The 57,671-nt window shown below is 47.7% G+C and carries 56 protein-coding genes (2 of these 56 cut by a window edge); 31 read left to right on the top strand and 25 right to left on the bottom strand.

The window, feature by feature from the left end; genetic code table 11:
* Positions 1–361: the final stretch of an efflux RND transporter permease subunit gene (locus tag ACFPK9_RS12020; RefSeq protein ID WP_377095147.1), read on the top strand. It extends 2,771 nt beyond the left edge of the window; only the last 361 of its 3,132 coding nucleotides appear in the window; its start codon lies beyond the left edge, outside the window; its stop codon occupies positions 359–361.
* Positions 362–547: 186 nt separating this feature from the next.
* Positions 548–1,453, top strand: a complete 906-nt coding sequence (locus ACFPK9_RS12015; RefSeq protein ID WP_377095146.1) for a hypothetical protein — start codon at positions 548–550, stop codon at positions 1,451–1,453.
* Between the two features lie 55 nt (positions 1,454–1,508).
* On the opposite strand, the gene ACFPK9_RS12010 is transcribed toward ACFPK9_RS12015, so the two are convergent.
* Both ACFPK9_RS12010 and yaaA read right to left on the bottom strand, forming a co-directional pair.
* Positions 1,509–1,634 (bottom strand): entericidin A/B family lipoprotein, encoded by a 126-nt coding sequence (locus tag ACFPK9_RS12010; RefSeq protein ID WP_377095144.1) that lies wholly within the window; start codon positions 1,632–1,634, stop codon positions 1,509–1,511.
* Positions 1,635–2,204: 570 nt separating this feature from the next.
* Positions 2,205–2,978, bottom strand: coding sequence for a peroxide stress protein YaaA (gene yaaA / locus ACFPK9_RS12005; RefSeq protein WP_377095143.1), 774 nt, complete (start codon positions 2,976–2,978; stop codon positions 2,205–2,207).
* Between the two features lie 105 nt (positions 2,979–3,083).
* Here yaaA and ACFPK9_RS12000 point away from each other — a divergent pair, with 105 nt between their 5' ends.
* Positions 3,084–3,938, top strand: coding sequence for a DUF1853 family protein (locus tag ACFPK9_RS12000; RefSeq protein ID WP_377095142.1), 855 nt, complete (start codon positions 3,084–3,086; stop codon positions 3,936–3,938).
* An 8-nt stretch (positions 3,939–3,946) separates the two neighbouring features.
* On the opposite strand, the gene ACFPK9_RS11995 is transcribed toward ACFPK9_RS12000, so the two are convergent.
* Positions 3,947–4,657 carry a spermine/spermidine synthase domain-containing protein gene (locus ACFPK9_RS11995; protein WP_377095141.1) on the bottom strand — a complete coding sequence of 237 codons (711 nt, stop codon included), beginning with the start codon at positions 4,655–4,657 and terminating at the stop codon, positions 3,947–3,949.
* Positions 4,658–4,766: 109 nt separating this feature from the next.
* Between ACFPK9_RS11995 and ACFPK9_RS11990 the strand changes: the two genes are divergently transcribed.
* Positions 4,767–6,248 carry an NAD(P)H-hydrate dehydratase gene (locus ACFPK9_RS11990; RefSeq protein WP_377095140.1) on the top strand — a complete coding sequence of 494 codons (1,482 nt, stop codon included), beginning with the start codon at positions 4,767–4,769 and terminating at the stop codon, positions 6,246–6,248.
* A gap of 57 nt (positions 6,249–6,305) precedes the next feature.
* On the opposite strand, the gene ACFPK9_RS11985 is transcribed toward ACFPK9_RS11990, so the two are convergent.
* Complete coding sequence (locus ACFPK9_RS11985; protein ID WP_377095139.1) at positions 6,306–6,854, bottom strand: DUF4136 domain-containing protein; 549 nt, start codon at positions 6,852–6,854, stop codon at positions 6,306–6,308.
* A gap of 424 nt (positions 6,855–7,278) precedes the next feature.
* Between ACFPK9_RS11985 and ACFPK9_RS11980 the strand changes: the two genes are divergently transcribed.
* Positions 7,279–8,142, top strand: coding sequence for a helix-turn-helix transcriptional regulator (locus ACFPK9_RS11980; RefSeq protein ID WP_377095138.1), 864 nt, complete (start codon positions 7,279–7,281; stop codon positions 8,140–8,142).
* On the opposite strand, the gene ACFPK9_RS11975 is transcribed toward ACFPK9_RS11980, so the two are convergent.
* Positions 8,131–8,952: an NAD-dependent epimerase/dehydratase family protein gene (locus ACFPK9_RS11975; RefSeq protein ID WP_377095137.1), complete on the bottom strand. Its 822-nt coding sequence runs from the start codon at positions 8,950–8,952 to the stop codon at positions 8,131–8,133. The genes ACFPK9_RS11980 and ACFPK9_RS11975 overlap by 12 nt on opposite strands.
* 10 nt (positions 8,953–8,962) lie before the next feature.
* Positions 8,963–10,372 (bottom strand): hypothetical protein, encoded by a 1,410-nt coding sequence (locus tag ACFPK9_RS11970; protein WP_377095136.1) that lies wholly within the window; start codon positions 10,370–10,372, stop codon positions 8,963–8,965.
* 105 nt (positions 10,373–10,477) lie between these two features.
* Between ACFPK9_RS11970 and ACFPK9_RS11965 the strand changes: the two genes are divergently transcribed.
* Complete coding sequence (locus ACFPK9_RS11965) at positions 10,478–11,275, top strand: TIGR00282 family metallophosphoesterase (protein WP_377095135.1); 798 nt, start codon at positions 10,478–10,480, stop codon at positions 11,273–11,275.
* A 67-nt stretch (positions 11,276–11,342) separates the two neighbouring features.
* Here the strand turns inward: ACFPK9_RS11965 and ACFPK9_RS11960 are convergent, their stop codons facing one another.
* Complete coding sequence (locus tag ACFPK9_RS11960) at positions 11,343–12,206, bottom strand: DUF4339 domain-containing protein (RefSeq protein ID WP_377095134.1); 864 nt, start codon at positions 12,204–12,206, stop codon at positions 11,343–11,345.
* An 81-nt stretch (positions 12,207–12,287) separates the two neighbouring features.
* Positions 12,288–13,037, bottom strand: coding sequence for a M14 family metallopeptidase (locus ACFPK9_RS11955; RefSeq protein WP_377095133.1), 750 nt, complete (start codon positions 13,035–13,037; stop codon positions 12,288–12,290).
* A gap of 68 nt (positions 13,038–13,105) precedes the next feature.
* On the opposite strand from ACFPK9_RS11955, the gene ACFPK9_RS11950 reads away from it, so the two are divergent.
* Positions 13,106–14,002 carry a D-hexose-6-phosphate mutarotase gene (locus ACFPK9_RS11950; protein WP_377095132.1) on the top strand — a complete coding sequence of 299 codons (897 nt, stop codon included), beginning with the start codon at positions 13,106–13,108 and terminating at the stop codon, positions 14,000–14,002.
* Positions 13,996–15,006 carry an A/G-specific adenine glycosylase gene (locus ACFPK9_RS11945; RefSeq protein ID WP_377095131.1) on the top strand — a complete coding sequence of 337 codons (1,011 nt, stop codon included), beginning with the start codon at positions 13,996–13,998 and terminating at the stop codon, positions 15,004–15,006. Before ACFPK9_RS11950 ends, ACFPK9_RS11945 begins: the two co-directional genes overlap by 7 nt.
* Here ACFPK9_RS11945 and ACFPK9_RS11940 read toward each other — a convergent pair.
* Positions 15,003–15,557, bottom strand: a complete 555-nt coding sequence (locus ACFPK9_RS11940; RefSeq protein WP_377095130.1) for a plasmid pRiA4b ORF-3 family protein — start codon at positions 15,555–15,557, stop codon at positions 15,003–15,005. The genes ACFPK9_RS11945 and ACFPK9_RS11940 overlap by 4 nt on opposite strands.
* 113 nt (positions 15,558–15,670) lie before the next feature.
* On the opposite strand from ACFPK9_RS11940, the gene ACFPK9_RS11935 reads away from it, so the two are divergent.
* The 4 genes from ACFPK9_RS11935 (at position 15,671) to ACFPK9_RS11920 (ending at position 19,324) form a co-directional block, all read left to right on the top strand.
* Complete coding sequence (locus tag ACFPK9_RS11935; protein ID WP_377095129.1) at positions 15,671–16,369, top strand: hypothetical protein; 699 nt, start codon at positions 15,671–15,673, stop codon at positions 16,367–16,369.
* A gap of 380 nt (positions 16,370–16,749) precedes the next feature.
* Positions 16,750–17,634 carry a hypothetical protein gene (locus ACFPK9_RS11930; protein WP_377095128.1) on the top strand — a complete coding sequence of 295 codons (885 nt, stop codon included), beginning with the start codon at positions 16,750–16,752 and terminating at the stop codon, positions 17,632–17,634.
* A gap of 131 nt (positions 17,635–17,765) precedes the next feature.
* Positions 17,766–18,185 (top strand): hypothetical protein, encoded by a 420-nt coding sequence (locus ACFPK9_RS11925; RefSeq protein ID WP_377095127.1) that lies wholly within the window; start codon positions 17,766–17,768, stop codon positions 18,183–18,185.
* 14 nt (positions 18,186–18,199) lie between these two features.
* On the top strand, positions 18,200–19,324 hold the full coding sequence (locus tag ACFPK9_RS11920) for a hypothetical protein (protein WP_377095126.1): 1,125 nt from the start codon (positions 18,200–18,202) through the stop codon (positions 19,322–19,324).
* 170 nt (positions 19,325–19,494) lie between these two features.
* On the opposite strand, the gene ACFPK9_RS11915 is transcribed toward ACFPK9_RS11920, so the two are convergent.
* The 7 genes from ACFPK9_RS11915 to cyoE form a co-directional block, all read right to left on the bottom strand.
* Positions 19,495–20,847, bottom strand: a complete 1,353-nt coding sequence (locus ACFPK9_RS11915; protein WP_377096635.1) for an IS5 family transposase — start codon at positions 20,845–20,847, stop codon at positions 19,495–19,497.
* Between the two features lie 188 nt (positions 20,848–21,035).
* Complete coding sequence (gene ppnP, locus ACFPK9_RS11910) at positions 21,036–21,350, bottom strand: pyrimidine/purine nucleoside phosphorylase (RefSeq protein ID WP_377095125.1); 315 nt, start codon at positions 21,348–21,350, stop codon at positions 21,036–21,038.
* Positions 21,351–21,404: 54 nt separating this feature from the next.
* Positions 21,405–22,694 (bottom strand): histidinol dehydrogenase, encoded by a 1,290-nt coding sequence (gene hisD / locus ACFPK9_RS11905; RefSeq protein ID WP_377095124.1) that lies wholly within the window; start codon positions 22,692–22,694, stop codon positions 21,405–21,407.
* A 128-nt stretch (positions 22,695–22,822) separates the two neighbouring features.
* Positions 22,823–23,389: a DUF420 domain-containing protein gene (locus ACFPK9_RS11900; RefSeq protein ID WP_377095123.1), complete on the bottom strand. Its 567-nt coding sequence runs from the start codon at positions 23,387–23,389 to the stop codon at positions 22,823–22,825.
* Positions 23,390–23,467: 78 nt separating this feature from the next.
* Entirely contained in the window at positions 23,468–24,187 is a 720-nt protein-coding gene (locus ACFPK9_RS11895; RefSeq protein ID WP_377095122.1) for an SCO family protein, read from the bottom strand.
* Between the two features lie 27 nt (positions 24,188–24,214).
* Entirely contained in the window at positions 24,215–25,120 is a 906-nt protein-coding gene (locus ACFPK9_RS11890) for a hypothetical protein (protein ID WP_377095121.1), read from the bottom strand.
* A gap of 18 nt (positions 25,121–25,138) precedes the next feature.
* Positions 25,139–26,068: a heme o synthase gene (cyoE, locus tag ACFPK9_RS11885; RefSeq protein ID WP_377095120.1), complete on the bottom strand. Its 930-nt coding sequence runs from the start codon at positions 26,066–26,068 to the stop codon at positions 25,139–25,141.
* A gap of 217 nt (positions 26,069–26,285) precedes the next feature.
* On the opposite strand from cyoE, the gene nrdR reads away from it, so the two are divergent.
* The 3 genes from nrdR to ACFPK9_RS11870 all read left to right on the top strand — a co-directional run bounded on the left by nrdR (position 26,286) and on the right by ACFPK9_RS11870 (position 28,562).
* Positions 26,286–26,777 carry a transcriptional regulator NrdR gene (gene nrdR, locus ACFPK9_RS11880; protein WP_377095119.1) on the top strand — a complete coding sequence of 164 codons (492 nt, stop codon included), beginning with the start codon at positions 26,286–26,288 and terminating at the stop codon, positions 26,775–26,777.
* 12 nt (positions 26,778–26,789) lie between these two features.
* Positions 26,790–27,362, top strand: a complete 573-nt coding sequence (locus ACFPK9_RS11875) for a hypothetical protein (RefSeq protein WP_377095118.1) — start codon at positions 26,790–26,792, stop codon at positions 27,360–27,362.
* A 90-nt stretch (positions 27,363–27,452) separates the two neighbouring features.
* A complete protein-coding gene (locus ACFPK9_RS11870) occupies positions 27,453–28,562 on the top strand; it encodes a hypothetical protein (protein WP_377095117.1) in 1,110 nt (369 codons plus the stop codon).
* A gap of 65 nt (positions 28,563–28,627) precedes the next feature.
* Here ACFPK9_RS11870 and rpiB read toward each other — a convergent pair whose 3' ends face one another.
* The 6 genes from rpiB to ACFPK9_RS11840 all read right to left on the bottom strand — a co-directional run bounded on the left by rpiB (position 28,628) and on the right by ACFPK9_RS11840 (position 35,862).
* Positions 28,628–30,301, bottom strand: coding sequence for a ribose 5-phosphate isomerase B (gene rpiB / locus ACFPK9_RS11865; protein ID WP_377095116.1), 1,674 nt, complete (start codon positions 30,299–30,301; stop codon positions 28,628–28,630).
* 162 nt (positions 30,302–30,463) lie between these two features.
* Positions 30,464–31,321 carry an EF-hand domain-containing protein gene (locus tag ACFPK9_RS11860; RefSeq protein WP_377095115.1) on the bottom strand — a complete coding sequence of 286 codons (858 nt, stop codon included), beginning with the start codon at positions 31,319–31,321 and terminating at the stop codon, positions 30,464–30,466.
* Positions 31,322–31,527: 206 nt separating this feature from the next.
* A complete protein-coding gene (gene tkt / locus ACFPK9_RS11855; protein WP_377095114.1) occupies positions 31,528–33,513 on the bottom strand; it encodes a transketolase in 1,986 nt (661 codons plus the stop codon).
* A 159-nt stretch (positions 33,514–33,672) separates the two neighbouring features.
* Complete coding sequence (locus tag ACFPK9_RS11850) at positions 33,673–34,131, bottom strand: hypothetical protein (protein WP_377095113.1); 459 nt, start codon at positions 34,129–34,131, stop codon at positions 33,673–33,675.
* A gap of 118 nt (positions 34,132–34,249) precedes the next feature.
* Positions 34,250–35,047, bottom strand: coding sequence for a hypothetical protein (locus ACFPK9_RS11845; protein ID WP_377095112.1), 798 nt, complete (start codon positions 35,045–35,047; stop codon positions 34,250–34,252).
* Positions 35,048–35,085: 38 nt separating this feature from the next.
* Entirely contained in the window at positions 35,086–35,862 is a 777-nt protein-coding gene (locus ACFPK9_RS11840; RefSeq protein WP_377095111.1) for a hypothetical protein, read from the bottom strand.
* Positions 35,863–36,014: 152 nt separating this feature from the next.
* Here ACFPK9_RS11840 and ACFPK9_RS11835 point away from each other — a divergent pair, with 152 nt between their 5' ends.
* The 6 genes from ACFPK9_RS11835 to ACFPK9_RS11810 all read left to right on the top strand — a co-directional run bounded on the left by ACFPK9_RS11835 (position 36,015) and on the right by ACFPK9_RS11810 (position 44,891).
* Positions 36,015–37,865 (top strand): ABC transporter ATP-binding protein, encoded by a 1,851-nt coding sequence (locus ACFPK9_RS11835; RefSeq protein ID WP_377095110.1) that lies wholly within the window; start codon positions 36,015–36,017, stop codon positions 37,863–37,865.
* Between the two features lie 42 nt (positions 37,866–37,907).
* Complete coding sequence (serS, locus tag ACFPK9_RS11830) at positions 37,908–39,182, top strand: serine--tRNA ligase (protein WP_377095109.1); 1,275 nt, start codon at positions 37,908–37,910, stop codon at positions 39,180–39,182.
* A gap of 136 nt (positions 39,183–39,318) precedes the next feature.
* Positions 39,319–40,032, top strand: a complete 714-nt coding sequence (locus ACFPK9_RS11825; RefSeq protein WP_377095108.1) for a hypothetical protein — start codon at positions 39,319–39,321, stop codon at positions 40,030–40,032.
* Between the two features lie 16 nt (positions 40,033–40,048).
* On the top strand, positions 40,049–40,795 hold the full coding sequence (locus ACFPK9_RS11820; RefSeq protein WP_377095107.1) for a hypothetical protein: 747 nt from the start codon (positions 40,049–40,051) through the stop codon (positions 40,793–40,795).
* A gap of 348 nt (positions 40,796–41,143) precedes the next feature.
* Positions 41,144–42,010 (top strand): sigma-70 family RNA polymerase sigma factor, encoded by an 867-nt coding sequence (locus ACFPK9_RS11815; RefSeq protein ID WP_377095106.1) that lies wholly within the window; start codon positions 41,144–41,146, stop codon positions 42,008–42,010.
* A 124-nt stretch (positions 42,011–42,134) separates the two neighbouring features.
* Positions 42,135–44,891, top strand: a complete 2,757-nt coding sequence (locus ACFPK9_RS11810; protein WP_377095105.1) for an SNF2-related protein — start codon at positions 42,135–42,137, stop codon at positions 44,889–44,891.
* Positions 44,892–44,911: 20 nt separating this feature from the next.
* Here ACFPK9_RS11810 and ACFPK9_RS11805 read toward each other — a convergent pair whose 3' ends face one another.
* The 3 genes from ACFPK9_RS11805 to ACFPK9_RS11795 are packed head-to-tail and all read right to left on the bottom strand — an operon-like array spanning position 44,912 to position 47,359.
* A complete protein-coding gene (locus tag ACFPK9_RS11805; protein ID WP_377095104.1) occupies positions 44,912–45,850 on the bottom strand; it encodes a PulJ/GspJ family protein in 939 nt (312 codons plus the stop codon).
* A gap of 6 nt (positions 45,851–45,856) precedes the next feature.
* The gene (locus ACFPK9_RS11800) at positions 45,857–46,654 is read right to left on the bottom strand and encodes a type IV pilus modification PilV family protein (protein ID WP_377095103.1); all 798 of its coding nucleotides are present in this window, start codon (positions 46,652–46,654) and stop codon (positions 45,857–45,859) included.
* A 6-nt stretch (positions 46,655–46,660) separates the two neighbouring features.
* Complete coding sequence (locus tag ACFPK9_RS11795; RefSeq protein WP_377095101.1) at positions 46,661–47,359, bottom strand: Tfp pilus assembly protein FimT/FimU; 699 nt, start codon at positions 47,357–47,359, stop codon at positions 46,661–46,663.
* A 198-nt stretch (positions 47,360–47,557) separates the two neighbouring features.
* Between ACFPK9_RS11795 and ACFPK9_RS11790 the strand changes: the two genes are divergently transcribed.
* The 10 genes from ACFPK9_RS11790 to ACFPK9_RS11745 all read left to right on the top strand — a co-directional run.
* A complete protein-coding gene (locus ACFPK9_RS11790) occupies positions 47,558–48,136 on the top strand; it encodes a type II secretion system protein (protein ID WP_377095099.1) in 579 nt (192 codons plus the stop codon).
* A 266-nt stretch (positions 48,137–48,402) separates the two neighbouring features.
* Positions 48,403–48,909, top strand: coding sequence for a hypothetical protein (locus ACFPK9_RS11785; RefSeq protein WP_377095098.1), 507 nt, complete (start codon positions 48,403–48,405; stop codon positions 48,907–48,909).
* 13 nt (positions 48,910–48,922) lie between these two features.
* A complete protein-coding gene (hisI, locus tag ACFPK9_RS11780; protein ID WP_377095097.1) occupies positions 48,923–49,375 on the top strand; it encodes a phosphoribosyl-AMP cyclohydrolase in 453 nt (150 codons plus the stop codon).
* Between the two features lie 105 nt (positions 49,376–49,480).
* On the top strand, positions 49,481–50,395 hold the full coding sequence (locus ACFPK9_RS11775) for a helix-turn-helix domain-containing protein (RefSeq protein WP_377095096.1): 915 nt from the start codon (positions 49,481–49,483) through the stop codon (positions 50,393–50,395).
* A 2-nt stretch (positions 50,396–50,397) separates the two neighbouring features.
* Positions 50,398–50,730 (top strand): c-type cytochrome, encoded by a 333-nt coding sequence (locus tag ACFPK9_RS11770; RefSeq protein WP_377095095.1) that lies wholly within the window; start codon positions 50,398–50,400, stop codon positions 50,728–50,730.
* A gap of 364 nt (positions 50,731–51,094) precedes the next feature.
* On the top strand, positions 51,095–52,264 hold the full coding sequence (locus ACFPK9_RS11765; protein WP_377095094.1) for a hypothetical protein: 1,170 nt from the start codon (positions 51,095–51,097) through the stop codon (positions 52,262–52,264).
* Positions 52,265–52,461: 197 nt separating this feature from the next.
* Complete coding sequence (locus ACFPK9_RS11760; protein ID WP_377095093.1) at positions 52,462–53,667, top strand: hypothetical protein; 1,206 nt, start codon at positions 52,462–52,464, stop codon at positions 53,665–53,667.
* Between the two features lie 123 nt (positions 53,668–53,790).
* Positions 53,791–55,080, top strand: a complete 1,290-nt coding sequence (gene hflX, locus ACFPK9_RS11755) for a GTPase HflX (RefSeq protein ID WP_377095092.1) — start codon at positions 53,791–53,793, stop codon at positions 55,078–55,080.
* A 65-nt stretch (positions 55,081–55,145) separates the two neighbouring features.
* Positions 55,146–56,366: a L,D-transpeptidase family protein gene (locus ACFPK9_RS11750; RefSeq protein ID WP_377095091.1), complete on the top strand. Its 1,221-nt coding sequence runs from the start codon at positions 55,146–55,148 to the stop codon at positions 56,364–56,366.
* Between the two features lie 385 nt (positions 56,367–56,751).
* Positions 56,752–57,671: the 5' end (the start) of a hypothetical protein gene (locus tag ACFPK9_RS11745; protein ID WP_377095090.1), read on the top strand. The gene runs 2,674 nt beyond the window's last position; 920 of the gene's 3,594 nt are visible here — the first part of the coding sequence; it begins with the start codon at positions 56,752–56,754; its stop codon lies beyond the right edge, outside the window.

The following is a 57,671-nucleotide window of genomic DNA, read 5'->3' as shown; positions in this document are numbered from 1 at the left end:
CGTCTCGATCCTCTCTATCTTTGGAATCTTAGCGCTTTCAGGTGTCGTCGTGAATGACTCCCTCGTTTATGTCTGCCGAATCGATGACCTCCGAAAGGAAGGGCTTAACTTGTTAGAGTCTGCCAAACGGGCAGGAGCCGACCGCTTCCGCGCAATCCTACTCACCTCGCTCACCACCTTCTTCGGACTCTATCCGATATTGTTAGAAACAGAAGTCCAAGCTCAGTTCCTCAAACCAATGGCAGCCTCACTCGCCTTCGGCATTCTGTTCGCTACCCTCATTACCTTAGTGCTCTTGCCTCTCCTTTTACTCATCGCCAAGGACTTTAAAGACAAAGCGCTTGCCTACGCTCGACTCTAACAAAACCGCCTACTATCCCCTTTTATTTAGAATTTTGAAATAAATCGCCTTCTCATTCGCAGCCACAAACTCCCTCCACATCTACATAGAACAGCCTCGCTACAAACAAACCTTCTTGTTTTAAGTCCAGACATCTAGACACTTACATAATATTCTGCTAGAATGTGTTTTTAACACACAAATAATATGGAAGCTGTTATACAAACCCCCTATCACGAATCTCTCTGCACCCCAATTACCAGCGGACATCACATTGCTGACCTACTTATTGGGAATCTCCCTCTTAAAGAACTCATGGCCACGGAACTCCGCCGTGCAGGTTTTGAAGTCACCGATCTAGAATCAGCCAACACTGCCACAGTTCACTTACCTCTCGACCACTGGGTTGACGTTGGAGCTCTCTGCCTCCTCGCCAGACAAGATCCCGGCACCTGTATGTATGATAGTGATGGTGATTTAGTCGCATGGAAAGGCTGCGATGAAGTCGACCAATGCCAATACAAAATCGTCACTGAAGCCGATTGCTTCCGCATGCGCTACCCATGGGAAATTTTACAAGTCAACTCCGCAGTCATTTCAGCACTTCCCGGAAACGAAATCGAAGGCGATGTCAGCCCGCTCGCTAAAATTGATGGAATCGCACACATTGGCTCAGGGACTAAAATCCTCCCAGGTGTTGTCATCGAAGGAAATGTCTCTATTGGAACCGATTGCCGTATCGGCCCCAATTGCTACATCCGTGGCAATACCAGCATCGGTAACAATTGTATCGTCGGAAATGCCGTGGAAATTAAAAACTCGCTGATTGCCCATCATACCTCCGTTGCACATCTCTCCTATGTCGGAGACTCAATCTTGGGATCACATGTCAATATCGGACCAGGCACCATCATTTCCAACACCCGTCACGATGGAAAGAACCACACCTGTTCCATCAACGGTGAAGACATGGATACCGGCCTAGAAAAACTCGGTGCCTTCCTCGGTGACGGTGTCCGTACTGGCCCCAATACTGTCATTCAGCCAGGTGTTCGTATCGGCAACGCTCGCACCACCTCTGCTGGAGCCATCATCAGCTCAGACATGATGTAAAAAAGCGCTGGGAACACCCAGCGCTTACTTTAATTTTTTAGCGTATCAGATTCGCTTAGCGATCTGCTGCGCTGCTCAAAGCCTGACCTCCCGCACTGATATCACGACCAATGCCTTCCATGGTCTGGCAAGATGTTAAACTGAGCGCGGCTAAGCCAAGTAGTGCGAGAAATGCTTTCATGTGATTTTTCATAACTAAAATTCATTTAGCACTGGATATATAAAGCTGCAAAGCCAAATTTTAGAAGAGCTCCCTTGCATTGGCTCCCCATACGGGATGGTCGACTACCGGTAAACTATAAAGCCAAACTGGTGATTACCCCACTCACCATCCAGTGCAAAGCCTGGTCAAATACTATATCCGTACCAGAGGCCAGTTCGACCCGATTCATTATCCAGCCTATTCCTAGCGACAAGATGAATAGCATATATTCTACGCAAGATTCTGCACACTCATGATAGAGCGCTAATCTCGGTTGAAACCTCTCTGTTTAGGTAACGCTCAATAAAAAGCTAAACATCCTTCACCTTAGCCCTAAATCCGTCAGCCCCCCCGACGGCAATTCAAACCCGACAATCGTGATCGCCTAAAGCGCGTCCAGCCACGAAAACTAAGCAACGCTCAATCCCATATCCGTAAAAAATACGGTAAATATAGGGTAGTAGAATCGCGCGTTAAATCACACGCGAAACCAACCAAACCTTCTTAACTAAATCTTGTTCGCCCGGCCGGTTACTCATCGCTGGAACCCTATTGTTCCGCTCTTAGAAAGACAAGGTCCGTATCAGTAGACGCCTCAGGGTCAAACTGATAACCAGCCGTCATGAAATGCTTAAGACCTTCTACATCATCGATCCCATTTCGGACAATGTAATCAGCCATCATCCCACGCGCTTTTTTCGCGTAAAAAGAAATCACCTTATACTTCCCATTCTTTTCGTCCTTAAACTGCGGAGTAATCAGGGTCCCATCCAGCTCTTTTTTCTTCACTGAAGAAAAGTACTCGTTAGAAGCCAAATTTACGACCAGGTCATTGCCGCTTACTTTCAAGTCTTTGTTCAGCAATTGCGTAATCTTACTGCCCCAGAATTCATAAAGGTTCTTGCCACGTTCGTTCTCTAACTTCGTACCCATCTCGAGACGATACGCTTGCATTAAATCCAACGGGCGTAACACACCGTATAAACCTGATAGAATTCTAACCTTCTTTTGAGCCTCTGAAAAGTCATCCGCTAACCACTCAGAAAGCTCCATCCCCTGATACACGTCCCCCGTAAAAGCAAATAAAGCCTGCCGACTATTCTCATGAGAAAAATCCTTTTCCCATTGCACATAGCGCTCAGCATTCAGCTCCGCTAGCTTATCACTGATCGACATCAAACTCCCCAATTCAGCGGGAGTCATCGCTCTCAACTGTTGCACCAAAACCTCTGAATCATCCAGCAAACGCGGCTTGGTATGCTTCTTAGTTGGAAGTTCAGAATCGTAATCCAGTGACTTTGCAGGTGAAAGAAGAATGAGCATGCGCTTACTCAAGCGTGTTAGGGAAAAAATGCAAGAATCAGCCTCCGCTTATACTCAGTATTAGAAGATGCTTTGCCGCGCGCAGCATTGAAGCTAAAAAACCACATGCCCTTTCACCCAAGTCAACAAATTCCAAGCGAGCACGAAGCTCTCTTTTCCAGGGCTATTCTCGATAGCTTACTCACCCAGCCCCTTATGCTGGGAGACCTCCCGAATTCCTCAACATTCTCGCTTCAGCAAACATCTCTCCCCACTCCCACTCCCTCACTCAAGTTCAATCAAAAACTCGGACACCTCTACGAAGACGCACTCGCCGAGCTCCTACAAGCTAGCGAAACCTACAAACTCATCACCACCAACCTGCAGCTCATCACCCCAGAAAAACAAACTCTAGGTGAACTCGACTTCATTCTTTGGAATAAAAAAAACCACCGCTGCATCCACCTAGAACTGGCTGTCAAGTTCTACCTCATCCACTCCCACAACGACCAACTGCATTATCCAGGACCCGATGCTCGAGACGACTACCAGCGCAAACTCGAACGCCTCACCAGTCACCAACTTACTCTCACCCAACAAGACAAAACCCGTGCCCTCATGAGCCAATTCACCGACATGGGGCCCATCAAAGTTCAACACCTCGTTCACGGCATTTTCTTCGCACACATCAGCACCCCAAACAGCCCACTTCCACCACATGCATCACCTCAGGTAAGGAGACGACCATGGCTCTACTGTCACGAACTGAAGAAAGTACAATCCAGCTCTGAACCGATTAAAATCATTCCAAAACAACTCTGGCTCTGTGAAATCACCCCAGAATTATTTGATGCTCTCGTCACTGTCAGCTTCGATGAATTAAGCGACCTCGCCCAACAACGCTGTACAATGTGGACCAACAGCCCAGGCAGCACACCCCACTTTCTCGTCCCAGATACCTGGCCACAGCATAGAAAATAGCAGCAAGCTTAAGGGCGTCTGTGATCATTCTGAGATACGTAATCGCCATTGCGAGCAAGCCAAATGGTGTGCATCCGGCGCTTCCGCCCTTTGTGTGATGCCGGCACTTCGACATCAGACACGTCGAACTGGGCTTTGCGAAGCAACTTGGTGAATTTCTTATCTGGATACGCAGACCATACCGCTAAAATCCCACCCGGTTTCAATGCCGCCTTGGCAGCCATCAGCCCCTCCATCGTATAAAGACTGGCATTCTCTTCTCCATGAAATGCACTAGGACCATTGTCCACATCTAACATAATCGCGCTATATTCAGATTTAGCCTCAGCTATAATCTTCTGTACTGGTGAAACTTTAATCGAAATCCGCGGGTCATCTAACAAACCTGGATGTAATCCTTTCAAATACGTTTTATTCCAGTCCACCACGCCTTGTGTGAGTTCTGCCACATCAAACTTAGCGCCATCCTGCGGCAAACTCTCCACCGCTGCAGCCAAGGTAAAACACATTCCCAAACCACCGATTAGCACCTTTGGCTGACGCGCTGGACGAAATGGCTGACACGCCATTCGGGCCAGCTCCTCCTCAGAACCGTATGCAATACTCGTCATCAACCGTTCACCCTTTGAACTAATAAAAAATTCCCCATCGTGCTCAAAAAGATCGAGCGGTTCACCCTCTGGAGTCACTGTTTCTGCTAGCTTGATGTATTGCTTCATAATCTGCTGTGTCCTGCAGCCATAGCACGACTCACCCCTCTTGCAAAGCTCTTGCGAGCATTACAAAAAATACGTGGCCGCATATGCTCCGAATTGCTACATTCCATCTATGCAATCCGTATCCTGCCAATCCATGCGCGCCATAGAAGACCGAGCATTCGCAGTGCACAGCACAGCCGAAGCACTCATGGACGAAGCTGGCTATAAAATCGCGCAGAAAATCCTGCATTACTACCCACAGCTTCAACACGCCACCGCCTACCTCGGAAAAGGACACAATGCTGGCGACGCCATCGTCGTCCTCCAGCATCTCCAACAAGCAGGCTGGACCGTAAACCTACAAACGCCTCTCCGTCTCAACGACTTCGCACCACTCACTCAGAAAAAAATCAACGCACTTGGAAGCGAATATCTTCAGAACCAGCAACCCCCAGCCCCCAAAAGCCTTCTCATAGATGGCCTCCTCGGCATAGGCGCCAGCGGCCCATTGCGCGACCCCATCACTACACTTGCAAAATCAATAAACCATCACCGCAACAAACTCGACTGTACTGTTATCGCACTAGACATCCCCAGTGGTGTCAATGGCGACACCGGTGAAATAGCAAAAAATGCCGTACTCGCCGACCACACCATCACTATTGGCTACCCCAAAATAGGTATTCTAAAAAGTAATACCGTCCAACACGTCGGCGCCTTGAGCTTAGTCACACTCCCCGAGCTCCAACCTCAAAACGCCGAACTCGCCCACCACCCACACCTCATCTGCGAACATACTCTCACGCGAAAGCGCAGAGATTTCGATACCCATAAAGGGCAAACTGGCCGCGTCGCCATCTGGGCGGGTTCCATGGGAATGTTGGGTGCTGCAGAATTATCTGCCACTGCCGCATTACGCGCTGGTGCTGGTCTCGTCACAGTATTTATCGAACCCTCACTCTACCCTATTTTGGCGAGTATGCTTCCTCCTGAGATTATGCTGCGCCCCTGTACTTCACCATTAAAAATATTAGAAGAGCGCTTTGACGCTATCGCCATTGGCCCTGGTATCGGCTCTCCCTCTGAAGACATTTCAAACCAACTCATAGAAGTAGTGAGACAAACCAGCGTTCCCACAGTTCTCGATGCCGATATGCTCAACCTCATCGCGAACCAACAAGCTCTCCCCGAACTCACCCACCACTGCATTCTCACCCCACACCCCGGCGAGATGCGGCGGCTCCTACCAAACGCGACCCGTCTCAGCCGAGAAGAAACCGTTAAACAATTCCTTGAACTCGTTCCCGTCACTCTGCTCTACAAAGGAGCCCGCACACTGATCGCACAAACAAACTCCCCACTTTTCATCAATTCCACTGGTTCCCCAGCAATGGCCACAGCCGGTCAAGGAGACGTGCTCACCGGTCTTATTGCAGGACTCTGTGCTCAAAAATACGACCAGCTCGAAGCCTCCAAAATCGCAGTCTGGCTAGCGGGTGAAGCCGCACAGATCGCACTCGCCTCTGGCTCAGAAACTATAGAGACACTCACCGCTGGCTCCATTCTACAACACCTTCACTTCGCCTTCTCTCAACTGCCTCGAACTACATAAAAAAAACTCCCAGCCCCTTCCGAGGCTGAGAGTTTTCAATAAATAGTGTTCTACTCCTTACTTAAAGAACGGAGCAAGCGCCTCGTTCACTGCCGCATTCACACGAGCTGCACGCTGGGAGCTAGATGCACCTTTCACAATATCACCCACGGCCACATTGCGGAATACCAATTTGTTAGTCTTTGCATCAACTACATCCACCACTAAACCTGCACGCTCAAAATAATCTGGGCGATCACCCTTGATCACTCCACGCTCATGCGCCAGGCCTAGGATCGCATTCGCATCACGTCCATAACCGAAATAATCATCATACGATGTAGTCATCGCATTGTCTTGATAGATCACCATGTAGGCCACTACTAAGTCTGCATTAGGCTGATTGTATGCAAGCCCGCGGCTCGAAAATTGTTGTTTGAGGGAATTTTGAATCAGGCCATGTACTTGTTTTTCTACAGCTGTCTGAGACACTTCATTCGGTGCACGCTTCACAAGTCGTGCGGATTGATAACCCTTACTATTTCCCTTCGGCATATCTACGCTCGAAGAACAGGAGGTAAATACCGCAGCACAGGCGGCAACGGCAAGTAAACGTAATGCTGTCATGACCACATTTCTAACGACAGCCTAACCAATCCACAAGAACTAATCACTATAGAAAACATTAGAAAACCCCATAGCCTAATGAAAGACTACGGGGTTTTACCTTGGACCAACACCCATTGATCCACTGTTCTCACACAGAATTTGTTATGAATAAATAGTTCTTTTTCAGTGACCGTTTCGCTTCAGCCCCTTTTTTGCGGCGTCATACTGGAAAATATCGTCATCACCTCCGACGCCGCAAACCTGCACATTTCTCCAGATTCTTGCTAACGGCAGCTTGTGCTTTCCTAGCGCTCAGACGTACAAAAACGCCAAAATACGCAAGCTGCCATCATTCCACAGCAAGCCACCGCTAAATCTCTTTAAAAACGCTCGAATACTTTTTATTATTGATATTGAGTCTCATTATATAAATACACAGTCAATGACGCGTAACCTTCACGGCAATTTAGATTCAGACGGCTTTTGCCTGTTGCACTGCAGCAGTAAAGAACCCGTCGATCTCGCCCAGGATGCGCTCCATTTTGTGCTCAATCTCAATGGCATGGGCGTCTGGATGAGTCAGCAACTCCGGATTAACCTTGTTGCCAGCACCCTCGCGGTATTCCATTACGCCTCCAATGACCAACTGATTGCCTCGAGAATCCCATCGGAAGATCAAGACAGTTACGTGATACTCAGTGTAACAAAACCATGGATCAAAAAGAGTTTTGGCTCGCGAGCTGAAGCACTCCACCCTTCAGTGAAATCGATCATTTTCGACAGCCAGAACATTTCTGGAACCATTGGCAAGGTCCGTAGTATGAGTCTGCGAGAAAAAGAAATTGCCAACGAGTTTGTCTCCCCTCCAGTACCTTCCGCTGCTCAAGCATTTTGGTATCCAGCAAAAATATTTGAGATCCTCACACTACACCTTTTCGCTCCTCCCACACTCAACACCGCAGAACCCTTCTGTAGCCAAATCAAGAGGCAACAAAGCGACCGTATCGATAAGGCGATCAATTGGCTCAACGAACACCTCGATGAATCGCTCAACCTCCAAGCCATCGCTGCTCACGCAGGCTGCGCTCCACACTACCTGAGCCGCCAGTTCAAAAAACACACTGGCATGACATTAAAGCAAAAACACCGCGAACTACGCATCGACCACGCCGCGCAGCTCCTCCTTGATGGCGACTTCAATGTCACCGAAGCAGCGCTAGAAGTCGGCTACAGCTCGCTTTCTCACTTCTCGAAAGCATTCCAAGAGGTCAAAGGAGAACGCCCGTCCGAATTCTTACAGAGTTAAACTCACCTCAGCGGCAGCTTCTGTGAATGATTCGTATTTAGGCCGCCACCCCGTGCTAACTAACTTCGCATTCGACACCGCCTTGTGTGACCACCCCCGCTTACTATTAAGCTTTCTCGACGCAGACGGAGGTAGAGGTTTCTCAAAAATGCGAGCCAGCTCGCGATACGTCTCTATTTGAGATTTAGGACTCGAATCACACACATTGTAAATTTCTCCGCGAGCATCTGCTCGATCTAATAAATGGACAATCGCCGACGCGGCATCCCACTGATGAATGTGATTGAGAATCCGTTCCCCACCCTCTTCCATCGACGCCTCACCAGAGAGAAACTTTTTCAATAAATACGACCGACCATTGCCGTAAATTCCTGCCAAGCGCGCCACAATTCCATTCGACTTTAAGATGGCTGCCTCTGCTTCTAACAAAATTTTACCAGTCTCACGGTCAAGTACAGTCAGTGAATTCTCATCCACACAAGTTCCATCAGTTTGTGGATACACTGAAGTGCTCGATGTGAATAAAATGGGAATACTTGGGAACAACTCCGCCAGATTACAACAACCATCTAAATAAACTTGTTGATAAGTCTCCACCCCACCTCCAGAGGCACTGGCGCAATGCACCACATGCGTCGGCTTCTCTATCCTGTTCTTCAGCTTCTGTAGAGAATTTTCAGAACCCACATCTGCATGCTCGTCGGCCATTCCTGTTCGGTTCACCGTGGTGACTCGCCACCCGTTCATACGAAACATCTCTGCTGCGCATTTACCCACAAAACCGTTTCCAACTAACAATACATGCTTCATTGACTCTCCTCTACTTCCCTTCCAGCTCTTCACTGCCCTTACTCGTATAATAATCCACTAGGCCTTTAGTCACCGCAGTCACATACTCTTGATAAATAGAAGGACGCAACCGTTGATTGATATATCTCAAGCCAGAATAATCTCCCACTTGCATCCGCGTGTACGAATCTTTGCCATTCATCAAGTAAGGCTCGTAAAACACCACTGGGCAATCGTAGAGGCGATTCGCCAGAAGATTTCTCGCCCATAGATAAGGATTATCAGCCACATTTACAGCCCTACTCGAATTCGCAGAGTATTGATAAGGCGGTAATTCAGCTTCAGCCGCAAAGCTCACTGCAGCAGCCTTCGCCAAACCAACTTCCTCCTGATGCACACCTTGCACAATCTTAAGCACCATCTTGAAACGCTCGTCATCATGCGCAACTTCACCTTCCGTGTACGCTCCATTTAAAATCATGTGAAAATGCTCATCTTCTAACAAAATAGGATTTTCAGGATCAGGCTGAGCTCCTGCATTAAAATGAATACAAAGTACTAAATCTGGCTTTATTTTCTCATTTACCAAAAGTGCTCGCGCACGAATCTCCCCATTGCGATAAAATAATTTAGCCGCCTCGCGTTCTAAAGTCGCTCCAGAAAGCACAGCATTTTTCTGCTCTAACTTACTTTTTGCGTAACCCAAGTAATCATCTGGACGAAAGGGATTCACCGGTTCGTTTTTCACTCTCAATAAAGTCACGGAAGCCCCAAGATTTTCTAGCTGCTCCACCAATAATGAAGCCACAGTTAAGGTCATATTCCCCTCTTGAATGGGCGGAGCCCCTTCTGCCAACACAAATTGACGTTCCTCTAACTGTGCATAACTCCCTCCTATGTGCCCAGGGTCGATCGCGATCTTAATCCCCAATAAGGGGCTACTTTCGTTCATCTCAATAAAACTATCCCGCCCCTTCCAATACGAACTCGGTTGTTTCTCAACAACATCATTCTTAAATGCTAACCGATACTCCCGATCTTCGTCCGCTGCATGCGTGCGAATAACTACCTGCTCCTCTTCAAAGCTAAACCACTTTTCCCAATAATCCCCAACCGTAAACACCTTCGTAAGTAAGTGCTGAAATTCCTCCTTGCTCATCGTGTATTGGTAATCATCGAGCTCTAACCAGTTTGGCTCCACTCCTAAATCGGCCAAGTTAACATCGTACTTCGCAGGGATCAGTATACTAGATTCTTCCTCCACTTCACTTACTACCACCTCTTCTTCTCCATCATCTGTAAAGTCCACCACAGCCTCTTCTTTGACAGAATCTGGCAAGCTTGGCGGCTGCGTCTGAGAAATCACTGACTGCATCACAAAGGCTGCTATCACGACAGCGACAACTAAACTGGTTTCGAGGGCTATATTTTTACGGGCCATGTTTTTGGGTTCGGGCTGGTATCCATCCACTCGCTGTGGTTTGGTCTCTTGAGCTCGGAGTGATTGTACATAGCACTACGAACGAAACGAAGACCAAGTTACGCAATGCGCATTCTTTTTTTAGGTGACATCGTCGGAGAACCCGGCAGAAAGTCCGTCCTCAAATTCCTCAAATCCATTCAGCAAGAACATTCTATTGATTTTACCATCGTCAATGGTGAAAACTCTGCAGGTGGCCGTGGCATTACCCCCAAAATAGCCAATGATCTCTTTAAGGAAGGTGTTGATGTCATCACGACTGGTGATCATGTCTGGGATCAAAAAGAACTCGCGGAGCACCTCGATACTGAAACCCGCATCCTCCGCCCACTTAATTACCCAGCAGGCGCACCCGGTCATGGTTGTATTGTAATCAGCACGCCAAAAGGCCAAATCGCCGTTCTCAATGCCCAAGGCCGTACCTTTATGGGCCAAGCATTAGAAAATCCCTTCCTCCTCGTGGAAGAGCAAGTGCAACAGCTCCACCAACAAGGAGTCAAAATGATCTTTCTCGACTTCCACGCAGAGACTACCAGCGAAACCATCGCCATGAGCTACCATCTCGATGGTAAAGTTTCCGCAGTGATCGGAACTCACACCCACGTCCAAACTGCCGATGAACGCATTCTCTTAAACGGCACAGCTGCACTCACTGATGCCGGAATGTGTGGCCCTGAAACCTCAGTGCTAGGCAGAAGTGTCGAAAGTATCGTCTACCGCTTTAAATCATCACTCCCCACACGTTTCCCCGTGGCCAAAGGTCCTGTTAGACTCTGTGGAGCCATAGTCGACATCTGCGAAGAATCAGGAAAAGCTACAAAAATTGAACGCTACAACAGACTCTTAGAAGCCAGAGAAATGTAAATGCTCACCAGCATGATCAACCTTGAGCATCCAAACTAGTAGCTATCAAACCCGAAATTAGTTTGCTCTACTCACCACTTCGTTTGCGCTGACTCTTTTCTCGTTCCTCACGTTCTTTTTCCTCCAGCTCCTTGCGTCGTTCTTCGGCCGCCTCAGCTTTTTCTTTGCTGTGTTTGAGCCGCGTACTGAATGAGGTCTGATACTTATAAGCATCGATCATCCCCTGAGTGACTGAAAAAAGATTCACACTCTGCGGGTTTAAACCGGTAAATAAGCCAGAAAACGGCAGAGCAAGCATTGCTAAAAACAGTAAAAAATACGCTAAAGCCGCCTTACCAAGGCGCTTCTTGCGTTTAAAATTTTGAGGAGTAAATAAGCAGACAAAAAAGATGAAAAAATTCCAAATCGGTACAAACACTGTCACTCCCAACCAAGCAGGATAACCAGCATGGCGCATGCGACTCACTGACATTTGACACAGTGCTAACAACAACAAGGTAAGAGGTACGATATATTGAAGCTTATTGCGAACCACAGTACTCACATCAATGATCTGATACACTTGGAGTTCAGTCAGAATCACCACCCCGATCAATATTGGCACTGTCCATCCAATATAGAAAAAGCAATTATATAAAGCTCTCGAAGCTCCTCTACAAATAAGATCTTCTTCCTTGCTATCTGAAGAGGCGGCATGGCGCACATTGGCCTCTGTTTGACGCGCAGCTTCGCGCACCTTTTTTAAAGTAGAAGCAAAGGCTTTACAGTCTGCCAGTTCCTCCCACTCCTTCATCCCTTCACGCCACACCTGAGTAGACTCAATATAAAGTTCTTCATTAAGAAGCATCTCACAGAGGGTGTCACGTGTCACTGGGCCACGTCGGTGACCAAGTGCCATATAAAACCATTCCTTTTCTTCACGACTTGCCATATTCTCTGTTAGTAATAACTCTATCTAGTAGAGAGAATCACGACAAGCTCTAAACGTCTGCTTTAAAAATACAACCTTGATTTATAAAGGCATCCGTAAAGCCGCCCGAACAGCCACCTTGTGCGCTTCGATGCGTTTACCAATCGCCAAGCTACTCGGAGTCTCAAATGTAAATGACAGAGGGCACCCACGCATCGCCAAATAAATTGCTTCAGGCCACAGCTCTGGCTCGTCTGGCTTATTCTCATGATAAATCCACCCCGCTTCACGCACTGCATGATCATCGATCACAGCTTCTCTTTCCATTGGCATAACCGAGCTAATCACTTGCACCATTCTATCATATCTTTGAGGTCTATCATCCGCCTGATTGATCTCATAAAAATAAAACCCGCTACTCTCCCAATCCTCATGCAGCGATATTGCAAAATCGACATCTAAAGAATCTAACAAGTTTGCATGACTTGCTATTTCCACACTCTGCTTCTTCAAATAATCCCTATTTAAATCGAGACCCTGAAAATTCTCTCGTCTATTAGCAGCCAAGCCGGTCGGATTGATCACTGGGCAGAGCACCCAAGACACGGGTTCGTCCAGAATCCCCTCTTCGATCAGCTCTAACAACGCCAACGGCCCAGCAGGCTCGTCACCATGTATCCCAGCTGAAAGATAAACTAAGCGTTCCGCATCGGGACGCAGTAAGTGATACGCATACACAGAATAGCCTTCCACCTCAGCTAGCAACTGATGTTCAGCTCCTGCGCCACTAAGAGCCTGATGATAATCTTTAATGAGCTTATGCACGTCCATCCCCGCGAGTATTTCACGCAAATCAGCTGAGACAAGCTAGGATATAAAACAATCGTTGACTCTCTGCGCAGCGAGGTAACTCTACCTCTATGGCACCCAAGCTTGATCCATCACACGCAATTCCATCAGAAATCTGGTTCGAAGAAATTGCCCCAGACTACCCGGTTATTCGCATACGCAACCAACACGCTACCGCCACCATTGCCCTCCATGGTGCTCACGTGATAGATTATACCCCCAGTGATCAGCAAGCTATCATCTTCACTAGCCGTGATGCAATATACCAAGAAGGTAAAGCGATTCGCGGAGGCGTCCCCGTTTGCTGGCCCTGGTTTAATGCTCACCCCACCGATCCCTCCATGCCATCTCACGGTTTTGCTAGAAACCGCTTCTGGCAACTCACCGCCAGCCAAAGCATCGAGCAAGGAACTCAAATTATTCTCGAGCTAGATACCAACGCCATCGAACTCTGGTCGCACTCTACCAAACTCACCCTCACGATCACCGTAGGAAAATCTTTATCGATCAAACTCACCACCACCAACCTCAGCGAAGCTCCACTAACAATAGGCGGCGCGCTCCATTCATACCTCACAGTCGGCGACATTAAAAAAATTCAGATCACCGGGCTCGAAGATACAAACTTCACCGACACCATCACAGGCAAACAGAAAAAGCAACAGGGAGCTATCGAGTTCTCAGGTGAAACTGACAACGTCTATCACAACACAGACACTGCTACCACCATTCACGATCCGCTCCTAAAACGCGAAGTCACTGTCGAAAAAAATGGAAGCCAATCTACTGTCATCTGGAATCCGTGGACCGAAAAGTCATCAACTCTTCCCGACTTGGCAGATGATGAATTCCCACAATTTGTCTGCATCGAAGCAGCCAATGCTCACAAAGATCTCTACGAGCTCAACCCCGGTGAATCTCACTCTCTCATCACCATTATCAGTTCCAGACCTCTCAGCGAATGCTAGCCACTCAGGATACCAAATCATTCCAACATGCTCTATTGGCATGGTACACCTCCGTCGCAAAAGACTATCCGTGGCGCCAAACGACCGACCCTTGGCACATTCTCGTCTCCGAAGTCATGCTTCAGCAGACCCAAGTTGCCACAGTCTTAGGAAAAGGTTTCTACACCCGCTTTCTTGAAAAATATCCAACCCCAGCGTCGATAGCCAACGCACCGGAACAAGACATTCTCAGTGCTTGGGAAGGGCTCGGATATTACCGACGAGTTCGCAATCTGCAAAAAGCAGCTCGCGCCATTTGTGAACAGCACAAGGGAATATTCCCCACACAGCACGCAGCCATTCTCGCTCTCCCCGGAATCGGTCAATACACCGCAGGGGCCGTTTCCTCATTCGCTTACAACCAACCGCAACCCATCGTCGACGCCAATGTCGCGCGCATTTTCTCTCGCCTTTTCGACTACCAAGAGCGCGTCGACAGCTCAGCCGGCACAAAGCAACTCTGGCAATGGGCAGATCAACTCCTATCCCACCACGAGCCACGGCTCCACAACTCCGCACTAATGGAACTCGGCCAGCAAGTTTGCTCGAACAAGTCTCCTCAGTGTCTACTCTGCCCCATCAAACCATGGTGTCAGACCAAAAACCCCGAAGACCTCCCTATCAAAAAAGCACGAAAAAAAACAGTCCTCGTCGATGAACTCTGCATGCTCGCCATCTGCGATGGAAAAATACTCCTTCATAAAGCCGCAGACTCAGCACGCCGCTCCGGCATGTGGAAGCTACCAGAACGCGAACACCATGAGCTTGAAACTCAGGACTTACTCCTCAAGACTAACTACGCCATCACTCACCACAAAGTCACGCTCTACATTTACCAAGCACCTGACAAGACAGAACCTGCCACTGGCGAAGCCTGGCACTCGCTTGACTCGCTCGACAAGCTCCCCATGCCTAGCCCCTTCAGAAAAGCCCTAAACAGCTTGCTAGAAGACTACTTCGTCTAAGAAATTTTCACCTTCTTAAGGCGAGCCGTCGCAGCTTTCCGGTCGAATTTTTCAGGATCGTAGCTATCATCTAACCAATCTAAATCCCCCTCCAGACAAGCTTGGTACCCATGCGCACCGCCTGCATCTTCTGGTGGACAATTCCTCTCACCACCGAGTAATTTCGCCACAGGCTCCTCAGATTCTTCCTTCGAAGAAAACGCCACTTCATGAATCCAGTCCTCTCGAAAATCGTAGCGGTACAGCATGCGGAATGGAAAACGCTTGCGCCCAAACAACTCCTTGAGTGTCGTTACATTCTCATCGCGAAAATCATCGCCCTGCACAATATCTTCATCCACAGAAGCAATCACACTCGTAAGTCGCTTCCCCTTGCCATGGCGAAACTCGTGAAGATGCTTATCCTCCCAGCCCATGGCTGCTTGAATCACTTGATGAAGTTCTAAAAAAGTCGCACTCGCTGGGACCGATACTTCCCGCCAGATCATTGGCTCGATCTGATACAACATGACCTTAAAAATGTAATGCTCTGAAATCACTTTGCTAGGCATGTGATCATCTAAATCATAAGATTAGGAAATGAGCAAGAGCGTGAAAAAAAATCATCCATTTCGCAACCCTTCCCCAACTCCCCTGTTTCACTTATCAGAAACCAACAACCGAAATGATGAATACCATAAAAAACACCCTCACAACACTCTCCACCCTTAGCCTTATTACCATCAGCGCTTCCCAGGCGTTCGCTAAACCCGGCCCATTTGGTCCCAGACGCGGCTCCAATACTCCAGTAGCACCAGCAGTGCGCCCTCTCAATGTCGATGCTTCAGACTTCGGTGCGCTCAGAGATAAATTCATTGCCTACCAGCTTCTCACCAACGGAGGAGCTAAATACTACGGTAAAAGTGACCAAACACTCAGAGCCGAGCACATCTCGATCTATCAAATGATCCAGCGCCTGACCCTCGAAGATCGCCTCGCCGAAGAAGACGCCCGCGAATACATCGAAGAACTATTCACTATCGGCGAACTCCATCTCACCTCTCCTGACACTGCAGCAGCTTACCAAAAACTTGAAGGCCTTAAACAGGACATCCGCTCCGAAGCCAAAGAGAAGGTTCCAGCCGAAGCTCTCACTCCTAGATTAAACCGTATGCAGTTTCATATGGAAGAAGCGATTCGCTTTGGAGAAGAAAATGAAAACCTCAGCACCGGCGAACTCAGCTCTATCCGCAGAAAACTAGACTCCCTCGAATCCAAAGAAGATAAATACAAAACAGACGACGAAATTTCTGACCGTGAACGTGAAAAATTAATCCAAGAAGCTTTAGAAATATGGAGAGACGCTCTTGACGATTTTGATTAGACTTTAGGACAATAAACATCACAAAAAAGATACCCTAGACTTCGTTCTCAGGGTATTTTTATTTATATCCCTTAACAAATAAGCAAACTCACATGAACACCTTTTCTGAAAAAGGAAGAAATCCTAGAAAAAAACAAAAAATGTACATAGTCAGCAAATACTTACAACTTAAGTGAAATCCAAGACATCAACCTTCCAGCACAAAAAAATAGCAAGAATATTCAATTTACATCCCACCTCGTTTAAAGTATATATTTCTCATGCTGCTTCTGTTAAGCAGAAAACCATCAAACTTCAAAAGCCATTCACCCGATTCGATTATCATTAGATGACAACTAACCTCCTCCCTTAAAAAAATACTACAAACCACTACACCGACAATGAAACTAAAATCTCTACTAAAAATGGTTAGCGCTTCAGCACTCCTTAGTGTTTCAGCGTACGCCTCCTCTACAACTACAACTACAACTAACGACAACGGCGATACAGTTGTTACAGTCATAACAAAAGAAGGAAACGTCACCACCACCGTCGTGACCACTACGGACGCCATCGGCAACCAAACAATATCCACCAAAACAGTTACAGATGAGGAAATAGTTGAAATCTCTCGAGGCTTCTTAACACTTCCTGACTATGTAAGTAGAAACACCACACCAGATGTTTCATGGGATGTAGTAGAAGATGTCACATTGAATCAACTGATCGACACCTCGGTCAAAGAGATCAAAGTTAAGCAAGCCATCAATGTGAAAGTCACTGTCCTCGGAACTGGCGTCACCAGAACAAGTACGACTACTACTGGTTCAGGTAAGAAGAAAAAGACAGTAACGACACTCTCATCCGTTCCAACAACAGGGAAGATGCAGGTGGGCAACCAAGCTTGGGCTACAGTTCATACTGGAAATGAAGATTACGTAGTTCTCAACAAAATCACTTATGAGACAACTGCAGAACCAGGAGACTCTTTCAAATTCCAAGCCTGGTATGAAGGAGGCACCGTTCGCACTCACAATGATGATGAGGTTCTTACTCTTGTCAACGGCGATTCAATCCCTACAAACAAAGCTTCACATGAAGCAGTAGCCTCGGCAGAAGACTTCCTAAAGCCTTACCTTAACGTCGACAACACACTCAAACTAGGCTCTCTTGACTTCGTCTACGTTGCCGAACTCACGCACAACACTAGCCAAAAGAATGATTCTGGCTATGATCTGCAAGATTTGATTATCTTAGTCTCTGTTTCACCAGTTTACTCTAGATAGCCTCTTCTCTAGCCTACCCGTTTCTCGCATCTATGATTCTAGCTAAACATTCTTTTTCACTTACTTTCCTCATCGTAACTTGCGTTTCGACAGTACATGCTGAACCCCTTACACACCAGCAAATACTAGAATTGCAAAAGAAGAGTGCCGCCTCTCAGCCAGCTCGACAAGACGATCCATCGAAGTATAACATACCTTCTAAACCTGAAGAGAGTCTCCTAGACAGAGCCCAGATTTTAGGCAATGGTTCTACTTGGACGATGGTCCCAAAAACCTCAGTGCTGACTGTTCCTGAACGCCTCAAATCTAAATTACTGATAGCCCCCAAAGGAAAATTCGTAAATTGGAAAACCTTCCTCAACAGTAACCCCGCTTGGCTAGGTGTGGAAAAAGTGAATCTCCCCACTTCATCTGGAGTATCTAAAATCGACTTCGAACGCTTCACTAGCATCAATAGTAAAGATAAAATAATTATAGCGGTTCTCGGCAATGACCCCATAAGTGTTGAGCCTACTGCCATTGAAAAAGTTCCTCCCAAAACTTCTAAATAATTACCTGACACGAAATGAAAAAAATTATCATTGCTGGCGCTTCCTTAGCTCTGGGAGCCACATTACAAGCAAACGAGTTTACTCCCCTCATTGTCCAAACCTCGACCTTTACAGATAGTGCCACCCAATCCGTGAAATTCCTGTCGGGCACAGAAAACGCCTACACTGGAACTACTCAAGCGATCAAAGAAGACTTTGAACAAGATTCATTCGCATATGCCAAGTTTGAACTCTACACAATCCCTACCCAACTAAAAGGAACTGCTGATGCCGATTCAATCGCTGATGCCGTTGATTCCCAAAAGCTTTACGAAGGTATGACTGGTATCATTCCGTCAGCTGAAATAAAGATCCAAGCATTAGATAGAACTGACACTGGCATTCCTAAAACTCGTGTATCTGAACCAGTCGATATTGAGATTACCGTAAAGGATCTTCTACCCGATGACCCTGATGCTCTGGCAGCAACCAAATTCGTAAGCGTCGAACATAGCTACACACACTACGCTGATAACACTTTTTCAGTTACCCCTGAAGCTACTACCACTGAGGCTGCAGGCACGTATATTATTGAAAAAAACGGCGCTGACACCTATGGCGGACCTAGTTACATCACTCAAATACCTGCAGGTTCTGACGCAAACGCCATACGTGGTGAAGAAAAAATTACCGTAAACGCTCTTACCGGTGAGCTCGCCTCAGAAAAATTCATCGTTTGCCCGATGACTAAGGGAGAACTCCTTGGTATCGAAGAAGGCAAAACGTACAATACAGCCCCTAGTGTTGAAGCAGAACTCACTGATATCTACCCAGGGAAAAACAGCCTCGGCAATAGCTCGTTTTATGCTGTCATCTGTTACAAAGCAGACAAATTGGTTGACCAGTCCGAACTCACCCAAGAGTTCATCGATGAAAATTCCATAATAAACGTGAACACAACTAGCTATAGCAGACCAGACTCACACGTTGCTCCTGTAGATGTGACAAGACTTAAAAACCACCTCAACACAAATGGTATCGGGAAGTATCAAATGGAACTCATCCAATCTACAGTTTTCGGTATTGACCGAATGGCAGACAATGAACTCGACTACGATCCAAGAATCACGATTAACGGCAACATTTCAACAGCGGAATAGAATGAGCTTCGCTTTCCTTAAATAAAAAAATCACCTCAATTGGAACTGGTTACAAGTTAAGCAAACCACCGTTAAAACCATTCAATTCTAAGCGCGCTCTTACCCAGCGCGCTTTTCTCTTTAAAGTCATCTCCAAAAGTTATTTTGTCCCACGTTAAAAACAGCATTTTTCAAGCGTGTTGAAGCTCCGGTCTGTGGTCGGAGCTTTTTTGCGGAAAGAGAGTGCTGAGGATTTTGAGCAAAAAAGTGGCGAACCACTTGAGCAGAAGGCGCATATTGTGGCCTGCGCCACACAGGACTGCATTGATCTTATCTCCATGCTTGCCGTGAAGATAATTGCGTCCTAGGTGACCGTCGGTTTTCATGTGTCCGATGACTGGCTCGACCGCGGAGCGTCGCCGAAGTTCTCTTTTGATCTCGGGAGTCACGCCACGGATTTGTCCGCTGCGAAAGACTGCGCGCTTGTCTGGGTAGTCGTGGCCGACATAGCCTTTATCCACGTAGATGCGTTTGGGTTTGATGCCGCTGATGGCTCGGGTTGCCTGAATGACCCGATTAAGGGTATGGCCGTCGTAAAGTCGGCCTTCGATGGCTTCGCTGTGCAGAACGAACAGACCGCCTGCAGAGCGTTCCATCGGTGTGGTCACCGAAACTTTGATGCCAAATTCGTAGGGTTTGTGCGCCTTGCCTTTGGCGATGCATTCAACCTCCGGGGCGTGCCAGCTGTAGATCTTCACCTTGTCGCGTGATTTCTGCGTGCGGATGAGGAAGGCTTTGTAAAATGGCAGGCGAAAGGTCTCTTCGAGGTCCGCGTTGCCATTGATTTTGCGGGCGATGTCGCGCTCCACGCGGCCAAGACGTCCCTTGAGTTTTTTGAGAGTCTTGCGCATGCGTTTGAACTGTTTGGCATGGGCGTAGCGACCAGCCATGATGGCGAGTCGCTTGGCTTCCTTCGCGTAAGATTGACGCAGTTTGATGCCGTGGAGTTTTGCCATTTTTACAAGCTCTGTGAGTCCTCGCAAAGCGAGCTTGGCATCGGTGGGATGGGTGACGTTCTTGGGCTGGACGGTGGTGTCGACGATGACCTTGCTCAGGCTTTTAATGTCCAGGGCTCCTGTTTGATGCGCAACTCGTAGCAGTTCACTGATGAGGGTTTCGAGTTTCTTATCACCGATGCGTTTGCGCCAATGGGTCATGGAGCTGCGCTCGATCGGGAAGCGGTGCTGGAAATATTTTTCACCACAAAAGAGTTGGAAGTAGGGATTCTCTTTCCACTGTCGGCAGACTTCTTCGTCGGAAAGAGCCTTGGCATGTTTGAGTAGATGCAGGCCAACCATGAGTCGGGTGGGAATGGCGGCGCGCCCCGTGGTCGAGTACAATTCGCAGAGTTGTCCGTCGAGCCAGTCCCAGTCGATTTTCGCTGCTAAGACGACGAGCTCGTGGGTCGGGTCAAGAATATCGATGAGCAGAGGTTGGAACAGGTGGGCGGTTTCAGGTTGATTGGAATGCTTTGGTGGGCGCATACTGTTAGAAAAATCTACAAGGTTTACGCGCTGAGAAGGCGATTTCTTGTAGATCATTTAAAGAAAAAAGCGTGCTGGATAAGAGCACGCTTAGGATTGAATGATTTTAACGGGGGACCAATTACTCTCAAAAAAAAGCTCAGGCCCACCACAGCCTGAGCTTTTTTCGTATAATTAATCAATACATCTTAGTCGATGTAGGAGCACACGTATTGTGCTGACTCACTCACTACTTCCATCGTGAAGCCTGAATTCGCCTCAATATTAAAATGCTCACCAGCAGCATAGGTGTTAGTCTCATCAGACCCGTCGATTGTTACCTTACAAGTTCCATCGATCACATCCATCCGCTCAGCGGCGACTGTACCGAAGTGATAGCTCCCCTGAAAAGCCACACCGAAAGTCTTGGTGGAACCGTCTTCGAGAGTGACGCCGTGAGAAACGACCTTGCCGTCAAAGTAAATATTCGCGAGAGCTTTTGCTGTTACGTTGTTAAATTCCATGCTCGCATGCATAAGGCCTGAGTCTACTTCTGTGAAGTAATATCCTCGGTTAATTTAAGCATTTGCTCGAATACTTACGGAAGCCCCATGCGCATCGAGTCCTTCCACTCGTGCAAATTCTGTCACGTACTTCTCAGCCTTCTGCACGCTCGCTTGATCCATACGAACGATGCTTGTTCTGCGCTGAAATTGATCGGCTCGGATGCCTGAAAATGATTTACCTGAACCACCAGTAGGTAGCGTGTGACTGGGGCCTGCTAAGAAATCCCCCACCGCCACAGCGGCAAAATTACCCACGTAAATCGCTCCCGCAGTCTTCACCTGGTCAAGCCATCTGTCTTCGTCTTCCACAATGAGTGAAAGGTGCTCCGGCGCGAAAACATTACAGATGCGAATCGCTTCATCCAAATTTGGAACCACCAGAGCAAAGGTCCCATTGTCGAGCACTTGGCGAATGTACTCCGCACGTGAAAGCGACTTTATCTGACGCTCCACTTCCACCTCTACTTTAGCTAACAACTCAACCGAAGTCGTAGCAAAACCCACCACGCTATCTCCACCATGTTCAGCTTGCGCCAGCAAATCTGCAGCGACAAAAGCTGGATTCGCGGAGTCGTCAGCAATGATCAAAACCTCACTTGGTCCAGGTAACAGATCGATAGAAACCGCTCCCACCAACTGGCGTTTCGCCTCTACTACAAAACTATTCCCCGGCCCAAAAATCTTTTCCACAGGTTTCACTGTCTCAGTCCCCAGTGCCATTGCCGCCACAGCTTGCGCACCACCGACTTTGATAATTTGAGTCGCACCAGATTCTTTCAGAGCGTAAAGCAAGGACGGATTTACTTTCCCATCAGCGCCCGCAGGGGTCGCTGCTAAAATGTCTTTCACGCCCACCGCTTGGCCAATGGATGCAGTCATCAGCGCAGTTGAAACCAAAGGAGCCTTCCCGCCAGGAACATAGACGCCAACTCGGTCATAAGCCACGAAGCGCTCTCCCACTTCTGCGCCTTCAGTATTTGTACACTTCCAATCCTGGCGCATGCTTTTCTTCGCAAATGCGTGCACATTTTTCTTCGAAGCCGCAATAGCCTCCTTCACTGAATCCTCCACCAAGGCCTCAGCTTCTGCGAGTTCTTCCTCAGTCACAAAAAGTGTCTCGTCCGTCAGCGCAAGTTTATCGAAACGTTCCGTAAATTCAAAGACAGCCGCATTACCGCGCTGCTTCACCGCATCCACAATCCCTGCAACTGTCTCGTACAGCTCTGTACTAGGAATGGCCTGACGGTCTAACTGCTGAACGAACTCTGCATATTCAGCATCTTGATATCGAATGATTTTCATTTTTCTAGCTAGCACTACTATCCGCCAAATGCTCGTAGAGAAAGACCCTACGGAGTGACAAAGTCGCAGTGTGTTACGTTATTAATTTATTGCCCTTACCTATACCTCACAGCCGAAACTGGCAATGCTTAGTAATAAGGTTTGAGCAGGAGGTAACAAATCGGCCCAGTCACAGCCACATAAAGCCACATCGGAAATACCCAACGGGCCAACTTTCTGTGCTTAGCGAACTGGTTGGTAAATCCATTGATCCAAGTAAATAGGATAAATGGCAAACTCACGCCCGCGAGTACAATGTGTGTGATTAAGAGGAAGAAATACACAGCACGCATCATCCCCTCACCTCCATAACGTACTTCTTCGGTGGTGAAATGATAACAAACGTAACACAACAAAAAGAGCACCGACATCAGCATCGCCACACTGATCGCTCGCACATGGAGCTGGATATTCTTTTTCTTAATGCCTAACAACGCCACCACCAGCGAGATCGAAACAATAGTATTCAAAATAGCGTGAACTGGCGGAAGAAAGCTAAAGCTAAAGCCCTCTGGAAGCTCAATCCGTAATTCGGGACGACGCATCAATCCAACCAGAACGAGAACTACTGTAGTAAGAATCCAGGCCGTAATTTTAAGTTTCTTTCCCAGCGCCTCATTTGGCGTGCGCTGGAGATAGCTTTTATAGTCTTCCATGTCTTTGTATTAAATAACATTCATGAGACAGCAAATGAATCATGCCCTAATATTGAGCGAAAATGCATGCCAAAACCACTATTCATCGGCCTCTCCGACTGCAAGATCTACAACTTCCAACAACTGACTCTTCTTCGCTTCATAAAGCTCGTCTTGTCCACTTGATTTCAGTTCATAGAGATTCACTTTCGCGCGTAACTTTGAATCCGCATCAATCACCGCAATCCCCATGTCGTGGTTAATCGCATCAGCCGCACTCGTCTTGTCCTCATTGTCCGCAAAATCAATGTACCAAAGCTGCTCGCGGCAATACTTCGTAAGCTTCTCTTTCGGCACATTCAGCATCCACCACGAGTCGCTATCAGCCCCCCACACTTTCGCTGACTCTGCCAGCTTCTCAGGTGAATCAAAATCAGGGTCGAGCGTCACCGTCACAAAGTGCACATTCGGGTTCTCTTTCAGCTCATTGTGCAGCTCCTGCATGATCGTTTTATTGTGCCCAAGACACATGTTACAACGACTATAGAATTGAGCGAAAACAACTGCCTTCCCTTTTAAGTCGTACAAGCTTACCTCTTCACCATCCTGGTTCACTCCTTCCAGGTCCTCAGTAAGTTGCTTATCGAGCTTTGTAAGCGGCTTCACCACCTCTTCGATCACAATCGCATTTCGTCTTTCCTCACTTTGCTCAGCTTGTGAACTGCGCTGCTTTCCGAGCCACATAAAGACGCTAATCAAAACGATCGAGAGAACCCCAACTCCCACATAAATTAGAGTGATTTTTGTTTTATCCTTCATTATATCAAAATTTGCTTTCTCGGACTATTACCCATTTTTGCGCGCGCGCAAGCGGACACCCATAATTACAATAAATCCAACAATCGACGCAGCGACGATGATCGCGTTGATGTAGTTAGGATCCTTATCCGTCTCAGTTTCCTCAAAGGTATAATCAATCACCTTGTACATGCGCTTCGTCCACAACTCATCCATATTAAGATAGAGTTCTGCAGCCGCCTTTGCCGCAGGATCATTCAGCAGCTCGGGATTATCAGCGAGTTCCTTCTTTGTTAGCTCAGTCTTATAACGAGCGAAATCAAAATCAAACTGTTGATGCTCACCACGCACGCGACGGCTCTGATCCACCACTCGGAGCTGAGCCGCAATATCATGCTTGCCATACTTTTCAGCGTCCTCACCACTGCGCTCCTTGATGTGCGCCATTTTCAAGTGATCCTTAAGGAATCCAATGACAGCCTTCTCTTCCGCCGCCATGAACCACCATTGATCGATGTCCGCATTCACTGTCTTTGCCATTTCGGCCAATTCTTCATAGCCATGCTCATTCGGATCAGCCACAGAAATACACACGAGATGAAAGTCGTCCCTATCCTTATAGTGCTCCGCCAAGTCCTGCATTTTCGCCAGCTGAATCTTATTTTCCTCTGGATGATTCGGCACCACGGGAGCCACAACCCACACCTTGCCCTCGAGATCATCTAAGCCTCGACTCTCCCCATCTTGGCATACACCGGCAAAGTTTTTCGTCAGACGGGAAATGCGCGGGGAGCGACCAGCGATGACTTCCTCCTGATCGCGCTTTTGCTGTTCCATATATTTATACCAAATAATCACTCCCCCAGCGATCATCAGTCCGATCAAAATAAGTACAGTGCGGCGAATCGCTTTAGGATCACGCTCCGCAGGTTCGAGTTGAGAAACAGGTGTCATTGTTTAAAATTAAAATGCTTAGTTCCAGCTCAGCGTTAAAAGAGTCAAAGCTAGAGGAAGATACAAAAGAGTGAAAAAGAACAGCTTGCGCGACGATTTGCGATCACCAATTCTACCGAAGTCCACCGAAAGTTTACACATATAAGCGCCAGCAAGAAAACCGCCTATACCCCACGGCCAAGTCGCCATTTCCACGCCCGGCAAACAGGCAATAGGTGCTAACAGAGCCAGCACGAAACTATAAATAAGTGCGAGCTTTGCCGTCTTCTTCCCGCTCACATCACCATTCGACCACATCTTGTAACCCGCATCCTCGTATTGCTCGCGGCAAAACCAATTGATCGCCACAAAGTGTGGCAATTGCCAAAAGAAAAGAATCGCAAAAAGGTACCATGACTCCCACGCGTACCACGTTCCACCGGCTGCCGCCCAACCAATCATCGGAGGCGTCGCGCCTGGAATCGCTCCAACCAAAGTATTCGCCGAGTGTTGGCGCTTCATCGGAGTGTAGGCAAAAACGTAAATCGCGATCGTCGCCGCCGCAATGTACGCCGACTCCACATTCACCGTATTGCCAAGGTGAATCACTCCAAATGCCGAAAGCACCCAACCGATAATAAATGCAGTCGTCACACTCATCCGCTCCGATGGCAACGGACGATTCTTTGTGCGCCCCATTTGCTTATCCTGCTCAATCTCCATCAACTGATTAAACGCCGCAGCGCCAAACGCCGAGGCTGCAGTCCCCAGCAAAGTGTGGAAAAGCTTCCAGTAATCCAGCATCCCAAAACTAAATCCACCAGCGATCGATTTAGAAGCGAGCAAAAAGCCGAAGAGTGTAGTAATTAAGACAAAAACATTCAAGCGCACTTTTGTTAACACCATCAAATCCTGACGCATGGAAACTGTTTCAGATTTCTCAATCAATTTTGTCGGCTGATCGCTCATTGCGCGGGCACTATGCACCTCCGCTAACTTTTGCCAAGACTGATTATTTTACAAATAACGGCACTTTTTTGTGAATAAGGTGTGGACAGACTCCTTCCTTTTAAAACTTTTATTTTAGGTCAGTTAACTATGAGAAAAGCATGATTTTTTTCGTCATTTTTGACATAGACAAGCACTGATTCGTGCTCCATAGCCGATGGCAATCATTCTTTTCACTATGCGCTGTATTCAATGTGGTTCACTCGAAGACAAAGTCATCGACTCTCGTATGTCGAAGGACGGGACGACTACGCGTCGTCGTCGCCAGTGCCTGCATTGTCACTACCGCTACACGACCTACGAACAGATCGAGCGCACAGAACTGCGCGTGGTAAAACGCGATGGGACGCGCCAGACTCTCAACCGCGAGAAACTCCTCAGAGGGCTCGTGAAGGCCTGCGAAAAGCGTCCCGTGTCAATGGACAGGCTCGACCGAGCAGTCGAAGAAATCCTCGCCGAGCTGCACAAAGACCACCTCTCAGAATGTCCATCAGACATCATTGGAGTAAAAGTCATGGACAAGCTCCACGACATCGACCCTGTGGCCTATGTCCGTTACGTCTCTGTTTACCGACAATTCGAAGATGTTGGTGAATTTATCAGAGAAATCCAAAAACTTGAGCACCGCTCGCATAGCAATGCTCTACAACGCCCCCTCTTTAAAGACTAAATCACCTCCATTATGATCTGTATCGTAGGCAACCTACCCGTTCTCCAAGTCGGACGCTACCAAGTCACTGGCTACTCTACTCACTGGATCCGCAAGGCCATTGAGCAAGCCGCCGTGCGCGCCCATCAAAACGATTTTGCCTTCACCGATGATATCTATGAAGGCGTCATTCACTACTTGGAAAATAAATGTAGCTTGCGCGTACTGAAGATCGAAGATCTATACAAACGTATTTCCCACATGCTCAGCCGCATCGGCTACGGGCAAATTGCTCAAGCGATCATCCCAATGGCGCCACCTGTCACGATCTCACTCGAACGCGCAGCTCGCAATGCAGGTGACGGCTTCGAACTCGCCTTCTTCAAAGAACTTCAAGACGAACTCTTCGAACTCAAACAAACAGGAGCCACTGACGTCTACTTCAGTCACGTCGAAGAATGCGTCTGTATTCTCAAGCAAGCTAAGCATTGGAACGAGGAATGCAAAGAACTCGAAGCTGACATCATCGACTGGCTTGCAAAAGTAGGCACCCGCCCCAAACGCCAAGGCTACCGCATTCGCGCTAGCTTACAGCAGCTTGCATGATTTTTTGCCTCGCCAGAATTCTCCGCGATAGCTAGTTTGGACCACTGCCAACCACCTACTGGCAGTAACAATATCCAACGATCCCAAACCATGCTCAAACACGCACTTATGCCAAGCGTGCTCGTGGCGCTATGCTCCCTCACGCCTGCCACTCACGCCGAAACTCTCAGTAAAGCTGACCGCGAAGCTCTTGCCGAGCAACTTGATTACATGATCAATAAAGGGAAGGAAGCGATGACGCAGCGTCAATCGGCCGCCTACCAAGCCTATCGTTCAGCCATGAACTCTGATAGCGATGCTCTCGACTTTTATTTAAAGTGTTACGAAAAGCTCAATTTCACCGACAAAGGCAAAAGCTATAGTGACTTCCGCAACTGGAAATCTAATGAAAAAAACAAAGAGCGTCATTCTGAATCAGGTTTTCGCTGCGCCCTGCGCCACCAACTCAACTGGCTCACACTCACCATTGAGGCCGCACAACTCCAACAAAAAGAAAAACCCGTCTCAGAGCTCGCACCCAAGGTCAAAGCAGCAATCGATAACATCTATGCCGACGCAGAAACTCTAGACGGATTCGAAGACATGCTTAAACAAAATGTAAAAGGCACTGTCTTCGCTAAGGTCTACGGCTTTGGCACCTACACTATCAAGGACTGGCCAAACACACCTCTAAATATTTCGGACGTTTACGAAAAAATCATCTTCCCTTCCTATCGCGAAAATAAACAAGCCGATAAGCTTCGTTCTGCATGGAAACAACGCATCATGTACGAAGAGCTCATGCTCGAACATTGGTCACAAGAACGAGATACCAAGCGTATTGGCATGAAAAAGGACATGCAATCTCCTGAATATCTTAAATTTATCGAAACTGAAAAACCTAACCTTGAATGGGAGATGGAACTCGATGTCTTCGAAGCTGGTGACGAACTCGGTGCTGCCCAGCGAATGCTCGCTCACATCAAGGCAAATGTCGGTCACAACAATATCCTCAAGTGGGTTAAGCAACTTCACGAACTCGTTGCTCCAGAAGGTGAAGAACTCATCATTTCTGAAACCAACGAAGCATCAAGCTCAACTGAGCCCCCTTCCAACAATCAGCCAACTCCTACCACGTCTGAAACACCTGCTGCTTCCGACACAACCAGCCAGCAGCAACCAAAGGCCGAGCTTACTCAGCCAGTAACACCCACTCAGTAAACAATTTAAAAAACGCCCTTAGCCGATCACTCAGCTAAGGGCGTTCAAATAATAGCTCCTGTCAATTAACGAGGAAGTGGGAACGCGCGATTGAAGGCGTATACCTCATTGCGGATTTCCTCGAGCTTCGCTTCGTTCTCACGGTTCTCGATCGCGGCATGAATGAAGTCAGCTACTTTCACAGCGTCATCTTCTTTCATTCCACGCGTGGTAACCGCTGGAGTACCGATACGAATACCGGATGGCTTGAACGGACCTGCTGTATCGAATGGAATAGAGTTCTTGTTCACTGTGATCCCAGCCTCATCGAGAGCAGTCGATGCGATAGAACCATCGATACCGTTTGGACGAAGATCGACCAACATCAAGTGGTTATCTGTGCCACCAGAAACGATGCGGTAACCGAGCTCGCTAAGACGTCCAGCCATTGCCTGTGCATTTTTTACTACCTGCGCAGAGTATGCTTTAAATTCGGGCTGAAGTGCCTCACCAAAGCAAATCGCTTTAGCAGCAATCACGTGCATCAAAGGACCACCCTGGATACCTGGGAAAACGGTTGAATCGATCTTCTTCGCGTGCTCTTCCTTACAAAGGATCACACCACCACGTGGTCCACGGAGGGACTTATGTGTAGTAGAAGTCACAAAGTCAGCATGCGGGACCGGGTTGTTATGAACGCCAGCTGCAACCAGACCTGCGATGTGAGCCATGTCAACAAAGAGGTAAGCTCCCACTTTCTTGGCAATCTGTCCCATGCGTTCAAAATCAATCTCACGAGGGTAAGCAGATGCACCAGTGGTGATCAACGCAGGCTTAAGCTCTTCCGCTACTTTTTCAAGTGCGTCGTAATCGATGCGCTCATCTTCTTCACTCACTCCGTAGTGAGTCACTTCATAAAACTTACCTGAGAAGTTTGCCTTGTGGCCGTGTGTAAGGTGACCACCGTGAGCGAGATCCATGGTAAGAATCTTATCACCCGGCTTAAGCACGGAGAAATACACCGCGGTGTTCGCTTGTGAACCAGAGTGCGGCTGCACATTTGCGTGATCCGCTCCGAAAAGTTCCTTGAGACGATCGATAGCAATCTGCTCGACAACATCCACGTTCTCACAACCTCCATACCAACGGCGACCAGGATAACCTTCTGCGTACTTGTTCGTAAGCAAACCACCTTGCGCTTCCTGCACTGCACGTGAAGTGAAGTTTTCGGATGCAATGAGTTCAATGTTGTTGCGCTGACGAAGTCCTTCCTCGTGAATAGCAGCAAAAATGTCTGGATCGCTTACTGCAATCGCTGAACCTGAAGCTTTTGTAAGGCGAGCTTCGTGGCGACCACCCTCAAATTCAGTTTCGAGCAGTGCATTAACCATTTCGAGGGCTGTAGCTTCATCCACATGCTTCTGACCGAGACACAGAATATTCATATTGTTGTGCTCGCGTGCTAGTTTCGCATCTTCGACAGTCTGCACATTTACAGCGCGCACACCGATGAAACGATTCGCAGCCATGCTCACACCAACACCTGATGTGCAGCAAAGCACACCGCAGTCAAACTGCTCTTGGCTCACTTCGATCGCAACTTCATTAGCGAAATCTGCGTAATCTACTGAATCTTTTGAATTAGTACCATAATCAGCTACTTCGTGGCCGAGGGCGGTAAGGTGACGCACAATGGCGTCTTTAAGTTCTACTCCGCCGTGGTCGGCGCCGATAGCAATGCGGTATCTGGAATCGCTCATAACTATATGTGATTTGTGGAATTGGAAATTGGCTCACACGGACTTTCCTTATGTTCAGATAAAACGCAACCGTCAAATGTGTGCGCGTGTGCTTTTTCTACTATTTCCAATAGTCCAGTGCATAAAAAAGGAGCCCGCGTCACGAACTCCTAAATTTCAATTTTATTCACCAGATTCTGGTCTTGGCCCATCAGGTCTCCGTGGTGGTCGTGGTTCACCATCCCTTGGAGGACCATCATGACGACCTCTCGAACCTCTACCCCTGTCATCATCTTTACGCATCTGCCCAATCATCATGTGCAACAAGCGATAAGGATCCTCTTCCAACATGGCATCAAACGCTGCCGCTCTTTCCTCGCCTTTAAGATCGCCATCACCGTCAGCATCAAAACGATCTAACATTTTACGTTTCTCAGCCTTATATGCCTCTCTGTGCTCATCTTCAGATAACTTTCCGTCACCATCTTTGTCGTACTTCTGAACTAAGCCATCACGCATTTTTTGAGCCTTTTCTCCAAAGCTTCTCTTAGCATTCTGCATCTCCTGCTCACTAAGCTCGCCATCTCCATCAGCATCAAATTCACTCGTAAACTTATCTTTCGCCTTCTGAAAGTATTTATTGGTCTCAGCCTTACGCTTCTCGTATGCCATCCTAGCTTTCGCGCTTTCGTCCTCAGAGAGTTTTCCATCTCCGTCCGCATCGTATTTTTCTAATAGATGTTTGCGCCTCTTCTCCCCGCGATCACCCCATTTAGATAACAAACTCTTTTTAGCTTCCTGCTTTTCCTCTTCTGAAAGCTCGCCATCACCATCTTTATCAAAACGTTCAAGCATCCGCTTGTAGCGCTCTTCATCCCTAGGCTCACGGGGAGGGGGAGGTCCCTTTCTATCCCCTTTCTTAGGTGGCCTATTCCCCTTCATTTGCTCACGCGCCACTTTATACTCAGCTTCCGACAATTCTCCGTCACCATCGGCATCAAAGCGCTCGATAAAGTGACCGTCACCACGTGGTGGCTTCATGTCACTGGGCTCTTGACTAAAACCCGTAGCTACCCCTAACAGGCTTAATATAAATATGGTTCGAGGAGTCTTCATCACTTATTTGAAACGCATTCTAAGCGCTTCTCACATAGAGTAAAACCCACAAACGAGAAAAAGTTGCAGATAAAAAAATTGGCCCACCCTTCTATAAGAGCGAGCCAATGAAAAAATTGGAAATACCTAGATTAACCAAGAAGCTCTTTCGCCGCAGCCACTACGTGACCAGCAGTCATACCTAGCTCCTGCATCACCACATCGCCTGGAGCAGAGATACCGAAACGGTCGATTCCAAGAACTTTGCCTTCACAGCCAGTGTACTTGTACCAGAGACCAGAAACGCCTGCTTCAATTGCGATACGCTGCTTACACTCACATGGAAGCACGCTCTTCTTGTATTCCTCGCTCTGACGCTCAAAGCGTTCCATACATGGCATAGAAACAACGCGAACACCGTCACCGAGCTCTTTAGCAGCCTCAACAATGTGGCCGACTTCAGAACCAGAAGCCATGAGGATAAGTTTGAGTTCACCAGTTTCCTGCTTGAGCACATAACCACCCTTGAGAGCACCTTCACGACGCACTTCGACAGGAACATCACTGTTGTGAGGAATTCCCTGACGTGTGAAAATGAGAGCTGTAGGACCGTCTACCCGAGCAAGTGCTCCTGCGTACGCTGCAGCTACTTCTTCAGGATCACCTGGACGCACAACGTCGAGGTTAGGAATCACGCGGAGACCAGAAACTGTTTCAACTGGTTGGTGCGTAGGACCGTCTTCTCCGACACCCACGGAATCGTGTGTGAAGATGTAAGTCACAGGAAGTTTCGCAAGTGATGCGATACGAATTGATGGACGAAGGTAATCAGCAAAGACACAGAAAGTAGCGCCCGATGCGTGGAAAAGGCCGTCATAGGCAATACCATTCATGATGCCACCCATTGCGTGCTCACGGATGCCGAACCAGATGTTACGTCCAGTTGCATCCTTTGCTGAGAAGTCTCCGCCATCTTTGATGTAGTTCTTAGTAGAACCGAAGAGGTCAGCAGATCCTGTAAGAAGCTGCGGCACTTCTTTAGCAATAGTATTGATCACATCGCCACCAGTGGCTCGTGTCGCGCCTTTGTAATCTGCGTCGAATGCAGGAATGCGGTCGAGCAAGTCAGATGGAATTGCCTTAGCCACACCATTGTTAAGCTCTTCAGCAAGCTCTGGGTTAGCCGCAGCCCATGCGTCATAAGTTTTCTGCCATTCAGCCATCGCTGCAGCGGACTCTTCAGCTTTTGCAGCAAAGAATGCACGCACTTCGTCAGAAACGAAGAATGTCTCTTCAGGAAGACCGAGGCCTGCTCGCGCTTCCGCTGCGAAACCAGCGCCACCTTCACCGTGCGCTTTTTGAGTACCTGCAACCTGTGGGATACCACGACCTATTTCAGTCTTAGCAATGATTACAGATGGCTGACCGTTAGAATTAGCCTTAGCTGCATCAACAGCATTCTTCACCGCTGTAAAATCATGACCATCGATAGTAACTGCATTCCAGTTTTGAGACTTGAAAAATGCTTCAGCATCTCGGCCCTGAGAAACCTCAGCCATCGCATCAAGCGTCACATCATTGCTATCATAAATGAGAACTAGGTTATCGAGACCATTGTGCCCAGCGAATTCGATTGCTTCACGTGCGATACCTTCTTGGAGACAACCGTCGCCAGCAAGAGCAACGATGTTGTGGTTGAAAATAGTATGCTCAGCAGTGTTGTAACGCGCTGCTGCACGCTTTCCTGAGAGAGCGTAACCGACAGCATTCGCAACACCTTGACCCAGTGGACCAGTAGTTGCTTCTACACCTGGTGTTTCGTCAAACTCTGGGTGACCTGGAGTGATGCTGTGAAGTTGACGGAAGTTTTTCACTTCCTCTAATGACACCGCGTATCCACTGAGATGAAGCCACGTGTAGATGAACATTGAGCCGTGACCAGCAGAAAGGATAAAGCGGTCTCTGTTGAGCCACTTAGGTGCTGCTGGATTGTAATTCAAACTATCACCAAAAAGTACTGCACCGATTTCTGCACAGCCAAGAGGGAGACCCAAATGACCAGAGGAACACGCGTGAACTGCATCAATTGCTAATCCGCGTGCTTCTGCTGCTGCGGACTTTAAAATTTGTTCATTCATAGACGGAGGCGACCATTCACTAAGTCAGCGCAGCAGACAAGCAACAATTTTGTCAATGAGATGCGCAAATCAGCTATTTTAAAGCACCTTCAATACATCTGACGCATTTCAAAAAACACTACGACGCATTCATCAAATAGATGAAAAATCTTCGCCATCCTAACGCGATAAATCCTCTTGATAGAGCACTTTGAACCCTGATCGATTCAGCACATCAATACCGAAGGAATAATCCTCCAAATGCAAAGCAACCAAACTTTGGCGATCTGGGTGCGCCATCAAGGAGTAGGCAAAATCCACATTTGTTTCAGCAGCCATGAGCGCTTCCAAACATGCTCCGAGACCAATCCCAGACTCGCGCAAGGCAATCACCACCATATTACACGTAGTGTACGCGATCCCCTTTTCAGCAAACAGACAACATACTGTATCAGGGTCAGTAACTAACATGCGCACGATCGTTGCGTCCTTCGCATCTTGAATACTAATTCCAATAATCTCAACCTTAGCGCTACGAACCAAACGCACCAACGAGCCCAACGCCCCCGCTCTATTTTGAAGCATCACTGAGAATTGCATTACTGGCTCACCGCCTTGTTTAACGAGTACATCTTCCATAGGTTTGTTCATCAGACATTACACCCAAGCTGATAGACAGCCAAGTCCTCAAATTCTCAAAAAAAAACGCGCCACCCAGTAAAGGATGACGCGTTAAAATTTAACCTATCTAATGCTCTTATCGAACATTTGGTTTCGCTAAGATCACTCGATCTCCTGCACGAATACGTGCCCCATCTGCCAAACTGTCGTAATCAATATCGGCAATGACACGATTCGCTTCTACAGCACTAATGTTAAGGCGAGCCAGCGGACGCGCACCACGTACCACCATCAATCTCGAATCAGACTCAATCTTGGCTTGAGGATGAGGAGAAATTACTACAAATCCCCAATCCGAATTCACAGCAGTTACCAGAGAGGAAATACTATTTTGTGCCAAACTTGCACCGCGCACTGCCTCTTTATCTACGATCTCTTGGATCTTATTCTGAGCTGTGTCACGCTTCGCTTGCGCCTCTTCAGCAGCAATCAATAGCTCCTCGTATTCACGATTCAGTGTCTTACGACTATCGTTGAGCTCTTGAATATAGGCCGGCAGACTGCTGACATCAACATCACCAAGTTTGTCTTTCGCTCCAGCTATCACTTTCTCCATTTCAGCAATTTCTTTCTGCTTAGCAGCAATCGATGACTCAAGGGTCGCGAGCTCTTTGGCCACGTTTCTCTGCTCAGCAGAGCGTGCATCAAGTTGAGCTTGCGTTGCAGCCACAGCGCCTTCAGCACTTGCTTTCTTACTCTGCTCATCCTTGTAATTTCCAAGCAGTCGATCAATTTGATTCTCCAAACGGATGTTGTCTTTATCCAAACTATTGGTTTTATCGACGAGCTCTTGTTGTGTCGAAATTCCAGTCCAAGCGTAAATTCCATATGCAGCAATACCAGCGACAGCTACAGCGTATAAAGGTGTTTTCATAATGCGATTCGGTTATTCGGTTCGTTTCTTATTTTCCCTTATTGAGCAGATCTCTCTGCCACTACTCGGTCACCAGATCTCAACGCTATATTTACGCCAGATTCTCCTGGGATGATATCTGCTGCAGAACGATTCTGCTCCACAGTTGTCACCTTCAATTTAGCCACCACTTCACCATTGCGAAGCACATCCAAGATAGAACCAGGAGTGACTCCTTGAGCATTTCCACTGTTAAGTGTCACAAAGCCCCATGAACCATACACTCCACGAACAGTAGTACTTAGACTTGGAGCTGATTTCCCAGTTGAACGAAACTCAACAATCTTGCTCTTTTCAGCTAAAACAGACTCAGCTTGTTCTGCGCTTTGCGTTACACTTTCAAGGTTCGCTTTCTCAGACTCTATGTCAGCTTTCAGCTGTGCTATCTTGTTCTGTGTAGACTCGACCTGTTCAATCAGATCTTCTGAATCAGAGATTTGCTCGCGCAATTCATTTGCAGCTGCAACCTTTACATCTATAGATTCAAGCTCGGTTTTTTTGTCACTCACTTGTGACTTAAGTTCATCAATCTCCCCTTGTAGGGCCACAAGCTCCTCACCTGCTTTTTGATTCTCGTTTTCGAGGGTGACGATCTCCTCTTGTTCAGCCTTGATCTTGGCTTTCACATCTTTTTGCTCAGCTTCATTGCTCTTCATGCGAGCCTCTTCGCTTGTGAGCGCTTCCTTTTGATCAGCTAGCTTTGAGCTATTTTTAAAGCCAATCCAAACGGAAAGTACCAAGACGACTGCCGTCAGTATTCCAAAGATTTTTTCCATAGGTGTTTTTATGTGCGATTTTGTGTAGGTAGGATTTTGTGTAAGTTATGGGACACTAGGTGGCAATACCGCCACTCGACAACTCTAAAATTCACTGATTTTTCGCTTCGCTTTACTTTTTTGTAATCTCCGGCCACATTCCCATCTCCTTGATGAACACCATTCGCCGCATCTTTTCTTACTACGGACGCTACCCGAAACTGGCATTTGCTCAGCTTCTCTGCGCCATTCTCATGACTGCCATGCTTCCGATTTTCTCGGAAATGTCTGGGCGTGTTTACACCGACGTGATCGCCAATTACGCCGATAAAAATACTACGCCAAAAATCACAACCACTGCAGAAAACACCCCAAATAGCTCCGAAAATGAACCCAATTCAGCTCAGACCCACATTCATTCAGAGGAGTACAAGACCGAAAGTAAACAAAAGGTCTTAGTGTACACATTGGTCGCTCTCGCCTCATTTTTCGCACGCGATTTCTTCAACTGTTTGCGCATTCTCATCAACAACGTCTTCGAACAAAAAGCCATCTTCGATCTCCGTTCCGAACTCTATTCCAAACTCCAGCGGCTCCCCCTCAAATGGTTCGACTCACGCCGCACTGGCGACATCATGACGCGTGTCGCCGAAGATGTCCCTTCTATGGAGCGCCTTCTTATTGATGGTGTAGAGCAAGGTCTCATTGCGATCCTACAAATTATAGGCATCAGCGCCTTCCTCATCTGGAAAGACCCGATTCTTGGAGTCACAGCTCTAGCTCCCATTCCTTTTTTGCTCATAGGCGCGACTCTTTATTCCAGAAATGCACGCGATCGTCACCGCGAGGTGAAACGTTACACTGGCGAAATGAACGCCCTGCTCTCCGACAACATCGCTGGGGTGAACCAAATCAAGTCCTACGCTGCTGAAGCTGACGAACTAGTCCGCTTTAACAAACTCTCAAACAAAGTACGTACAGCCACCCTTCGCGTCATGCGCTACTGGGCGATCTATTCACCGAGCATGAGCTTTGCGAACTCCGTTGGTTACACCCTCGTCCTAGGCGTTGGCGGCTGGAGAATTATCTCAGACCCAAGTATCGGCACAGAAATTTACCTCTACTTCTTCACCATCATGTGGGCGCTCTACGAACCGATCACCAAACTCCACGGCTTGAATCAAATGGCACTCGCCTCCAAAGCTGCTGGCGAACGCGTCTTTGAAATCCTCGATACTGAAGACGAACTCCACGCCGATGAAGGCGCTCTACTTCCAAAGCCCATTCATGGAGAAGTAGCCTTCAATGACGTCTCATTCAGCTACGATGACATCCCTACCCTACACAATATTTCATTCACCGCTGCTCCAGGACAGACCATTGCCCTAGTTGGCTCCACTGGCGCTGGGAAATCCACTTTAGTCAATCTAATCACCCGCTTCTACGAATACGATAGCGGCTCTATCACAATCGATGGTCATGAACTAAACACGCTCAACAAACCCGAACTCCGCTCAAACATAGCTTATGTCACACAAGACTCCTTCCTATTTAATGGATCTGTTAGAGAAAACTTGCAATTAGGTAAACGTGACGCCACCGATGAAGAACTCTGGCGCGCGCTCGACGCCGCCAACGCCACGCCATTCATCAAAGAATTGCCAAACCTACTAGACACCAACGTAGGAGAACGTGGCGTCAAACTATCAGGCGGAGAGAAACAACGCCTCTCTATTGCACGCGCATTACTTAAAGATCAACCCATCCTCATCCTTGATGAAGCCACTGCGAGTGTTGATAGTAAAACCGAAAAACTCATTCAGTCAGCCCTCGATAACTTGCTGAATACCCGCACGGCTTTCGTCATAGCCCATCGATTATCTACAATACAAAATGCAGACATCATTCACGTTCTCGATCACGGCCGCATCATCGAATCCGGCACTCACGATGAACTTTGTGCTCTCGGAGGAAAATATGCAGCACTTTCGAGGCAGTCATTTTTAAATTCAGACGCCCAGTAGCATACGATTGACCGATCAGCAATCAGCATGTAAACGAGCTGCATGCTCGACATCCGAGAAATACGCGACAACGCAGAAGAAGTTAAAGCTCGCCTCGCTACACGTGGCGGCGATGCTCAAGATCTCATCAACGAAGTCCTCGCATGCGACGAACGCCGTCGTGCTGTAGAGACTGAAAAACAACAACTTCAGTCTGAGCGCAAATCCTCGTCCAAAGAAATTGGAGCCTTAATGGGTCAAGGAAAACACGAGGAAGCGGAAGCCGCCAAAGAAGCGGTCAAAGTCATTGGTGAAAAAATCAAAGTTCTCGATGCAGAAGCCGACACAGTCACAGAGCGTCAAAATCACCTTTTGATGAGTATCCCGAATCTGCCACACGCAAATTGCCCAGTTGGCAAGGATGAGGCAGACAACCCAGAAATTCGCACTTGGGGAGAAAAGCCAAACATCGCCGAACCGCTCGATCATGTAGCTCTCGCCGAAAAACATAACCTCATCGACTTCGATGCCGCTGCCAAAATTTCTGGCTCCGGCTTCGCCGTCTATCGCGGCTCCGGTGCGAAACTCGAACGTGCACTAATCAATTTCCTACTCGACCTCCAGACCGAAGAACACGGCTACACCGAAGTCAACGTCCCACACATCATCCGCCGCTATTGCATGGAAGGCACAGGACAATTGCCAAAGTTTGAAGACGATATGTACGGACTCGAAGACGGAGCAATGTTCCTCGCCCCTACTGCCGAGGTCCCAGTCACTAACCTCGTCCGCGAAACTCTCCTTCAGGAAAGTGAGCTGCCTATCAAGATGACTGCCCACACTCCCTGCTTTCGCCGAGAAGCAGGATCCGCTGGGCGCGACAATCGTGGTATCATCCGCATGCACCAATTCGATAAAATCGAACTCGTACAAGCCGTCCACCCAGACAAGTCAGCCGAGGTTCTAGAAGAACTCACTGCGCATGCAGAAGCAGCCCTTCAGAAACTTGGCCTCCACTATCGTACCATCGAGCTTTGCACTGGAGATATCGGCTTCTCAGCCACCAAGACATACGACATCGAAGTCTGGTCACCTGGCCAAGATAAATTCCTTGAAGTATCAAGCTGCTCTAACTTCGGTGACTATCAAGCCCGCCGCCTCCGTCTCCGTTATAAAGACGCCGACGGAAAAAACCATTTCTGTCACACCCTCAATGGTTCAGGCACCGCCCTTCCACGCCTCTACGTTGCAGTAATCGAGCAGTACCAAAACGCAGACGGCTCCATCACCATCCCCCCTGCACTTGTACCCTACTTCGGCAAAAGTGAAATCAAGTAACTAACAAATTCTAGCAACTCCTTGTTAAAGCCGCAGCGGATCACCGTTGCGGCTTTTTTTCTTTTGTCTAACTGAAAATTTCACGCTGGCTTCATCAAGCTTTCACAAAACATCTCTACCTTCTTGGCAATAAGAGATGATAGCCAGCACACCAGCCATTCAAGCATTACGAGAAGTGATCCCCAGCCTCTGCAGAGGAGATCATTCCCTTCTTAGTAAATGGCTCACCGACAAGCCTCGCAGCTTACTCTGCATCACCATCCCATGCATTATTCTCGGATGCAGCAGTTACGGGTTTTCAATGGGATACTGGCATGGCTGGAAAATGGCCGCCTTTGTTGCTCTCAAACTTCCCATTTTGATCTTTTGCACCCTTGCTGTCAACGGGCTCATCAACGGCCTGTTAGCTCAGGTTTTAAATAGTGGCATCAGTATGCGCCAAAGTATGCAGTTCCTACTCACAGGCTTTGCAGCTATGGCGGTCATTCTCGGCTCCTTAAGCCCCATCACCCTCGGACTCGCGATACAAGCTCCCGCTCCTCACCAAGATTCCGCATCAGATTACCACGCAGCTACGCTTCTCACCCATACAACGATCATTGCATACGCCGGCATCGTCGCACATCTCAGCTTGCTGGGATTCCTCAAGCACTTCTGTCCCACGCCACAAGCTGCAACAATGACCTTTCTCGCCTGGATTTCTGGCAACCTCTTTGTAGGAGCTCAGCTCTCCTGGGTACTTCGGCCATTCTTTGGCAGTCCAAATCTGCAAGTTGCATTCCTCAGAGAGGATCCATTCCGTGGCACATTCTACGAAACTGTCTGGCACAGCATTCTCCACTTTTTCTAACCAACACCACTAATACATGATGAAAAACAATAACGAAAACCCACCTCCAGTCCCAGAAACCTTAGCCGATGTGCTTGCTTCAGCAGAAAGCGAGACTCAGAAAACCGAAAATGTGAAGATCATCACTGAACCTCTAAACTTTTCCCTACTGCTCAATGCATTGCTAAAACGCCCACTCGACCTCCTCGCTACTATTGAAGAAAATAAATCACTCCCATGGAAGCCGCTCGCAACTCTCAGTATTCTCTGCCTTGCCATTTTCGGAATCGTAGTCGGAGCATTCAGTGGAGGGACACAATTTTGGGCCGCGCCCATGAAAATCATACTCGGTTTGAGCTTTGGCGCACTCATTTGCCTCCCTAGCCTCTACATCTTTAGTTGCCTATCTGGCATCAAAGCAAGTTTCCAAACCGTACTCGGCTTTCTTGTCTGCGCGATCTCACTTCTCAGCCTCCTCTTAGTCGGTTTCGCTCCCGTAGTCTGGCTCTTCTCCACTTCAAGCGACTCAATCGCCTTCTTTGGAATGCTCTGCCTAATCCTCTGGCTCGTCTGCCTCAGCTTCGGTTTTAAACTCATCAATAAAGCCGCACTTCACCTCGGCATGAAATCTAGCAATCACCTCAAAGTGTGGATGATCGTCTTCACTCTCGTCACCCTCCAGCTCCCCACTACACTCCGCCCTATCATCGGAGCATCAAACAGCCTCTTCCACTTCGAAGATAAAAAGTTCTTCCTCCATCACTGGCTAGAACAAATCGTTTAACAAAAAACCGAGTCAAACTGACACGGTCCTCACTCTTTTCATGTGTGTGAAGCAGTTGTGCCGAAACACCTCGGTGCAGCTGCACCTCTCACTCCATTGATATTCAATAAGTAGAACACTTAATATACGACCGTTTTACAAAAAATGCAAAAAACTGAGAACAAAATCAGCACTTCGTCTCTCTTACCCATAGAAGCAGAAATTCAAATGGCAATTTGATTTTTTTAAACAAAAAACCACTGATGCTCCGCTTCTATCAATGAACTAGCGAATCATAGCAACGAGTCGACAACTAATCTTATTCTCCGACTGCTGCATGACTTGCAACCAATAGAAAATAATAAGGCCATGAAAGGAAACGACAGCGAGAATTCACTCAAGATTTACCTCAGGGAAATCTCTAAAACTGACCTCCTCACCCCAGAGCAAGAGGTCGAACTTGCTGAAAAAATCAAATTAGGGGACAAAAAGGCACGCACTCATATGATCAAGGCGAACCTCCGTCTCGTCGTGAAGATTGCGCAAGACTACTCTAATTACGGCCTCCCACTTTCCGATCTCATCTCTGAGGGAAATATCGGCCTAATGAAAGCAGTCGAACGCTTTGACCCTGAAAAAGGCGGCAAGCTCAGTACCTATGCTTCCTGGTGGATCAAGCAGTCCATAAAGCGCGCTCTTGCCAACCAGAGCAAGACCATTCGCCTGCCTGTCCACATGGTCGACAAAATTTCAAAAATGCGCCGCATTTCTAATATGCTCGCTGAAGAATACGGCCGCGAACCGACCGATAGCGAACTTTCCGAAGTGCTCGGCATTCCACGTAAAAAGCTCGCGATGCTCAAGCAAGCCTCCCAGCGTCCAGCTTCACTCGATGCTCCTGTCCACGAAGGGGAGACTAGCGAATACGGAGAATTAATTGGTGACGAGCACGCCGTTGACCCAGCTCTCGCACTTGAAGGTAAGAATATGCACGGTCAATTAGACGACCTACTCGATATTCTAGACGAGCGTGAGCAGCGCATCATCGATGCTCGTTTCGGTCTCGATGGTCAAAAACCAAAAACTTTAGAAGAAGTCGGTCTGGAATTTGGTGTCACTCGAGAAAGAATTCGCCAATTACAAAATGTTGCGCTTGCCAAGATGCGTAAAAGTTTGCGAAAAAAGGACCAGCCAATACCAAAGTTGTCGCAAGACGACTTAGTAGAAGCTATATAATATAACAATCCAAAGCGATTGGGATCGTAGGTGTGAGAGCGGCAGATGCGAATCTGCCGCTCTTTTACGTCCAATATCCACCTTCAGATTGCTATTTAACTAAGTTCCCTTAAATATTTTAGGCATGAGTTCGCCATTGTCTCTTGAATCCATTTCAAATTTTTTAGCTTCAGAACAATGGCTTCTATTATTCAGCTCATCAAACCTCCAAACTGGTCAAAAAATCGCCCGTTCGCGAAAAATCTACCAAGTCTCCGCTGAGACTTTAGAAACCGGCGATGTTGAAATCGTGAGCTACGTGCAAACAGCAGATGGCCACCAACACGAATGCATCATTGCTCTTTGGCTGGAAAATGAATCCATCCAGATCGACGCATCTTGCTCCTGCGCCGTGCAAGCCAACTGCGAACACAATGCCGCCACCCTGTATTATTTAACAAAGGGAGAACGCCTCGCCATAGCATTTGGTCAAACACCCCACATGGAAGCAGTGGAACAAGGAAAACGCCTCTCCACGCCTCAAGCTGCCCCCTCCTCAGAAAAGAGAGATACAGATGCGAACAATAAAGACTGCTCGGCTCCCACCTTTCTTCTACGTGTCGAACGCAAGAGCAAATCTACAAGTTCCACCTCAAATTCTGTTGCAGAACAAGACATCTACGCCAGCGCCTACGCAGTCTATAGCGAACACAAAGTCCCCCTAGAACCTTCCGGCCTACTAATTCCCATTGTCACTCCGGATGGAAAAATTACGCGTCATCGAGAAACCGAAATGACAGCTCTGCAAACTCTATACGCCCTAGATCTCCTCCCCAAAGATCCGCAAAAATCACCGAAACAAAAAAAATGGGATAGCACACCAAAGTGGATGCGCGAAGATGCCCCAGCAGGAAACCAAGGGAAAATATGGCTACCTGACAACAAACAATGGCCACACCCTGATTTTTATTGGCAACGCTTCAGACACGAAGCCACACCCGCTCTCGAATCTAGATCTTGGGAAGTACAATATTCGGTTCATGTGGGACTCAAACCACTCATTTTCCGAGCGGAAACTTGGAAAGCCGAAATGGTCGAAGAAGCAAAAGGCTGGTTTAATCTCTCCGCTGGATTCGAAATCGATGGTGAACATTTTGAAATACAACCCATCCTCGCAGCACTATTGGCAAACAATTTCCTCGAAGTCACTGAAGGTTTACCCAAAGGCCAAGAATTCATGATCTTCCTCCCTGACGGCCGTGGCCTAGCACTTCCAGTCGGTCGATTCCGCCACATCCTCAAAACCCTCGGTGAGCTGTTAGAATTTAAATTTACCGAAGGCCCGATTAAAATCAGCACGCTCGACGCCGCCTTGCTGGCCGATGACCAAGACATCCCCCTCGATGTTCCTGAAAACATTCAGAAAATTTCAGAACAAATCCAACACCCCCAGTCCATCGAAGCCGTCTCAGTCCCATCAGACCTCCATGCCACTCTTCGCGAGTACCAACTACACGGGTTTTACTGGATGCAATTTCTCACTAGAAATCACTTTGGAGGCATTCTCGCCGATGACATGGGCTTAGGAAAAACCCTACAAACGCTCACGCACATTCTAGCCGAGAAAGAAAGCAATCGCTCTAACAACCAGCCCACACTCGTGCTCGCGCCCACCTCAGTTGTCGTCAACTGGCAGCGTGAAGCTGCGAAGTTTGCTCCCACACTCAAAGTCCTCATTCTGCAAGGAGCTAAACGCCATTTTGACTTTCCCCACATCGCGAGCTATGACATCGTCCTCACCTCCTACGCCTTGATTCATCGGGATCTCGAGCACCACCTCACCCAGCATTATCACCTCATCGCCCTCGATGAAGCTCAACACATCAAAAATCCAGGCGCTCAAGTTTCGTCAGCTATTCGCCAGCTCAAGTCAACCCATAGACTTTGCCTTTCAGGTACTCCAATTGAAAACAATCTAGGAGAACTCTGGAGCCTATTTGCCTTTCTCATGCCGGGCTTACTCGGTGAACGCTCTGCATTTAATGAAAACTACCGCTCCCCTATCGAGAAACAGAATGATCAATCTAAACGTGATTCCCTCAATCGAAAAGTCGGCCCCTTGATTCTACGACGCACCAAACACGATGTTGCAAAAGAACTCCCACCAAAAACCGAAATCCTTCACACAATCTCCCTCAGCACAGCACAAAAAGACCTCTACGAAACAGTACGAGCTGCAATGGATAAACAAGTGAGACAGGCGATTGTTGCACGCGGAGGTGAAGCTCAAATCGTATTCTTAGACGCCTTACTCAAGCTCAGGCAAATTTGCTGTCACCCATCGCTACTCAATTTTGAGAGTGATCAGATGCAAGCTAGAGCCGAAGCCGAATCGGCAAAAATGCTCTACCTCATTGAAATGCTCGAAACTTTGCGCGAAGAAGGTCACCGTGTCCTGATCTTTTCACAATTCACATCAATGCTCGAAATCATCGAGAATCACCTTAACGCACAAGATATCTCATACCTCATCCTCACAGGAGCTACCAAGGACCGCCAAAGCCTTGTAGAACGCTTCCAAGGGGGCGAAGGTGAAGTCTTTCTCATCTCACTGAAAGCTGGAGGCACTGGCCTCACTCTCACTGGCGCCGACACCGTCATTCACTACGACCCATGGTGGAACCCAGCCGCAGAAAACCAAGCCACAGATCGCGCCTATCGCATTGGCCAAGACAAGGCGGTCATGGTCCACAAACTCATTTGCGAGGGCACTGTCGAAGAACGCATCCAGCAAATGCAGGCCAAGAAAAACACCCTCGCCGACAACATCCTCGACGGCGCTACCCAAAGCCTCGACCTCAACGAAAAAACGCTCAGCTATTTGCTGAGCGTTCCAGAGTAAATTCTATTTAACGTCCTCTTCTATGGACGGGGAAGAATCACCGATTTAGTAAAGTAGTGACTATTCGATTTCACAAACTCATTGAACTTGTCTGAAGTAAAGCTCTGGTGTTTTAGGGTATTCATTGCAGAATCTGAAAGCACGAGAACCCCTAGTTCAACAGATACCAAACGTGATACATTAGTCACAGTATTTCCATTAGAGTCCTTTATTTCATTGGGACTCACTGTCACCTCTGAACCAGTAATACTTATCTCGTTAAAACCTCCTTGATCGGACATCACTGGAACTCTGACTGTTTCAAGCTGAGATGTCGTCGTGTTCAGCACCTCAAACACATAGGTCACAGTAATGTTATAGACATTCTCAGCCAAGAAATTCTCGGCATTCGTTACGACAGACTCAGTCGGAGCAGAATTCTCAAGACCTTCCGCATCATCATCATCGTCACCATCTTTGAGCGCTAAATGATTCTCAAAGGTTTCATCAGGATTTACCAAGTGTCGATAAAGTGAATACACTTTAAAATCACCATCAAATTGATCCTTGTATATCAAACGATAAAACACAGTCGAAATATCGCCACCTTCATCCTTAGTGCTATTAGGTCCAAGATCTCCATCATAGCGGTCTGTTGCAGCCGTGAAAAATGCCATATCGAGAGGGTTTTCTATCTCAGCCGAACTAGGTCCTAACTCCACGTTTGCATCCATTTTAGTATACAGCCATTGGTAATCATTCCCGGTTCGCAGCACCATACCTTCGAAATCTTTGGCCATCACCTCTAGACTCTCTTTTGCCAATCGCGAAGCTCTAGCTCGGTCACTGCTCTCTTTCCAAGCATCCATTGACATCCGCGTCATCCCGATGAGTGCTGCAATAATTACGGTCGTTATCGCGACAGCTGTCAACAGCTCTAGCAAGGTAAAACCTTTACGTGTTCTTAATGATATCTTCATAATAACTTATCTTCTCACAGCAATATTGTGCACAGCCACTGGGCTACCTAATTCATCAAAATCCCAGCCTCCACCGGTCACGTAGCCTGCTAGATTGTTTGGCATTTGGAAAAACTCGACCTGGACCGTAATATAAGCCTCATTATAGTCAGAACTATCACCAACCTCAGTTTCTGTACCATCTTCGTTAATGAACTTGATCTTTCCTGCATCCCCAACTTGTAAAACTAATTCTGTTCTATCACCGTCGTCATCTATGTCATCTTTATCAGCCTGTAGCAACAGCTGAGTCATACGCGCTACATAAACATTCCCAGACACAACACCTGGAACTAGCTCTTTTTCAATAAGTCCATATGGGTCAAATGAAACTCTTCGAGCTGTGGTTTGTGTGATATAATCTTTCCCTGGGAGCAAATTTTCGTCCTGTGCATCACTAGCTTCAATAGCTTGTAGCGTCCCGTCTTGGTTCGACTCATCTGGTAAAGCTTGATACTGATAAATAAGAATCGCATCTCCAGCTCCATTAGAATTTTGGATCCACTGGAATGCCTTCTCGAATGCGGAGGCGTTTCCGTCAGCATCTTGATATTCATTTTCTTCTCCTAGACGCAAAACTGCCATTTCATTTTCTAATGTAGACACCAAACGGTTCGCGTCAGAGACTCCTATAGCCCGATTAATATTCTGCTGCGCTGGTCCAAACACAGCCATAAATGTCGTCAGCAAAATGGCCACGATCCCAATGGCGATCACCACTTCCACTAACGAAAAGCCCTTGCTTACATGCTTCGTAATTTTCATATCTTCCTAAAAAGTTGGGTTTCCAGTGAGTGAAGGAATTTGATCCACTGAGCGATAAACCGAGGTATTCCCACGCTTCCAAATAGCAAAGCCTCCAGCATCTCGACTATTTGAATTCAATTCCTTCGGTTTTGTAGCATTTGGCGGCATGCTACCTGACTGGATCACGACCGATCCAGCAGGACCATTTCCCGAAGTAGTCGTATCGACTAAATAACCTTCGGCATTAAATTCAAAGTAATAGCACTGCACTGCTGAACTCTCGCCCGGGATCTTATACGATTCCTCATTGATCGGAGAACTTAGATTCTCATTAAAAAAAGTTTTCCCAGGCAAAGTCTTCCCTCTCGAACTAAGACGATCTTTAAAGACTGCCGTACTCCCATTATAAAGAGGAGCCCCATCGGCATCGACATCTTGCTCCACGATACCTAAATAACGAAAGTTTTTCTCGTGATTATCTTTGCCAGCTCCAGAAGGGATCACGACACGTGTGTGCAAGCCTCGACTTTTTGCTATAGCCCGCGCTTCGTTAAAGACGCCTTCAGCTATTGGCACTGCGGTACTCACTCCTTGAGCGGTAGTCGCATTTCGCATCACAGACGCCCCTAGCCCTATCAAGACTGAGATAATGACGAGGACTACCAGCATTTCCACTAGAGTGAACCCTCGTATAATTTGCTTCTTATCTATTTGGATTTTCATGTAGTTCGGCACACGCTAGTCGTTTCGCATGGAGGTGGGAATCACTTTTTTCAAAAACATCTTCCCCCTCTGCCTCTAACCTGTATTTACAAAGTAAAACACATAACTCTATGGGGTCAAGCGAACTCTCTCAAGCTCAAGATTCTCTAAAAAAGTTTGGACGCCTGAAAAAGCACTCACTAGGGTGCACATCGCATTATGAAAACCATCACACCCTACACGCGTACTATTCGTCCCGGCTTCTCACTTATCGAGATCCTTATCGTCGTCGCCATCATCACAGGCCTAGCTGCAATCGCATTTCCTGTTGCGAACAAAGTTATTAAAAGCGGCAATCTTGAAAAAAATCGTGAAATGACAGTCGCTCTTGAAAGAGCCATTGACCGGTTCTACGGAGAATACGGCTACTACCCTGTTGAAGTTTCCGATGACGATACTCTCGATACCAGCGAAATCGAACAGCTCCTATCTGAACTCGAAGGGACACAAGACAACCTCGAATACAACATCAAAGGCATAAACTTCCTTGAAGGGTTCGCCGAAGGCAAAAACAACAGAGGTGGCCTTCTTCGAACCTCGAGCGGAGACATCGATGGCTTAAAAAACACTTTTGGTCAAAATTTTGAAATCATCATCGATGGAGACTTTGATAAGACCATCGAACCTCCAGCCCTAGGCCTCGAAGACGAAGGAGAAGATATAGTTGGAAAAAGAGTCCTCATTTGGAGCCAAGGTGAAGACAATGCAACAGAAGACATCATCACCAACTGGCGATAACACCATTTGAGTAGTCAAATTGGTGTAGTGGAACTGAAGGTCAGAGATGCTAAAAAGGCTCGGGAAAGGAGGCTAGCAGGTAGGCTAACTAACCTGTAAAGCCGACAGCATCAATGAGAGCCCTAATCTCCCATCAAACTCAGCTCTGTTGACAAATTCAAATATCTCTACTTTTACATTACCTCAATATAACTAGGAGAATGGTATAACTGCCTTGACTCAGGCTGCCCCGCTGACTTCACTGCGCCTCAGCAATTTTCACGATTATGCAAGCATACGAAATTTACCAGAACATCAAGCCGTCCATCATCTCAGATCTTTTTCAATGGATGCGTGATGAAGAGCGTGATCTGTACAAGCACACCATCGCTACTCTCGCAAATGACCGCAAACTCCGCCCAGTTTTCGTTCAGAAAAAATCAGTAGCTGACCAGATCGCTTGGATGCACAAGACCCTTAAGCTCAAGTCCAGCAACATGATCGGTGAGCATCTCTTCCAGGTCTATTTCATGCAGGGACAGCAAGAACTACTCGTTGCCTTCTGTGATGCCATGGGAATCGAGCACGACGGCAAAGGCTCTGTAGATGGAGATCTCCCCGAAACTCTCGATGCCGACAAGCTAAAAGCTGCTGTCGACACACTTGTAGAAAAATTCGACCCACAACTCGTCAGCCTCTACCTCCGCGTCTTCAACCTCCAAACTGACAATGGCTGGGACAACCTCACCAAGCTTCTAGCCTCTGACGAACGCCTCGCACTTAACGCAGAATAACACTATTCAGAAAATGTCTGACATTATTAAATTTGGCATTCGCAAGGACAAGAAAGCTCTAGAAGAAGATCTAGTGCTTTCTCCCAAATTTGACGAAAACGGCCTCATTCCCTGCGTCGCTATGGACGCTGAAACCAAGCAGCCACTCATGCTCGCCTATATGAACGAGCAATCTCTAAAAATGACCTTGGAGATCGGAGAAGTCGTCTACTACTCGCGCAGCCGTCAAGAAATCTGGCACAAAGGCGCCACCTCTGGCCACACTCAAAAAGTAGTCGAAATCTATACCGACTGCGACCAAGACGCCATTATCGTCTATGTCGATCAACAAGGCGCTGGCGCTTGCCACACTGGACGCAACTCCTGCTTCTATCGCAAAGTCGACATCGATGCATCAAAGAACCCTGTAAATCTCGTCACCACCGAAGATTTCACCTACGACGCTGACGCTGTTTACAAAAAATAGAATGGCATTAGGCCTCCTCGAGCAAACGCTCCAGCTCACCACAGTTGCTACTGTCATCCACTTGTGCTAGTTTGCCACACGGGGTTAGGAGGCCTCTCTTATTGGATGACAAAAGCTGACCATATCAAGATCCCAGCTGAGATAGATACTATCTATTCTGAGCTATTGACCACGGACCTTTTCAGTATCTACCGTACTGCTTTCGAACAAGTCACTGGACAAACACTGGCCCTCATTCATCCAGATATCATCAGCACGCCCAAAGAAGAGTCTTTGCGATGTAAAAACGACTTCTGCTCGATGATGCTGAATACTGACACCTGTAAAAATCGCTGCACCGAACACACACTGGATCTCTCAAAACGCATCGACCAGCAAGCCTTCACTGCATCTTGTGACGCAAATATCACCACCACGCTCATCCCCATTCAGACGAAAACTGGTACCGTCGCCTATCTTCGATCCGGTCAAGTTCGTACCGATGAGAAGGAAATCGATCCCGACTTTTTCTTAAAAATTTCAAAAGCCATGCCTCCCCACGTGGGTCGTGATGTCATCATGCTTTTTGACGCAGCGAGAGTTTACACCAAGGACGAATATAAATCCCAGCTTACTCTCCTCGGAGCCTTTGCTCTCCAACTCTCAGATCTAGCAAATAACCTGATTACCAAAATCCACCCTAAATCTGGGAATATTGTGGACCTAACAAAGCGCTTCATCCACGAAAAACTCTCAGAAAAAATCAGCCTCGACACCTTAGCGGAGAACGCGAAAGTCACAAACAGCTACCTCTGCAAGCAGTTTAAAAAATCGACAGGTCTTACAGTCGTAGAATACATCAACCGACACCGCGTCGAATTGGCAAAAGAGCTTCTCTCTAGCAGAAATGTACGTATCATCGAAATAGCCTACGAAACAGGCTTCCAAAGCCTCTCTCAATTCAACCGTAGTTTCCACCGCTACACCGGGCAATCACCTACTGAATACAAAGCACAAACTCGAGCCGAACTCACTAGCTAAAGATGAAACCTCTCACCACTATTCTCGCTGCCCTTACTCTCTCCGTCATTACCGCCTGTTCTGTGCATACAAATGACGACCCTCTCGCTCCCTCTCCAGCACTAGCAGCGCAGTCTAACATTCCCTTAGAAGACCTAGGCAGAGGCCATGCAATTTTCATGCGCCAATGCACTCAATGCCACGAAAAGCGTATTCCAAATGAAATACCTACTGATCAATGGCATGTCATCGTACCAGGTATGGCTTGGAATGCTGGACTTTCGAAAGAGGAAGAAAAACTTGTCACAGATTACGTGATAGCAGCAAGCCAAGTAAAAACTGAACAAACTCGGTAATTCATTCCTTCCTTCAAAAATCCAAATAGCTTTCACTCCAAGTTTTCGGCGAGCAGCCGTAAGCCCAGCTCTGCGTAACACTTTCAGATCTATACATACTCCCTTAAATACAGCTTAAGCCGCTCCCTCTATATGGAACGGCTTTCTTATTATCGCAATTTATCCAACCAGTAACGTCATCTGACTTTACCAACCCAACTCATTATTCATAATGCAAAATACTTAACAGTATACCATTTGAGCAGTGAGATTGGAGTAATAATGCTGGAGATCATAGATGCTGACAAATTCAGACATCTCTGAAACACTCCATTACTTCAATATAACTTGGAGAAGAGAATGGTAGCAAACCCTTGCCAACACAATGAGCCTACACGCATCACTATCCACCGAGGCACAACTTGCTTTGGAAAAGCAAAAAAAGAAATCCACCTTTTACTCGATCCTGATTTCGATCCTCATTTGCACACTTCTAGCTATCATACTCAGTATTTTTGTAATGGCTACTGTGACTAAAAAGGCTCCTGAAATGGTTTCCTACAACATGGGAATTGAAGAAACTACCACCATTGAGAAGCCAGAGATCGTCAATGAAGTTGCTCGTAAACCCTCTGCTCCATCTCAAATGACCAGCGTCATTGCTAGCGCATCAGCCTCACCATCCTCAGTCCCCACTGTAGATTTTAGTCTCGATACAGCTTCTATCGAATTCGGTGCAGGTGAAGATTTCGGCGATGGATTCGACGGAGATATGTTCGGCTCCATGGCCGCCACGGGCGCCGCTGGCGGTTTTGGCTCTAGCAAGAAAGTTCTCGGAACCATCGCTGGGCAATTCTACGACTTCAAACAAGACCGCCGTGGCAAACCTTCTAACAACAAAGGCGACGACGGCTTCATTAATAGTGTTAAAAAATTCCACGACGCAGGATTTAATGCTAGAGGCCTACGCGACCACTTTAAGGCAGATAAAGCGTTATTTGTGCGCTACATCGCGATTCCATTATCCGACGCCGATGATGCACCAAAACTCTTTGACGTAGAAAAAGAAGTAAAACCCAGTCGCTGGATGGTTCATTACTCAGGCACCATCAAATCCCTAGAGGCTGGAAGATACAGATTCGTCGGCTCCGGAGATGACTATATTGGTGCCTCTATCGATGGAGAACCTAGACTCGTCGCACCATGGCCGCGCATTGCTCCCAGATTAAAAGTGGAGGGAGCGAATGCTTCTTCCCAGCCCAAACACAGAGGCCCCTACGGACCTAACTTTATCTATGGTAGCTGGTTCGACCTCACAGAAGGCCAAGAATTTCAACTGGATATTGCCATTGGAGAGAACCCAGGAGGAAAAGTAGGTTTCGTCCTCCTCATTGAGAAAGAAGGCGAGCGCTATAGAACTAGCGACAATGGCGCCCCCATCCTTCCTCCTTTCAGTGCAGGCCCACTCACACCAGAAGACGAAAAAGCTCTAAAGGATTTTCCAAATTTAAAATTCGACCTCAGAAAAGTCCCTGGATTCCAGAGTGTTGATTAATACCAAGTTACGCACTAACTTCCTCCATTCCCAGCTTTCACTCTAAAGCCCTTTTCTAGCTCTGCCAGATTTGGGCTTTTTTTTACGCCTACCATGTGATATTTCACATATTTGCCTGTGTAATACAGGTCATTGCATTATAATTACATAAAACTAGACACACCAATCACTTCTAAAAGTTTCGACCTAACCTAACAATGAGTTTGCACGCTAATATATCAACCGAAGCCCAACAAGCTTTGGACAGCCAGAAGAAGAAATCAACGCTATATTCCATTCTCATTTCACTACTCATCTGTGCATTACTCGTCATTATTCTGAGCATTCTTGTCATGGCTACAGTAAACAAGAAAACTCCTGAATTGATCGCCTACCCCGTGGGCATTTCTGAAACCACCACCATCGAAAAACCAGAAATCGTTAATGAAGTGTCGCGCAAGCCCACAGCCCCCTCACAAATTGCTAGCGTCATCGCCACAGACTCCAGCGCAAGCATGTCCGTCCCAACGGTCGACTTCAGTGTTAATGAAGCTTCACTCGACTTCGGTGCTGGCGACGATTTTGGACTCGGCTTTGATGGTGATGCTTGGGGCAGCGCAGGAGCCACTGGTGCCGCAGGCGGATTCGGCTCCAATACCAAGGTTCTAGGCACCATCCAAGGACACTTTTATGACTTCAAGCAAACAGCTGACGGTGAACCTAATGCACGCTACAAGCCAATGAGTATGGCTTCTATGCGAAAAAAAGATGGAGGCAGCTTTTCTTCTGTATTTCGAAAAATACGTAATAGTAATTTTTCAGACAGCTCGTTCAGAGGTTTATATAAGGCGGAACGCCCACTCTATGCTCGCTACATCGCCATCCCACCTAGTAGCGCAGATTTAGCTCCAAAGCAATTTGGCCAAGAAGGAAAAGTAGAACCAAGTAACTGGCTGATTCATTACCAAGGAAAAATCAAAGCACCCAAAAATGGAACCTTTAGATTTGTAGGCCAAGGAGATGACATTATCACTGTAAACCTCAACCGCAAATCAGTCTTCACCTCCGCTCTAATTAACGGCCCATTACCAGGCACTGTCACCGTAAAAGGAAACTCAACAGGGCCAGACGTTGAAAGCTGGCGCAGGAATGTCAAACTCGACTACGGAGCGTGGTTTAGCGTCAGAGAAGGAGAGGAACTCGATATCGACCTCGTCATCTCAGAAGCCCCTGGTGGACAAATGTATTTCGGACTGATGATCGAAGAAAAAGGAGCAGAATACCGCAAAGGCAAAGGTGGTCGCGACATCCTGCCTCCATTCACAATGGGTCACCTCGAACCCGAAGATAAAGCCGCCATCAAGAAATTTCCAAACTGGGAATGGGAATTAGACAATGTCCCAGTCTTCATGGCGACAGAATAACTCTCAACAACTCACTTCTGCCTTCAAAGCCCGAGTATTTCTATAGCTCGGGCTTTGCTATTTAGCGCTTGCCGCAAAAAATACTGTACCTCTGCCCCGTCTCCCCCTTATCTCAACAGACACATGTTCGAAGTTAGGGAAAAACCAGAAATGGTCGAGCGCGCCTTGCTCGTCCGTCTTTCATTCAATCGCCGTGAAGAAGACGAAGACATCAGCCTCCTCCAAGAGTTGGAAGAACTCGTCACCACCCTTGGCATTGGCGTCGCTGAACTCCAGCTCGCCCACTCCCGCTCGATGCACCGCAAGTATCTCTGTGGTACAGGCAAAGCCGCTGAAATTGTAGAATTCGCCCGCGCCCACGAATGCGACTGCATCGTCTTCGATAACCAGCTCGCTCCCTCTCAACAACGAGAATGGGAAGAGCTCTCGCATATCTGCGTCATTGACCGCGAAGAAGTCATTCTCGATATCTTCGCCCAACGTGCTCAGACCAAAGAAGCTCGTCTTCAAGTCGACCTCGCTCGCATGCAATACGCCCTTCCACGCATGGCACGCATGTGGGGTCATCTCGACCGTGAAGGTGGTGGTGGCGCCGGCGGTGGCGGAGCCGCCCGTGGTATGGGTGAGCAACAAATCGAAGTCGACCGCCGGCTCGCCCGCAAACGCATCGATCGCACCAAACGAGAACTCGAAGCCGTCCGCACTCAGCGTGCCACCCGCCGCAAAGATCGCGAAAAAAATGCCACTCCGCACGCAGCAATCGTAGGATATACTAACGCAGGTAAATCGACCCTCCTCAACACCCTTTCTGGTGCCGACATTATGGCAAAAGACATGCTCTTCGCCACACTCGACACCACTACCCGCTCTATCGAGCTTCCAGACGGCCAAACACTCTTGCTCACAGATACCGTCGGCTTTGTCCGCAACCTACCCCACCGCCTCGTTGAAGCATTTAAAGCCACATTGGAAGAAGCGGTACTCGCTGACTTCCTCATCCACGTACTCGACGCCAACGATCCTCGAGCCATTGAGTTTTTCGAAACCACAATGAATGTGCTCAATGAACTCGGAGCCGAGGGTAAACCCGTCATCACCGTGCTCAATAAAGTCGATGCAATCGAAGACACTAGCATTCTCGCTAGCCTCAGTGATCGCTTCCCAAATACCATCTGCCTCTCCGCGCGCGAAGGCACAGGCATAGATGAACTCTTGCACAAATGCGCTGAAATGCTCGGAGATAGAGTGCGCCGCCGCACTTACCGCATTCCTCAAAGCCGTGGCGACATCAGCGCACTCCTCCACACTGACGCTAAAGTCATTTCCACTGAATACGAAGGGAACGATGTCCTCGTGACCGCTATCGTACCTAGTATTATAGCCGGACGATTAGAGCAATTTATCTGCGAATAACCAGACGTGCTTGATTGTTAGCCGAAAGAGTGGAAGCTTCTCTTCGTACTCCTCAATCAGTCACTATGCGCTTTCTCCTATTCATTTTACCTCTAGCAATCCAAGCAGCGGAAATTCCAGCCTTGAATCTTGCCTCCACCGAGAACCAAGAGCCACCAAGAGCTATCTTCATCGATGAAGTTACCGGCGAAGAAATCATCATCCCAAAAGAGCGAGAAGAAGGCACCCGTCTGCAAATCTACCTCGATCAGCTCAACTTCGGCCCAGGAGTCATCGACGGAAAGCCCGGCCAATACACAAAAAAGGCCATCGCCACTTTCAACAAAAAATACGGTAGAGAAGAAGACGACATCGCGTCAGTTCAACAACTCGCCAACCAAGAAATCACCCAGATCTATGCCATCGCCACTGTCCCAGAAGCAGCGAAAAAATATGTGGATGTCAATTTCCGCTGGGGCGATGATCGCTCCTACCAAGCCAGCCGCAAAGACATGCCCTATCGCTCCATTGCCGAGTTCATGGCTGAGCGCTACCATTGCTCCGTGAGCTTACTTGAGCTATTCAATGGCTCAAAAAAAATCAACCGCCTTAAAATTCACGATGCCATCCGCGTCCCCAATGTTGATCCATTTCTCATCGAAAATATGAGCCACGGCAGAGGCTACAAAGAAGACCCTCTCCTAAGCTCACGCTGGGCTGTCATTGATACCGACGCCCACCAGATCCGCATCTATCAAGCGATCAATCCACCAGAGATTCCACAAACCGCAGAAACCCAAGATTCTTCAGAGATTGAAGATCAGACTCCAGTTGTAACTAGTCCTGAGCCACCCACACGAGTCGTCATCGCTGACACCTCACCAGAAGAAACTCCACGCGCCATGATTATCGAAGAAGAAGGCCCTGCTGTAAAATTGAGCGAGTACGATGAAGACAGAGCCATCGTCCTCGCCGCCTTCCCTATCACTCCTGGTCGCCCACAGTTCATCCGCCGTGGCACATGGAAAATGATGAACTCTATTGAGTTCCCCACTTGGCGCTACGACGACTCACTACTCAAGCAAGGCGTCTACAGCAAAGTGAGCCTCACGATCCCTTCAGGCCCTAACAGCCCAGTCGGTGTCCACTGGCAGGGCCTCAGCCGTCGAGGCATCGGGATCCACGGAACTAGCAACCCCGAACGCATCGGCCGCGGCCGCAGCGCAGGCTGCATTCGCCTCGCCAACTGGGACGTTGTGAAAATGCCTAAACTCATCCGCCCCGGAGCGACTGTCATCATTAAATAAGGCAAAGCCCAGCCCCCGTTTTCAATCTCAGAGCTCTACAGCCATCATGCTGTAGAGCTTTTTTGCGTCATCATACCAAGGGGGACCATCTCCCCCTGTTAGATTCCATAACCACTCACAATCCCGTCATCTTCCACGAGACACAGCGCGCATTTCGTAACTCCTATTGTCGCACTTTGTGAATACAGAATAATTGCCCCCATCCAAAAACACCTATACACCGTATATACATTATAAATCTAAAAAACAAAAACCTCTTTATCTATTGGATTTATGAACTCAGCACACACTCCACATCATTGATAGAAAAATCATTCTATAAATCCTCAATCCAACACACAAAACGGAAATTGTGGCGTAATTCGTAAATTTCACTCTTCATTAAATGAACATCTCACCTCATTCAAGGGTAGCTCAAAACCCAACAAGCCTCAGCAGGCAAAAGTTCTCGGCAAGAGGCTTCGCTCTCATTGCCACGCTCTCGGTAATGTCCCTCTTGATGATGATTGCTATGGGCATGCTGTCACTCGCTTCCGTCTCAATCAGAAAAGCAGACCACGAAATTCCACGCGCAGAAGCTATGGCAAATGCACGTTTGGCGCTCACTATAGCCCTCGCACAACTCCAAGAAAGTTCTGGCCACGACCAACGGATTACAGCCACAGCAGATTCAATCATGGATCCAAATGCCGCTGCATCCACACATTCCGCACGTAAAAATTGGGTAGGTGTATGGGATAGTAGCACATATAACCCAAATCCAAATAACCCAGATAATGACAAATCCACACACTTCCTCAAGTGGCTCGTTTCCTCCTCTGACCAAACAGCTCTATACCAAGCCGACCCAACCCAACTCTCTCTAAGCAACCCTCTCACAATCTTCGATGGAAACGGCTTCACCGATAGTGTCGAAGTTGATAAAATAGAAATCAAGGGAGATGATGGCCGAACTCAAGGAAGCTATGCTTACTGGATTAAGGACAACGGAGTCAAAGCAAGCACTGTATGGTCACTCAATGAAACAGGAACTGATGATGAGCAACAAGCTTCTCGATTGATGGTAGCTGCCGGACCTGACATCACCTCCTTTGCATCTGCTGGATCTCCAGTCAATGCGACAAACATAGACACCTACTATCAAGACATCGACAAACTCTCCTCAGTCGAGGACCTCTACCTCAGCTTCGGCACAACGCATTCCTACTCTTGGGTAAAAGAGAACTACCACGATCTCACAGTCTTCAGCCAAGCTGTACTTTCCGACACCAAGCTCGGAGGCCTCCAACGCGACCTCAGTTTAGC

Origin of the sequence: Rubritalea spongiae (genome assembly GCF_042652385.1) — a bacterium.
Lineage (GTDB): Bacteria > Verrucomicrobiota > Verrucomicrobiia > Verrucomicrobiales > Akkermansiaceae > Rubritalea > Rubritalea spongiae.
The sequence above is the reverse complement of the archived record's forward strand: the minus strand, read 5'-3'. Positions and strand labels throughout refer to the sequence as shown.

Excerpts from the sequence above, each read along its gene's own strand:
- ACFPK9_RS11985 (WP_377095139.1), bottom strand. The coding sequence starts at position 6,854 with ATGACAGCATTACGTTTACTTGCCGTTGCCGCCTGTGCTGCGGTATTT.
- hflX (WP_377095092.1), top strand. The coding sequence starts at position 53,791 with ATGTTCGAAGTTAGGGAAAAACCAGAAATGGTCGAGCGCGCCTTGCTC.
- ACFPK9_RS11950 (WP_377095132.1), top strand. The coding sequence starts at position 13,106 with ATGGCACCCAAGCTTGATCCATCACACGCAATTCCATCAGAAATCTGG.
- ppnP (WP_377095125.1), bottom strand. The coding sequence starts at position 21,350 with ATGGAATTTAACAACGTAACAGCAAAAGCTCTCGCGAATATTTACTTT.
- ACFPK9_RS11775 (WP_377095096.1), top strand. The coding sequence starts at position 49,481 with ATGACAAAAGCTGACCATATCAAGATCCCAGCTGAGATAGATACTATC.
- ACFPK9_RS11895 (WP_377095122.1), bottom strand. The coding sequence starts at position 24,187 with ATGAAGGATAAAACAAAAATCACTCTAATTTATGTGGGAGTTGGGGTT.
- ACFPK9_RS11960 (WP_377095134.1), bottom strand. The coding sequence starts at position 12,206 with ATGGCAAGTCGTGAAGAAAAGGAATGGTTTTATATGGCACTTGGTCAC.
- ACFPK9_RS11970 (WP_377095136.1), bottom strand. The coding sequence starts at position 10,372 with ATGGCCCGTAAAAATATAGCCCTCGAAACCAGTTTAGTTGTCGCTGTC.
- ACFPK9_RS11840 (WP_377095111.1), bottom strand. The coding sequence starts at position 35,862 with ATGGAAAAAATCTTTGGAATACTGACGGCAGTCGTCTTGGTACTTTCC.
- ACFPK9_RS11860 (WP_377095115.1), bottom strand. The coding sequence starts at position 31,321 with ATGAAGCCACCACGTGGTGACGGTCACTTTATCGAGCGCTTTGATGCC.
- ACFPK9_RS11915 (WP_377096635.1), bottom strand. The coding sequence starts at position 20,847 with ATGCGCCCACCAAAGCATTCCAATCAACCTGAAACCGCCCACCTGTTC.
- ACFPK9_RS11790 (WP_377095099.1), top strand. The coding sequence starts at position 47,558 with ATGAAAACCATCACACCCTACACGCGTACTATTCGTCCCGGCTTCTCA.
- hisD (WP_377095124.1), bottom strand. The coding sequence starts at position 22,694 with ATGAAAATCATTCGATATCAAGATGCTGAATATGCAGAGTTCGTTCAG.
- ACFPK9_RS11990 (WP_377095140.1), top strand. The coding sequence starts at position 4,767 with ATGCAATCCGTATCCTGCCAATCCATGCGCGCCATAGAAGACCGAGCA.
- ACFPK9_RS11765 (WP_377095094.1), top strand. The coding sequence starts at position 51,095 with ATGAGCCTACACGCATCACTATCCACCGAGGCACAACTTGCTTTGGAA.
- ACFPK9_RS11900 (WP_377095123.1), bottom strand. The coding sequence starts at position 23,389 with ATGGAAGACTATAAAAGCTATCTCCAGCGCACGCCAAATGAGGCGCTG.
- ACFPK9_RS11940 (WP_377095130.1), bottom strand. The coding sequence starts at position 15,557 with ATGCCTAGCAAAGTGATTTCAGAGCATTACATTTTTAAGGTCATGTTG.
- hisI (WP_377095097.1), top strand. The coding sequence starts at position 48,923 with ATGTCTGACATTATTAAATTTGGCATTCGCAAGGACAAGAAAGCTCTA.
- ACFPK9_RS11795 (WP_377095101.1), bottom strand. The coding sequence starts at position 47,359 with ATGAAAATCCAAATAGATAAGAAGCAAATTATACGAGGGTTCACTCTA.
- ACFPK9_RS12015 (WP_377095146.1), top strand. The coding sequence starts at position 548 with ATGGAAGCTGTTATACAAACCCCCTATCACGAATCTCTCTGCACCCCA.
- ACFPK9_RS11930 (WP_377095128.1), top strand. The coding sequence starts at position 16,750 with ATGAAACTAAAATCTCTACTAAAAATGGTTAGCGCTTCAGCACTCCTT.
- serS (WP_377095109.1), top strand. The coding sequence starts at position 37,908 with ATGCTCGACATCCGAGAAATACGCGACAACGCAGAAGAAGTTAAAGCT.
- ACFPK9_RS11805 (WP_377095104.1), bottom strand. The coding sequence starts at position 45,850 with ATGAAGATATCATTAAGAACACGTAAAGGTTTTACCTTGCTAGAGCTG.
- ACFPK9_RS11870 (WP_377095117.1), top strand. The coding sequence starts at position 27,453 with ATGCTCAAACACGCACTTATGCCAAGCGTGCTCGTGGCGCTATGCTCC.
- ACFPK9_RS11875 (WP_377095118.1), top strand. The coding sequence starts at position 26,790 with ATGATCTGTATCGTAGGCAACCTACCCGTTCTCCAAGTCGGACGCTAC.
- ACFPK9_RS11785 (WP_377095098.1), top strand. The coding sequence starts at position 48,403 with ATGCAAGCATACGAAATTTACCAGAACATCAAGCCGTCCATCATCTCA.
- ACFPK9_RS11965 (WP_377095135.1), top strand. The coding sequence starts at position 10,478 with ATGCGCATTCTTTTTTTAGGTGACATCGTCGGAGAACCCGGCAGAAAG.
- ACFPK9_RS11850 (WP_377095113.1), bottom strand. The coding sequence starts at position 34,131 with ATGGAAGATGTACTCGTTAAACAAGGCGGTGAGCCAGTAATGCAATTC.
- yaaA (WP_377095143.1), bottom strand. The coding sequence starts at position 2,978 with ATGCTCATTCTTCTTTCACCTGCAAAGTCACTGGATTACGATTCTGAA.
- nrdR (WP_377095119.1), top strand. The coding sequence starts at position 26,286 with ATGCGCTGTATTCAATGTGGTTCACTCGAAGACAAAGTCATCGACTCT.
- ACFPK9_RS11770 (WP_377095095.1), top strand. The coding sequence starts at position 50,398 with ATGAAACCTCTCACCACTATTCTCGCTGCCCTTACTCTCTCCGTCATT.
- ACFPK9_RS11975 (WP_377095137.1), bottom strand. The coding sequence starts at position 8,952 with ATGAAGCATGTATTGTTAGTTGGAAACGGTTTTGTGGGTAAATGCGCA.
- cyoE (WP_377095120.1), bottom strand. The coding sequence starts at position 26,068 with ATGAGCGATCAGCCGACAAAATTGATTGAGAAATCTGAAACAGTTTCC.
- rpiB (WP_377095116.1), bottom strand. The coding sequence starts at position 30,301 with ATGAGCGATTCCAGATACCGCATTGCTATCGGCGCCGACCACGGCGGA.
- ACFPK9_RS11810 (WP_377095105.1), top strand. The coding sequence starts at position 42,135 with ATGAGTTCGCCATTGTCTCTTGAATCCATTTCAAATTTTTTAGCTTCA.
- ACFPK9_RS12000 (WP_377095142.1), top strand. The coding sequence starts at position 3,084 with ATGCCCTTTCACCCAAGTCAACAAATTCCAAGCGAGCACGAAGCTCTC.
- ACFPK9_RS11890 (WP_377095121.1), bottom strand. The coding sequence starts at position 25,120 with ATGACACCTGTTTCTCAACTCGAACCTGCGGAGCGTGATCCTAAAGCG.
- ACFPK9_RS11825 (WP_377095108.1), top strand. The coding sequence starts at position 39,319 with ATGATAGCCAGCACACCAGCCATTCAAGCATTACGAGAAGTGATCCCC.
- ACFPK9_RS12010 (WP_377095144.1), bottom strand. The coding sequence starts at position 1,634 with ATGAAAGCATTTCTCGCACTACTTGGCTTAGCCGCGCTCAGTTTAACA.
- ACFPK9_RS11995 (WP_377095141.1), bottom strand. The coding sequence starts at position 4,657 with ATGAAGCAATACATCAAGCTAGCAGAAACAGTGACTCCAGAGGGTGAA.
- ACFPK9_RS11835 (WP_377095110.1), top strand. The coding sequence starts at position 36,015 with ATGAACACCATTCGCCGCATCTTTTCTTACTACGGACGCTACCCGAAA.
- ACFPK9_RS11800 (WP_377095103.1), bottom strand. The coding sequence starts at position 46,654 with ATGAAAATTACGAAGCATGTAAGCAAGGGCTTTTCGTTAGTGGAAGTG.
- ACFPK9_RS11920 (WP_377095126.1), top strand. The coding sequence starts at position 18,200 with ATGAAAAAAATTATCATTGCTGGCGCTTCCTTAGCTCTGGGAGCCACA.
- ACFPK9_RS11760 (WP_377095093.1), top strand. The coding sequence starts at position 52,462 with ATGAGTTTGCACGCTAATATATCAACCGAAGCCCAACAAGCTTTGGAC.
- tkt (WP_377095114.1), bottom strand. The coding sequence starts at position 33,513 with ATGAATGAACAAATTTTAAAGTCCGCAGCAGCAGAAGCACGCGGATTA.
- ACFPK9_RS11820 (WP_377095107.1), top strand. The coding sequence starts at position 40,049 with ATGATGAAAAACAATAACGAAAACCCACCTCCAGTCCCAGAAACCTTA.
- ACFPK9_RS11935 (WP_377095129.1), top strand. The coding sequence starts at position 15,671 with ATGATGAATACCATAAAAAACACCCTCACAACACTCTCCACCCTTAGC.
- ACFPK9_RS11845 (WP_377095112.1), bottom strand. The coding sequence starts at position 35,047 with ATGAAAACACCTTTATACGCTGTAGCTGTCGCTGGTATTGCTGCATAT.
- ACFPK9_RS11815 (WP_377095106.1), top strand. The coding sequence starts at position 41,144 with ATGAAAGGAAACGACAGCGAGAATTCACTCAAGATTTACCTCAGGGAA.
- ACFPK9_RS11980 (WP_377095138.1), top strand. The coding sequence starts at position 7,279 with ATGACGCGTAACCTTCACGGCAATTTAGATTCAGACGGCTTTTGCCTG.
- ACFPK9_RS11750 (WP_377095091.1), top strand. The coding sequence starts at position 55,146 with ATGCGCTTTCTCCTATTCATTTTACCTCTAGCAATCCAAGCAGCGGAA.
- ACFPK9_RS11945 (WP_377095131.1), top strand. The coding sequence starts at position 13,996 with ATGCTAGCCACTCAGGATACCAAATCATTCCAACATGCTCTATTGGCA.